Source organism: Nocardia salmonicida NBRC 13393 (genome assembly GCF_001613085.1).
Lineage (GTDB): Bacteria > Actinomycetota > Actinomycetes > Mycobacteriales > Mycobacteriaceae > Nocardia > Nocardia salmonicida.
Genome location: NZ_BDBR01000029.1, coordinates 1 through 55,922 on the forward strand (window position 1 = coordinate 1; position 55,922 = coordinate 55,922).

General features: G+C 66.7%; 56 protein-coding genes, 2 tRNA genes and 1 pseudogene (1 of these 59 running past the window's edge). 29 read left to right on the forward strand and 30 right to left on the reverse strand.

All coding sequences use genetic code 11. The features are described from left to right. Window positions 1-128: 128 nt before the first annotated feature. Entirely contained in the window at window positions 129-1,880 is a 1,752-nt protein-coding gene (locus NS1_RS24485) for a TerD family protein (protein ID WP_062988116.1), read from the forward strand. Here NS1_RS24485 and NS1_RS24490 read toward each other — a convergent pair. Then, window positions 1,877-2,167 carry a hypothetical protein gene (locus tag NS1_RS24490; RefSeq protein ID WP_062988118.1) on the reverse strand — a complete coding sequence of 97 codons (291 nt, stop codon included), beginning with the start codon at window positions 2,165-2,167 and terminating at the stop codon, window positions 1,877-1,879. The two genes, NS1_RS24485 and NS1_RS24490, sit on opposite strands and share 4 nt — an antisense overlap. 205 nt (window positions 2,168-2,372) lie before the next feature. Between NS1_RS24490 and NS1_RS24495 the strand changes: the two genes are divergently transcribed. After that, window positions 2,373-2,645: a hypothetical protein gene (locus NS1_RS24495; RefSeq protein WP_062988119.1), complete on the forward strand. Its 273-nt coding sequence runs from the start codon at window positions 2,373-2,375 to the stop codon at window positions 2,643-2,645. 166 nt (window positions 2,646-2,811) lie between these two features. On the opposite strand, the gene NS1_RS24500 is transcribed toward NS1_RS24495, so the two are convergent. The 6 genes from NS1_RS24500 to NS1_RS24525 all read right to left on the reverse strand — a co-directional run bounded on the left by NS1_RS24500 (window position 2,812) and on the right by NS1_RS24525 (window position 8,191). Next, a complete protein-coding gene (locus NS1_RS24500) occupies window positions 2,812-3,300 on the reverse strand; it encodes an FBP domain-containing protein (protein WP_056821232.1) in 489 nt (162 codons plus the stop codon). Window positions 3,301-3,406: 106 nt separating this feature from the next. Next, on the reverse strand, window positions 3,407-4,636 hold the full coding sequence (locus tag NS1_RS24505) for a vWA domain-containing protein (RefSeq protein ID WP_062988121.1): 1,230 nt from the start codon (window positions 4,634-4,636) through the stop codon (window positions 3,407-3,409). Window positions 4,637-4,696: 60 nt separating this feature from the next. Further along, entirely contained in the window at window positions 4,697-5,317 is a 621-nt protein-coding gene (locus NS1_RS24510; protein ID WP_082844040.1) for a response regulator transcription factor, read from the reverse strand. After that, a complete protein-coding gene (locus tag NS1_RS24515; RefSeq protein ID WP_062988123.1) occupies window positions 5,314-6,456 on the reverse strand; it encodes a sensor histidine kinase in 1,143 nt (380 codons plus the stop codon). Before NS1_RS24515 ends, NS1_RS24510 begins: the two co-directional genes overlap by 4 nt. Beyond that, window positions 6,456-7,268, reverse strand: coding sequence for an ABC transporter permease (locus tag NS1_RS24520; protein WP_062988125.1), 813 nt, complete (start codon window positions 7,266-7,268; stop codon window positions 6,456-6,458). Before NS1_RS24520 ends, NS1_RS24515 begins: the two co-directional genes overlap by 1 nt. Further along, the gene (locus NS1_RS24525; protein ID WP_062988127.1) at window positions 7,265-8,191 is read right to left on the reverse strand and encodes an ABC transporter ATP-binding protein; all 927 of its coding nucleotides are present in this window, start codon (window positions 8,189-8,191) and stop codon (window positions 7,265-7,267) included. Before NS1_RS24525 ends, NS1_RS24520 begins: the two co-directional genes overlap by 4 nt. A gap of 209 nt (window positions 8,192-8,400) precedes the next feature. On the opposite strand from NS1_RS24525, the gene NS1_RS24530 reads away from it, so the two are divergent. Beyond that, the gene (locus NS1_RS24530; RefSeq protein ID WP_084503968.1) at window positions 8,401-8,928 is read left to right on the forward strand and encodes a nitroreductase family deazaflavin-dependent oxidoreductase; all 528 of its coding nucleotides are present in this window, start codon (window positions 8,401-8,403) and stop codon (window positions 8,926-8,928) included. A gap of 32 nt (window positions 8,929-8,960) precedes the next feature. Here NS1_RS24530 and NS1_RS24535 read toward each other — a convergent pair whose 3' ends face one another. Beyond that, a complete protein-coding gene (locus NS1_RS24535; RefSeq protein ID WP_062988129.1) occupies window positions 8,961-9,980 on the reverse strand; it encodes an aldo/keto reductase in 1,020 nt (339 codons plus the stop codon). Between the two features lie 126 nt (window positions 9,981-10,106). Between NS1_RS24535 and NS1_RS24540 the strand changes: the two genes are divergently transcribed. From NS1_RS24540 to NS1_RS24550, 3 genes are all read left to right on the forward strand, one after another. Next, window positions 10,107-10,679 (forward strand): TetR/AcrR family transcriptional regulator, encoded by a 573-nt coding sequence (locus tag NS1_RS24540; protein WP_062988131.1) that lies wholly within the window; start codon window positions 10,107-10,109, stop codon window positions 10,677-10,679. Window positions 10,680-10,794: 115 nt separating this feature from the next. Further along, complete coding sequence (locus NS1_RS24545) at window positions 10,795-11,271, forward strand: hypothetical protein (RefSeq protein WP_062988133.1); 477 nt, start codon at window positions 10,795-10,797, stop codon at window positions 11,269-11,271. 50 nt (window positions 11,272-11,321) lie between these two features. Then, window positions 11,322-12,029 (forward strand): cysteine hydrolase family protein, encoded by a 708-nt coding sequence (locus tag NS1_RS24550; protein ID WP_062988135.1) that lies wholly within the window; start codon window positions 11,322-11,324, stop codon window positions 12,027-12,029. A gap of 57 nt (window positions 12,030-12,086) precedes the next feature. Here the strand turns inward: NS1_RS24550 and NS1_RS24555 are convergent. Next, window positions 12,087-12,160: transfer RNA gene (locus NS1_RS24555), tRNA-Ile, on the reverse strand. 360 nt (window positions 12,161-12,520) lie between these two features. Continuing rightward, window positions 12,521-13,525, reverse strand: coding sequence for a zinc-binding dehydrogenase (locus NS1_RS24560; RefSeq protein ID WP_062988137.1), 1,005 nt, complete (start codon window positions 13,523-13,525; stop codon window positions 12,521-12,523). A 544-nt stretch (window positions 13,526-14,069) separates the two neighbouring features. On the opposite strand from NS1_RS24560, the gene NS1_RS24565 reads away from it, so the two are divergent. Then, complete coding sequence (locus tag NS1_RS24565; protein ID WP_062988139.1) at window positions 14,070-14,573, forward strand: UCP032817 domain-containing protein; 504 nt, start codon at window positions 14,070-14,072, stop codon at window positions 14,571-14,573. A gap of 5 nt (window positions 14,574-14,578) precedes the next feature. Here the strand turns inward: NS1_RS24565 and NS1_RS24570 are convergent, their stop codons facing one another. The 5 genes from NS1_RS24570 to NS1_RS24590 all read right to left on the reverse strand — a co-directional run bounded on the left by NS1_RS24570 (window position 14,579) and on the right by NS1_RS24590 (window position 20,266). Beyond that, window positions 14,579-16,351 carry an SDR family oxidoreductase gene (locus tag NS1_RS24570; protein WP_062988140.1) on the reverse strand — a complete coding sequence of 591 codons (1,773 nt, stop codon included), beginning with the start codon at window positions 16,349-16,351 and terminating at the stop codon, window positions 14,579-14,581. A 43-nt stretch (window positions 16,352-16,394) separates the two neighbouring features. Beyond that, entirely contained in the window at window positions 16,395-17,489 is a 1,095-nt protein-coding gene (locus tag NS1_RS24575) for a PDR/VanB family oxidoreductase (RefSeq protein ID WP_062988142.1), read from the reverse strand. Beyond that, window positions 17,486-18,385, reverse strand: coding sequence for a metal-dependent hydrolase (locus NS1_RS24580; RefSeq protein WP_062988144.1), 900 nt, complete (start codon window positions 18,383-18,385; stop codon window positions 17,486-17,488). Before NS1_RS24580 ends, NS1_RS24575 begins: the two co-directional genes overlap by 4 nt. Window positions 18,386-18,500: 115 nt before the next feature. Beyond that, window positions 18,501-19,499: a YdcF family protein gene (locus tag NS1_RS24585; RefSeq protein ID WP_062988146.1), complete on the reverse strand. Its 999-nt coding sequence runs from the start codon at window positions 19,497-19,499 to the stop codon at window positions 18,501-18,503. A gap of 101 nt (window positions 19,500-19,600) precedes the next feature. Next, window positions 19,601-20,266 (reverse strand): rhomboid-like protein, encoded by a 666-nt coding sequence (locus NS1_RS24590; protein ID WP_307619685.1) that lies wholly within the window; start codon window positions 20,264-20,266, stop codon window positions 19,601-19,603. A 117-nt stretch (window positions 20,267-20,383) separates the two neighbouring features. Between NS1_RS24590 and NS1_RS24595 the strand changes: the two genes are divergently transcribed. The 3 genes from NS1_RS24595 to NS1_RS24605 are packed head-to-tail and all read left to right on the forward strand — an operon-like array spanning window position 20,384 to window position 22,451. Beyond that, the gene (locus NS1_RS24595) at window positions 20,384-20,668 is read left to right on the forward strand and encodes a plasmid stabilization protein (protein ID WP_062988148.1); all 285 of its coding nucleotides are present in this window, start codon (window positions 20,384-20,386) and stop codon (window positions 20,666-20,668) included. Window positions 20,669-20,689: 21 nt separating this feature from the next. Continuing rightward, on the forward strand, window positions 20,690-21,649 hold the full coding sequence (locus NS1_RS24600; RefSeq protein WP_062988150.1) for a TIGR03557 family F420-dependent LLM class oxidoreductase: 960 nt from the start codon (window positions 20,690-20,692) through the stop codon (window positions 21,647-21,649). A gap of 28 nt (window positions 21,650-21,677) precedes the next feature. After that, window positions 21,678-22,451 (forward strand): DUF72 domain-containing protein, encoded by a 774-nt coding sequence (locus tag NS1_RS24605; RefSeq protein WP_062988152.1) that lies wholly within the window; start codon window positions 21,678-21,680, stop codon window positions 22,449-22,451. A gap of 71 nt (window positions 22,452-22,522) precedes the next feature. On the opposite strand, the gene NS1_RS24610 is transcribed toward NS1_RS24605, so the two are convergent. Beyond that, window positions 22,523-24,565 carry a CocE/NonD family hydrolase gene (locus tag NS1_RS24610; protein WP_062988154.1) on the reverse strand — a complete coding sequence of 681 codons (2,043 nt, stop codon included), beginning with the start codon at window positions 24,563-24,565 and terminating at the stop codon, window positions 22,523-22,525. 156 nt (window positions 24,566-24,721) lie between these two features. Between NS1_RS24610 and NS1_RS24615 the strand changes: the two genes are divergently transcribed. After that, the gene (locus NS1_RS24615; protein WP_062988301.1) at window positions 24,722-25,402 is read left to right on the forward strand and encodes a TetR/AcrR family transcriptional regulator; all 681 of its coding nucleotides are present in this window, start codon (window positions 24,722-24,724) and stop codon (window positions 25,400-25,402) included. A gap of 3 nt (window positions 25,403-25,405) precedes the next feature. On the opposite strand, the gene NS1_RS24620 is transcribed toward NS1_RS24615, so the two are convergent. After that, window positions 25,406-26,323, reverse strand: a complete 918-nt coding sequence (locus NS1_RS24620) for an alpha/beta fold hydrolase (protein ID WP_062988156.1) — start codon at window positions 26,321-26,323, stop codon at window positions 25,406-25,408. 119 nt (window positions 26,324-26,442) lie between these two features. Between NS1_RS24620 and NS1_RS24625 the strand changes: the two genes are divergently transcribed. The 3 genes from NS1_RS24625 to NS1_RS24635 are packed head-to-tail and all read left to right on the forward strand — an operon-like array spanning window position 26,443 to window position 28,424. Then, entirely contained in the window at window positions 26,443-26,661 is a 219-nt protein-coding gene (locus NS1_RS24625; RefSeq protein WP_056821259.1) for a three-helix bundle dimerization domain-containing protein, read from the forward strand. A 57-nt stretch (window positions 26,662-26,718) separates the two neighbouring features. After that, window positions 26,719-27,804 carry an S-(hydroxymethyl)mycothiol dehydrogenase gene (locus tag NS1_RS24630; RefSeq protein ID WP_062988158.1) on the forward strand — a complete coding sequence of 362 codons (1,086 nt, stop codon included), beginning with the start codon at window positions 26,719-26,721 and terminating at the stop codon, window positions 27,802-27,804. Then, window positions 27,798-28,424, forward strand: a complete 627-nt coding sequence (locus NS1_RS24635) for an MBL fold metallo-hydrolase (RefSeq protein WP_062988160.1) — start codon at window positions 27,798-27,800, stop codon at window positions 28,422-28,424. The genes NS1_RS24630 and NS1_RS24635 overlap by 7 nt, the downstream gene beginning before the upstream one ends. Window positions 28,425-28,439: 15 nt before the next feature. Here NS1_RS24635 and NS1_RS24640 read toward each other — a convergent pair whose 3' ends face one another. Next, window positions 28,440-28,763, reverse strand: a complete 324-nt coding sequence (locus NS1_RS24640) for a DUF6223 family protein (RefSeq protein ID WP_062988303.1) — start codon at window positions 28,761-28,763, stop codon at window positions 28,440-28,442. 245 nt (window positions 28,764-29,008) lie between these two features. On the opposite strand from NS1_RS24640, the gene NS1_RS24645 reads away from it, so the two are divergent. Beyond that, complete coding sequence (locus NS1_RS24645) at window positions 29,009-30,106, forward strand: sensor histidine kinase (protein ID WP_062988162.1); 1,098 nt, start codon at window positions 29,009-29,011, stop codon at window positions 30,104-30,106. Then, window positions 30,103-30,765 (forward strand): response regulator, encoded by a 663-nt coding sequence (locus NS1_RS24650; protein WP_062988164.1) that lies wholly within the window; start codon window positions 30,103-30,105, stop codon window positions 30,763-30,765. The genes NS1_RS24645 and NS1_RS24650 overlap by 4 nt, the downstream gene beginning before the upstream one ends. Window positions 30,766-30,768: 3 nt before the next feature. On the opposite strand, the gene NS1_RS24655 is transcribed toward NS1_RS24650, so the two are convergent. Then, entirely contained in the window at window positions 30,769-31,212 is a 444-nt protein-coding gene (locus NS1_RS24655) for a MarR family winged helix-turn-helix transcriptional regulator (protein WP_062988166.1), read from the reverse strand. Between the two features lie 167 nt (window positions 31,213-31,379). On the opposite strand from NS1_RS24655, the gene NS1_RS24660 reads away from it, so the two are divergent. The 3 genes and pseudogenes from NS1_RS24660 (at window position 31,380) to NS1_RS24670 (ending at window position 34,879) form a co-directional block, all read left to right on the forward strand. Beyond that, window positions 31,380-32,654, forward strand: a complete 1,275-nt coding sequence (locus NS1_RS24660) for an acyl-CoA dehydrogenase family protein (RefSeq protein ID WP_084503976.1) — start codon at window positions 31,380-31,382, stop codon at window positions 32,652-32,654. 153 nt (window positions 32,655-32,807) lie between these two features. After that, window positions 32,808-33,335: pseudogene (locus NS1_RS24665) on the forward strand (5,10-methylene tetrahydromethanopterin reductase); the annotation flags it as partial. Between the two features lie 161 nt (window positions 33,336-33,496). Next, window positions 33,497-34,879 (forward strand): styrene monooxygenase/indole monooxygenase family protein, encoded by a 1,383-nt coding sequence (locus tag NS1_RS24670; protein ID WP_062988168.1) that lies wholly within the window; start codon window positions 33,497-33,499, stop codon window positions 34,877-34,879. A 73-nt stretch (window positions 34,880-34,952) separates the two neighbouring features. Here the strand turns inward: NS1_RS24670 and NS1_RS24675 are convergent, their stop codons facing one another. Then, complete coding sequence (locus NS1_RS24675; RefSeq protein WP_062988170.1) at window positions 34,953-35,540, reverse strand: TetR/AcrR family transcriptional regulator; 588 nt, start codon at window positions 35,538-35,540, stop codon at window positions 34,953-34,955. A gap of 86 nt (window positions 35,541-35,626) precedes the next feature. Here NS1_RS24675 and NS1_RS24680 point away from each other — a divergent pair, with 86 nt between their 5' ends. From NS1_RS24680 to NS1_RS24695, 4 genes are all read left to right on the forward strand, one after another. Then, on the forward strand, window positions 35,627-36,520 hold the full coding sequence (locus tag NS1_RS24680; RefSeq protein WP_062988172.1) for an NADP-dependent oxidoreductase: 894 nt from the start codon (window positions 35,627-35,629) through the stop codon (window positions 36,518-36,520). 149 nt (window positions 36,521-36,669) lie between these two features. Further along, a complete protein-coding gene (locus NS1_RS24685; RefSeq protein ID WP_062988175.1) occupies window positions 36,670-38,334 on the forward strand; it encodes a fatty acyl-AMP ligase in 1,665 nt (554 codons plus the stop codon). 11 nt (window positions 38,335-38,345) lie between these two features. Then, complete coding sequence (locus NS1_RS24690; protein ID WP_062988177.1) at window positions 38,346-38,612, forward strand: acyl carrier protein; 267 nt, start codon at window positions 38,346-38,348, stop codon at window positions 38,610-38,612. Beyond that, window positions 38,609-42,931, forward strand: coding sequence for a type I polyketide synthase (locus NS1_RS24695; protein ID WP_062988179.1), 4,323 nt, complete (start codon window positions 38,609-38,611; stop codon window positions 42,929-42,931). The genes NS1_RS24690 and NS1_RS24695 overlap by 4 nt, the downstream gene beginning before the upstream one ends. 92 nt (window positions 42,932-43,023) lie before the next feature. Here the strand turns inward: NS1_RS24695 and NS1_RS42280 are convergent, their stop codons facing one another. Further along, window positions 43,024-43,449 (reverse strand): hypothetical protein, encoded by a 426-nt coding sequence (locus NS1_RS42280; protein ID WP_157125371.1) that lies wholly within the window; start codon window positions 43,447-43,449, stop codon window positions 43,024-43,026. A 288-nt stretch (window positions 43,450-43,737) separates the two neighbouring features. Between NS1_RS42280 and NS1_RS24705 the strand changes: the two genes are divergently transcribed. After that, window positions 43,738-44,892, forward strand: a complete 1,155-nt coding sequence (locus tag NS1_RS24705) for a DUF2254 family protein (protein ID WP_062988183.1) — start codon at window positions 43,738-43,740, stop codon at window positions 44,890-44,892. Here the strand turns inward: NS1_RS24705 and NS1_RS24710 are convergent. The 5 genes from NS1_RS24710 to NS1_RS24725 all read right to left on the reverse strand — a co-directional run bounded on the left by NS1_RS24710 (window position 44,887) and on the right by NS1_RS24725 (window position 49,680). Continuing rightward, window positions 44,887-46,206 carry a diacylglycerol/lipid kinase family protein gene (locus tag NS1_RS24710; RefSeq protein ID WP_062988185.1) on the reverse strand — a complete coding sequence of 440 codons (1,320 nt, stop codon included), beginning with the start codon at window positions 46,204-46,206 and terminating at the stop codon, window positions 44,887-44,889. The genes NS1_RS24705 and NS1_RS24710 overlap by 6 nt on opposite strands. 9 nt (window positions 46,207-46,215) lie before the next feature. After that, on the reverse strand, window positions 46,216-46,581 hold the full coding sequence (locus NS1_RS24715; protein WP_062988187.1) for an amphi-Trp domain-containing protein: 366 nt from the start codon (window positions 46,579-46,581) through the stop codon (window positions 46,216-46,218). 104 nt (window positions 46,582-46,685) lie between these two features. Then, the gene (locus NS1_RS24720; protein ID WP_084503971.1) at window positions 46,686-48,320 is read right to left on the reverse strand and encodes a serine/threonine-protein kinase; all 1,635 of its coding nucleotides are present in this window, start codon (window positions 48,318-48,320) and stop codon (window positions 46,686-46,688) included. 477 nt (window positions 48,321-48,797) lie between these two features. Further along, on the reverse strand, window positions 48,798-48,953 hold the full coding sequence (locus NS1_RS40230; RefSeq protein ID WP_157125372.1) for a hypothetical protein: 156 nt from the start codon (window positions 48,951-48,953) through the stop codon (window positions 48,798-48,800). Between the two features lie 481 nt (window positions 48,954-49,434). Then, entirely contained in the window at window positions 49,435-49,680 is a 246-nt protein-coding gene (locus tag NS1_RS24725; protein WP_056821808.1) for a hypothetical protein, read from the reverse strand. Window positions 49,681-49,890: 210 nt separating this feature from the next. Between NS1_RS24725 and NS1_RS24730 the strand changes: the two genes are divergently transcribed. The 3 genes from NS1_RS24730 to NS1_RS24735 all read left to right on the forward strand — a co-directional run bounded on the left by NS1_RS24730 (window position 49,891) and on the right by NS1_RS24735 (window position 52,039). Beyond that, a tRNA-Asn gene (locus tag NS1_RS24730) sits at window positions 49,891-49,963 on the forward strand. Window positions 49,964-50,408: 445 nt separating this feature from the next. Beyond that, the gene (locus tag NS1_RS42485; protein WP_373864362.1) at window positions 50,409-50,582 is read left to right on the forward strand and encodes a DUF4177 domain-containing protein; all 174 of its coding nucleotides are present in this window, start codon (window positions 50,409-50,411) and stop codon (window positions 50,580-50,582) included. A gap of 215 nt (window positions 50,583-50,797) precedes the next feature. Continuing rightward, window positions 50,798-52,039, forward strand: a complete 1,242-nt coding sequence (locus NS1_RS24735; RefSeq protein ID WP_169812828.1) for a glycosyltransferase family 87 protein — start codon at window positions 50,798-50,800, stop codon at window positions 52,037-52,039. A gap of 188 nt (window positions 52,040-52,227) precedes the next feature. Here the strand turns inward: NS1_RS24735 and NS1_RS24740 are convergent, their stop codons facing one another. The 4 genes from NS1_RS24740 to NS1_RS24755 are packed head-to-tail and all read right to left on the reverse strand — an operon-like array spanning window position 52,228 to window position 54,559. Continuing rightward, the gene (locus NS1_RS24740; protein ID WP_062988193.1) at window positions 52,228-52,596 is read right to left on the reverse strand and encodes a hypothetical protein; all 369 of its coding nucleotides are present in this window, start codon (window positions 52,594-52,596) and stop codon (window positions 52,228-52,230) included. A 26-nt stretch (window positions 52,597-52,622) separates the two neighbouring features. Continuing rightward, a complete protein-coding gene (locus NS1_RS24745; RefSeq protein ID WP_062988195.1) occupies window positions 52,623-53,903 on the reverse strand; it encodes a hypothetical protein in 1,281 nt (426 codons plus the stop codon). 6 nt (window positions 53,904-53,909) lie between these two features. Then, a complete protein-coding gene (locus tag NS1_RS24750) occupies window positions 53,910-54,188 on the reverse strand; it encodes a WXG100 family type VII secretion target (protein ID WP_162256235.1) in 279 nt (92 codons plus the stop codon). A 26-nt stretch (window positions 54,189-54,214) separates the two neighbouring features. Next, window positions 54,215-54,559 (reverse strand): WXG100 family type VII secretion target, encoded by a 345-nt coding sequence (locus tag NS1_RS24755; RefSeq protein ID WP_169812829.1) that lies wholly within the window; start codon window positions 54,557-54,559, stop codon window positions 54,215-54,217. Window positions 54,560-54,825: 266 nt separating this feature from the next. Between NS1_RS24755 and NS1_RS24760 the strand changes: the two genes are divergently transcribed. After that, complete coding sequence (locus tag NS1_RS24760; protein WP_255284676.1) at window positions 54,826-55,179, forward strand: DUF4870 domain-containing protein; 354 nt, start codon at window positions 54,826-54,828, stop codon at window positions 55,177-55,179. 168 nt (window positions 55,180-55,347) lie between these two features. Beyond that, on the forward strand, window positions 55,348-55,922 hold the 5' portion of the coding sequence (locus NS1_RS24765) for a class I SAM-dependent methyltransferase (RefSeq protein WP_062988201.1). The gene runs 181 nt beyond the window's last position; the window shows 575 of its 756 coding nt (coding positions 1-575); its start codon is at window positions 55,348-55,350; its stop codon lies beyond the right edge, outside the window.

A 55,922-nucleotide genomic window follows, 5' to 3' on the forward strand; every position in this document is an offset into this window, starting at 1 on the left:
GCCGCCGTTGCGTAGGCGACGAAGGAGCAAGCAACGGTGGCTAACCGGCGGCCCCTCAGGGCCGCGAACACGCGCGCGCCAGCGCGCCAATAAACTCTGTCGGACCCTCATGACATCATGCGAGCACCATGGAACTACGCAAGGGTGCGCACGCGCCGGTCCCGACATCGCTTCTCGCCGTGGTCGTTTCATGGCGGTCGGCACATGCCGTAGACGCGCACGCCCTGCTGGTCACCGAATCGGGCCTGGTCCGCGGTGACCGGGATTTCGTCTTCTTCAACGCCCCCCGCCATGCCTCCCAGGCAGTCACCCTCGACCAGGAGCCCGCCCCCGGTACCGCGCGACTGAGCATTTCGCTGCCCCGCACCGAATCCGATGTGGCACGCATCGTCATCAGCGCGTCCCTCGACGACGCCACCTTCGACCAACTCCTCGACCTCACCTTGACCGTGCACGCCGCCGACGGCCCGATCGCCCAGTTCACCATCGACGGCATCGAGGACGTCCAGGCGATGATGTTCGGCGAGTTCTACCGCCGCGACGGCCAATGGCGCTTCCGCGCGATCGGCCAGGGTTGGGCGGGCGGATTGGCCGGGTTGGCCACCGAATTCGGGGTAACGGTGGACGAACCCACCGCCGGAAGTGCCGCCACCGGCTCGAGTACCCCCGCGCGAGCGATGGGCCAGTTCGAGGGCTCGCCCGACCAACGGCACCGAGCTGTCACGCCCGCTGCCGCCTATCCACTCGACGAAGTCCCGCCGACTCACGCTCCCGCACTCACCCGCCGCGTCATCGACGTCCCCCCACCACCACCGCCGGACCCCGAGCTCGCCGACTGGCACCCCGATCCGGAAACCCCCGATCAACTCCGCTGGTGGGACGGCGACGAGTGGACCTCCAGCGTCCACCCGCACATCCACGATCACCGCACCCGTTGTACCCGCTGCGGCAATCCCCTGCGTCGCAAGCTGTTCGGCGGTCACGGACCGTGCAAGAACTGTGCCGAGGAGATCGAGGAATTCCTCACCCACTGGCGCAACCGGGCCAGGCGCGTGCTCGCGGGCCCCGGCACGATGTCGCAGGAATGGACCGAGGTGTGGGCCGCCCTGCGCTTCCAGCGCATCGACGAGGAGCGCGGCCGAACACTCCTGCGCGACGCGGGCCTGACCCAGGTCGAGCGCATGGTCGCCTTCGCCTTCGCCGACGGTGAGGTATTCGCCGACGAACTGGATGCCTTCGAACACGTCGTCAGCGAGCTGGCGCTGTCGGGCGCCGTGGTCGACGATCTGCGCCGCCGAATGCATCGCGGCCGCACTCTCTCCCGCTTGCGCGCCGGCGAACTGCCCACCATCAACACCCCCGGCCTGCACCTCGACCCCGACGAGCGCGTTCACCTCGACCTGCCCGCCGTCCACATCCGCATGCTCGCCCGCGGTCCACGTAACACCGAGGGCCGACTCATCGGCAGCTCCAAGAAACTGCGCTTCGTCGGCGACGGCACGGGCATCGAATTGCCGTGGAACCGGGTGGTTTCAGTGCATCCCGAGCACGGCACCGTCGTGCTCGCGGCGACGTCCGCGCGGGGCGGCGCGACTTTCGGCGTCACCGATCCCGACTATGTGGCGGCAGCACTGGAGGGTGCGTTGCGCGTGTCGAAACGCCTGGTCCTGACGCCGGGACAGCTCGACAGCCGCAGTATTCCCCAGGATGTGAAAGCCCAGGTGTGGCAGCGCGACGGCGGCGCGTGCGTCGAGTGCGGCGACGGCCACTACCTGGAGTTCGACCACATCATCCCGCTCAGTCGCGGTGGTGCGACGAGCGCGACGAATCTGCAGATCCTGTGCCGGGCCTGCAATCGCGCCAAGGGCGCGCGGATCTAGCTGAGGATCGCGTTCATGATGGTGCCGCCGCTGGTGGCGATCACACCGCCGATCATGGCGCCCGCGATCATCTTCGGCGACTCCATCGCGCTACCGTTCCACTTCTCCCAGGCGAACTTTCCACCGGCGACGGTGATGGCGAGCACGCCCGACAGGATCATGAACCAAGTCAGGTACTGGACCATTTTCATGATCTTGTCCGACAGCGGAGGCGCTTCCGGCGTCGGGTTGCCGATCTGCGCGTACGTGGTGATGGTGTCGGCCATCGACGTCAGAATGATGCTCATAGCCTGCTCCCCTATCGCGTGACGCGAACTGCGTTCCAGCCCTGCCGTATTCGAACGTGGTCCAGGATACGGGCGCGAACCCGCTGCACACCAACAAAACCGATCGGTTCGGTCAGATGGGCGCCGACACGGTGGCACACGACCGGATACCATCAGTGCAGAGTTCATCGTCGTCCCGTTCCTCCGAGATACCGAGTGAGACCCCATGCTCCTGGCCGCCGTCACCGATACCTTGGCGCAGATCGGCAATCCGACCCCCGAAGCGCCGCCACTGGCGGACAAGATCATGCAGCTGGTCAGGTACCTGACCTGGTTCATCTTGTTGTCCGGCATCATCGCCATCACTGTCGCGGGCGGAAAGTTCGCCTGGGAGAAGTGGACCGGCAGCTCCATGGAGTCGCCGAAGATGGTCGCGGGCGCCATGATCGGCGGCGTCGTCGCCACCAGCGCGGGCACCATCATGCAAGCGTTGCTCTAGAGGTTCCCGCTCCGCTCGGGTCGGTCCGGGATCAACCCGGCCCGACTCGACCGGCCAGGAACACATCGACCCGAGTTCTGTTCGGATTCAACAGAACTCGGGTCAGCTGGTTTGTCGAGTGTCGGCGCACAGCATCTACCTCCTGTCATCCGGTGGTTCGGGTCGGCTAGGTGTAGAGCCGGTCCACGAAGGCGTTCAGGTTTTCCACCACGCGCTGGGCCTTCTCCTCCGGCGTCAGATCCTCGCGATAGCGGCTGCCCATCGACGGCCGCTTCTTGTTGCGCGCATACAGCGAGCAGGCCAGATCGGTGCACATGTAGCTGCCGACCGTGTTCCCCTTGCGCCCCGACTCGCCCGTCTTGCTCGCGGTCATCAGCGAAACGCCGCCACCCGAGTGCGTGGTGAGGCAGATCGTGCACATCTGCGTCTTGCCCGATCCACCGGTCTCGTGCCGCAGCGCGACACTGACCAGCCCGTCCGCCCTCGGCACCGAGATATAACAGCGCCCCGCGTACGACGGGTCGGTCCAGCCGAGGAAGTCGAGGTCGTCCCAGGGCCGTTCACCCAGGTCACGCGGCACATTCAACCGCTTCGCGTCACCCTTCGAACAGTTGACGAACGACGACCTGATGTCGCGTTCGGTAATGGGTTCCATGCGTTGATCCTTTCAGTCTGCGAACAGCAGACGATAGACACGCTAACGATCCCTACCTGCGGAGACAACCGGATTTCCGACCGCCCAGCCGACGCTGGGCGACCCGTCAGCCGACGATCCCCGCAGTACGGGCGGCGCGCAGCCAGTCCGGGAATTCGCCGAGAAGGCGCCGGTAGAGCTCGGCGTCGTCGACCTGGTCGATATCGTCGAGGGCGAAGAAGCCCGCGTTGTCGACGATGCGGCCGTCGAGTTCGTCGAGGGTGCGCAGAACGCCGAAGTTGGCTTTGCCGAGGCCGATGAACTGCCAGAAGGCGGGCAGGTGGGCGGCCTCGCGCATCAGTGCGGCGATCTCGCGTTTCTTCGCGAAGCCGCCGTCGGTGAAGAACAGCACCAGGGTGGGCTCGGTCAGGGTTTCGATGATCGCGCGCATGATCGGCAGTTCGTCGTTGCGACCGCCCATGGCGTCGTAGTCGATGCCCTCGTGGGTGCCGGTGAGATGGAGGTAGGTCTGTGCCCACTGCTCCCCGTCCGCGACGGTGATATCGGGCAGCTTCGCGTAGGTCAGTGCGTAGAGGTAGGCCTCGAGCGTGCCGTCGTCATCGAGTTGGGTGGCAACCGGAATCATCCGTTCGACGACCCGGTGCACGGTGCCGCCGCGATACATCTTCTGCATGCTGCCGGTCTTGTCGATCACCAGCACCACCCGCGCTCTGGCGCCGAAAGCGCTCTTGTCGATCAGCACCTTCGCGACTTCACGCTTGCGCATGTCCAGCGTCTGCCGTTTGTCGAACGACAGCGCCGCCTCGCCGGGCACGGTCCGGACCTCGGGCGCCGCGCCAACTTCCGGCTCGTCGTCGACGCTCACCCCGTGATCGGTGACCAGGTCGGCGAACCCGCCCGCATAGCCCTGCCCGACAGCGCGGACCTTCCATTGTTCGCCCCGGCGATACAGCTCGAGCGCGATCACCACCGACTCGCGATCGAGTCCGTCGATCACATACTCGTGCAATACATTCCCCGCACGATCAGCGACCGATGCCACCGGTGCCGCGGCCGTTCCGAACGTATCGCCCTGCGCCGCGACAGTGATCACCGCGCGAATCTGCGCGATCTCGCCCGGCACCGCACCGAGTGAGATCTCGAGCCCCGCACCGTTGAGCCGAACACCGGGCGCCTGTGGCTGATTGAAGAAGACGAAGTCGGCATCCGAGCGCACTTTCCCCGCTTCGGTCACCAACAGCGCGGAGAGATCGGCCGCGACCCCGCCCCGCACCGACAGCACCACCTCGCCCGGATCCAGTCCAGCGTTCTGCCCCTTCACCAGCGCAGCAGCCACTGTCGCTCCTCATCTCACACCGTGCTCGGCCGTAATGCCCCACACCCTAGCGAAAACGCGCTAGATCCAACCCTTCTCACGAGCTTTGAGTGCGGCTTCGTAGCGATTGGACACGCCGAGCTTGGTCATCGCCGAGGACAGGTAGTTGCGGGTGGTGCCCGGGGAGAGGTGCGCGCGTTTGGCGATGTCCTCCACCGACGCGCCGTCGGCGGCGAATTCGAGGACGTCGGCCTCACGGGCGGTGAGGACGGTGTCCCCCGCGCTGATGGCTTCGGCCGCGAGTTCGGGATCGACGTATCGGCCCCCGTTGTGCACCGACCGGATCACCTCGGCCAGCGTCGCCGCCGAGGTCGTCTTGGGCAGGAACCCGCGCACACCCGCGGAAAGCGCGCGCTTGAGATAGCCGGGCCTGCCGTGACTGGTGACGATCAAAGTGCCTGCGCCAGGGGTGATCCGCAGCAATTCGACGGCGGTGTCGATGCCATCGATCCCCGGCATCTGGAGATCGATGACGGCGACCGCGGCGGGCTCACCTTCCTCGGCCCTGCGACGCCAGGCCGCGACGAGTTCCGCACCGGAACCGACGTGGGCGACAACCTCGAGATCGGGCTCCAGGCCGAGCATCGTCGCCATAGCGGCGCGGATGAGGGTTTCGTCGTCGGCCAGGAATACGGGAATCACTGATTCTCCCAATGGATTTCGAGGGTGAACTCGTCGCTGGATGTGGCGATGTCGAGGGTCGCGCCGACGGCGGCGAGTCGTTCGCCGAGGCCGCGCAGCCCGGATCGTTCACCGATCGCGCCCTGCGGGCGATCGTTGCGCAGCGACATGCCCGACCCGCCGAGGGTGAGCGTCGCGGTCGTCGCCGCCGAGTGTTCGACGATATTGGTCGTGCCTTCCCGCACCACCCAGGCCGCGACTTCGTGGAATGCCGCGGGCACCTTGGCCGCATCGCCCTCGACGACGAGTTCGCATCCCGCCGCCGACAGCAGTGACCGCGCCCCGGCCACCTCGCCACGCAGGTCGATATTGCGGTAGCCGCGCACCAGGGTGCGCATCTGTCCCATCGACTCGACCGCCAACGTTCTGACCTCTTCCATCTCCGCAGTCGCCCGATCGCTGTCGCCCGCTCGCGACAGTGCCACCGCCAATTCGCTTTTCACCGCGATGGCCGAGAACCCGCGGCCGACGACATCGTGCAGGTCCCGAGAGAAACGCAGCCGTTCCTCGGCGACCTGGAGTTGGGCCTCGACGCCTTTGGTTCGCTCCAACTCGTCGATGATTCCCAGCCCCCACACCGTGAGCCGGGTCAACACGATCGCGCAGATCCCGGTGATCACCAGCGCCGCCGCCCCCTGAAGGCCTTCGCGCAGCGGCGTTCCGAAGACCAGCAGCGGAGTGGCCAGGCTGAGCCCGATCAGAATCCACCACTTGTGGCGAGTGAACGGGATGACGGAGAAGATCGCCAGGACCACCGCGGACACGCCCACCGTGCGCGCGCTGTGGACTGTCGCCTCGTCGTTCGCCGAGCGGGCGACTATCCCACTGATCACCCACAGCGCAACCAACACCGCGATGGCCGCCAGCAACATCCGTGGCCGCGTCACCACGCCGGGGAAGGTGGCGAAATCGGGTTGCGCCTCCAGTGCGACAGCGGCCGCGATGCCACCGACGACGATCCCGAGCACCGACGGCACCGACTCGGCCTTGATCGCCAGCACCACGACCAGCACGGCGATCACCGCCTGGAACGAGCCCCGGCTGTAGAGCCGGAACTTGGCCGCCCCCGACAACTCGTGCCACCAGGCGGTCGCGCGCATCACCCGCGATCGTCCCAGCGGAAGCTCTTGCGGGTCAGCGCGAGCGCCAGCACGGTCCATAGCGCCAGTGTCGCAAACGGTCGGCCGGATTCGGTGACGGTGTCCACGAAGCTCAGCGCGGCGTCGGATTCGGCGACCGCCGACAGCTTGCCCGCCGCGCCGAGGGAGATGAGGTCGGAGACGGCGGCGAACGGGGTCCATTCGGCCAGCTGTGCCAGCCGGTCGGGCAGCACACCACGGATGGAGGACATGCCGAGCATCGCGATGATCATCACCGGCAGCGAGGTGATCTGCGCCGCCTCCGCGTTCTTGGTGTACGCGCTGGTCGCCAGGGCGAGTAGCGAGAACAGCACCGTTCCGCCGGCGAGAGCGACCACGATCGCCAGGGGGTTGACCGGCGCGGGTGTGCCGGTTCCGTAGACCACCGCGGTGACAACAGCCGTGCACGCGACCGTCATGATCGCACCGGGTATGGCCGGAGCGAGCTGGATCTGCCAGTCGGTGGCCTCACCGGTGCGCAACCGTTTCAGCACCCCTTCGCTGCGGCGGGTGGTCACCATCGACAGCACCGAGTAGTACTGCACGAACAGCAAGGCGAGCAGCGCGAGCAATTCGAAAGTCACTGCCGCCATCGCCGCTGTCGGCTCGGCATCTTTGCGGGCGATGAAGAAGGTGATCACCGGAATACCAATCGGGAACACCGTCGCCATGTAGACGAGAGTTTTGTTGCGGCGGAACTGCAGCCACTCGGCTTTGGCCAGAGCGGTGAGCGGTCGACGGCGGAATCCATTGGCGGGCAAGGTGGTAGTCATCGTGCTCCGATCAAGGTGGGAGTGGTGGCCTCGGCGATATCGAGGAAGACCGATTCCAGCGACGCGGCGCGCGCTTCGAGTCCGGTCAACCGCACGCCCGCTTCGCGTGCCCAGCCGAGCAGCTCGAACAGGTGGCCCTGTAAATCGTTGGTGCCGATCGTGACTCGCGCGCCGGCATCGACGCGGGCGCCACGGAACTGCGGCACGGGCAGTCCCGGGTGGTCGAACGCGATCCGCGCCGGATGGTCGTCGACGATGTCGCGCAGCGTGCCCCTGCGGGCGATCGCGCCCTTGTGCATGATCGCGATCTGATCGGCCAGTGCTTCGGCCTCGTCCAGATAGTGCGTGGTGAGCACCATCGTCACCCCCGACGCTTTGAGATCGGCGAGCAATTGCCATGTCCCACGCCGACTTTCCGGATCGAGGCCGGTGGTCGGCTCGTCCAGGAACAGCAAGCGCGGCTGCCCGAGCAGGGCACACGCCAGATCGACGCGGCGTTGTTCGCCACCCGACAGCGAACCGACCCGCACGCCCGCCCGATCGGTCAGGCCGACCTGCGCCAGCACGGCCTCGGCGGTGGTCGGATCGGTGCACGTCCCCCGCCACATCTCCAGCGTCTCGGCGACGGTCAGCTCGGCGGGCAGCCCACCGGACTGCAACATGATGCCGACTCTCGCGCGGACCTGGGCGCGGTGCCGGAGGGGGTCGAGGCCGAAGACTTCGACCTCGCCCGCCGAGGGGGCGACGAGCCCTTCCAGCATGTCCAGCGTCGAGGTCTTGCCCGCGCCGTTCGTCCCGAGCAGCGCGAACACCTCCCCCTCGTGCACCTCGAGGTCGACACCCTTGACGGCTTCGAATGCGTCGTCGCCGCGACCGTACGTTCGGCGCAGCCCGCGTGCGGTGATGACGTCTGTGTTTCCCATGCCTTCTACGGTGGTCGACGCGGGGTGTCACCAGTAGTAAGCGCAGTCACCGATGCGCGAGGGGATTCGCATGGGTCGGTCATGACATAAGTCATCGGTCCCACCAGCGACCACCCCGTGCCCTCCGCCTGGTCGCTTGACGATTCACCATCCGCTGGCCCGCCGCAGGTCTACTATTGAACGTAGTAGAGCGAACATCGGAGGAGCCCATGAGCGATCCGAACAATGCCCATCCCCGGCGTGAACCCAAGAGGTCACCGCTGGCACGACTGGTGGAATCGAGTTCTCAGTTCCTGAACAAGCGCGGGATCTTCCTCGGCCGCCGATCGACGAAACTCCATGTGGCCCTGTACCGCCGGACCAACGGCCGAGTGGGTGGCCACCTGCCCGCCTGGCCCGATGCCCGAATCCTGCTCCTCGACCACGTCGGCGCCAAGTCCGGCACCCACCGAACATCACCCTTGATGTACCACGCCGACGGCGACCTCATCGCCATAGCCGCCTCCAAAGCCGGCCAACCAACCCATCCGGCCTGGTTTCACAACCTGAAAGCCAACCCGGACACCACCATCCGAATCGGCGCCCGATCCCACCCCGTCCGAGCCCGCGTGGCAACCGAGGCGGAACGAAACCTACTGTGGCCGAGGTTCATCGAGTTCTTCCCGAGCTACGACTTCTACCAACGCCACGCAGGCAACCGCACGATCCCGATCGTGATCCTCACCCCGCGCGGGTGAACTCGATCGCCCGTTGAGCCTCTCGCCTCAACTCAGCGACGACGTTGGGATGAGTTGAGCAGAGAGGGTGGGGTGTCGCGCTTTTCGTGGGGGGCGAGGTCGGTACCGGGGGCGACGATCGCATCGATGGCGTCGAGGACGTCGGGGGGCAATACGGTGTCGGCGGCGGCCAGTTGGGAGTGCAAGTGGTCGATGGTGCGTGGGCCGATGATGGCGCTGGTGACGGCTGGGTGGGCGGTGACGAAACCCAGGGCGAGTTGGATCAGGGTCAGGCCGGCCTGGTCGGCCACCGTGGCTAGTTGTTCGACGGCGGTCATCTTGGCGTGGTTGGTCGGGATGGTGGTGTCGTAGCGGTCGGGCATGAATGTCGAACGGCTGGTGGTTATTTCGCGGTCGGCGCGGATCGCGCCCGAGAGCCAACCCGAGGCCAGCGGGCTCCAGGCGAGCACGCCGAGGCCGTATTCCTCGGTGACCGGCAGGACGTGAGTTTCGATGCCGCGCTGGAGGATCGAGTAGCTGGGCTGTTCGGTGACGTATCGGCTCAGGTCATGCTCCCTGGCGGCCCACTGCGCCTGCACGATGCGGTAGGCGGGAAACGTCGAGGATCCGAAGTAGCGGATCTTGCCTGCGCGCTGTAGGTCGGTCAGTGCCGCGAGAGTTTCCTCGTCGCTGGTTTCGGGGTCCCAGCGGTGGATTTGATAGAGGTCGACATGGTCGACATCGAGTCGGCGCAGGCTGTTGTCGAGCGCGGTGGTCAACCAGCGGCGCGAGCCGCCGCGATGGTTGCGCTCCTCACCCATCGGCATGCTCGCCTTCGTGGCCAGCACGATGTCATCCCGACGGCCCGCGATGGCCTTGCCGACCAGTTGCTCCGATTCGCCTTGGCCGTACATATCGGCGGTATCGATGAGATTGATGCCGCCATCGATGGCGACATCGATCATGGCGGTGACCTCGTCCTGTGTGGACTTTCCCAGCTTGCCGAAGTTCATCGCGCCGAGCACCAGCGTGCTGACCTGAACGCCCGTACGGCCCAGAGTGCGGTAGTGCATGGTGGTTCCTCCCAGATGAGCTTGGTTCGGTTCGCCGGATCTGGCATCCTCGACCAAGCGGAACGATGTTCCGCTAATCAACATACGGAACGCTGTTCCGTTTGCCAAGAGGGAGGCTTCGCGACCGTGGTCGACAACCCGACCGAGGCGCCGCGCAAACGCGCGGACGCCCGGCGCAACCAGCAAGCGCTACTCGACGCCGCCGCGGCCGCTTTCGTCGCCTCGGGCGTAGACGTCCCTGTCCGCGAGATCGCCACCCGAGCCGGCGTCGGCGTCGGCACCATCTACCGCCACTTCCCCACCCGCGCCGACCTCATCGTCGCCGTCTACCGCCACCAGGTCGAAGCGTGCGCCGAAGCCGGCCCCGCCCTCCTTGCCGCCCACGGCTCCCCCCACGCCGCACTCGGCGAATGGATAACCCTCTTCGCCGACTTCCTCACCACCAAACACGGCCTGGCAGAAGCACTGCAATCCGACGCGGCCACCTTCGAAACCCTCCACACCTACTTCCTCGACCGCCTGGTCCCCACCTGCGCCGCCCTGCTCACCGCCGCCACCACCGCAGGTGAAATCCACCCCGACATCGACCCCTACGAACTGCTCCGCGCGGTCGGCAATCTCTGCATCGGCGGCGACACTCCCCGCTACAACCCGCGCCGAATGGTCGCCCTCCTCATCGCGGGACTGAGCGCGAAGTAGACCTGAGACGCGAAGCCTGCATTGTCCGAGATCTAGCAACGCTAGACAGCCTAGCGAGCGAATGTTACCGTTGCTCTAGCTTCTAGCGTTGCTAGATTTTGGAAGGGAACTCGAAATGCTCACTGTCACCGGCCAGATCATCGCCGTCGTCGCCGTTCTCGCGAATGCCGTTGTCTACGGCACCGATGTCTGTGGGGCCGTCATCATGCGGTCTGTGTACCGCAAGCTCGACGATGCGACCGTGACCGTCAGTGCGGGATGGGGTCACTACTACGGCGACAAGCGGATGCCGATCGTCGGGGCGGGCGGCGTGGTCGCCGCGGTGCTCACCCTGCTGATCGCACTGTTGGCCGGCCAGATCCGCGCCGCTGTCGCGGCGGGCATCACGGTGGCAGCACTGCTCACCTGGCTCGCCTTCTACGTCCGAATCGCCAAGCCGATCAATACCCAGCAGACCGCCGCCGCCCTGAGCGGCATCATTCCGGCCGATGCCCGCGCGCTGCAGGACAGGTGGGACAGCATTCTGAAGTACCGGGTCGCCCTGCAGTTCATCGCCCTTGCCGGACTGTGTGCCGCGCTGATCCTGTTCTGATCCCAGAAGTCGCAGCGCCGACTGGACCATGTCTACGGCACGATGGGGTTATGGGTGAGAACTCGGTCGCGCTGCATGATTGGAAGATCGGTGTCGGCGAGTACGCCCGTCATGAGGCCCGGCGCGGACGCAGGCACGCCTACCCGGTCCTCACTGCGGTGCGTACCGCTCTGGTGGTGATCGATATGGTGCCGTTTCATGTCGGAGCCAACCCCTATTGCCGTGGGATCGTGCCTAACATCAACCGGATTGCCGTTGCCCTGCGAGCGGTCAGCGGGACGGTTGCCTGGGTTCTGCCCAGCGCCGGGGAACCCACCGACGCCGCGATCGAGTTCTTCGGCCCACAGGTCGCCGAAAGCTATAGCAGCACAGGAGGTTCCGGCCCGATGCCCGACCGCCTCTGGCCTGGTCTGACCGTCGGCGCGGGTGACCTGTTCGTCGAGAAATCCGCCTTCAGCGCGTTCTTCCCCGGCCGGTGTTCGTTGCCGGGACTGCTCGAACAACGCGCGATCGACACGGTCTTGATCGCGGGCACCGTCACCAATGTGTGCAGCGAGTCCTCCGCCCGCGATGCCTCGACCCTCGGCTTCCGAACGATCATGGTCGCCGACGCCAATGCCGCACGGAACGACCACGAACACAACGCGACACTCCACACGATCTACCGCTCGTACGGTGACGTACGCCCGACATCCGACGTACTCGAGATGCTCAATGCCTCTTCCCCGGTTACGAAATCTCGCACGACCTCCACATAGCTGCCGAAAGCGGCTCGGGGCGACAGACAGTGATAAACAGCAGTTCAGGAGGGGAAGTGGGGCGGGTGGGGCTCGAACCCACGACCAGCGGATTATGAGTCCGCGGCTCTAACCGACTGAGCTACCGCCCCTCGCCGCGGGGGTCTCCGCGGGCGAGTCGCATGGTACCCGGCGGAGTGCGGGGTTGACCACTTGGCGCGGTGGTCGTGTCGGGCCGGTACAGGAACGGCGATCGGGACGCGGCTTCCGAGAAAGGCGCGGCGACCGATCGCCGTTGTGTGCTACACCCGAGGGTAAGGGTTACGAGCGCTCGGCTCGCTGGCCTCCCCGCACTCGAACTTCGCGTTCGCGACGCTCGATGTTGCCCCCTGGGTTGCTGGCCACCTTGATGACTCCTATTACCAACAACAGAACCGCAGCTATCACTGCGACGATAATCAGTCCCTGCACGAACATAACTTAACGTGTATTCCGTTGCGGCGCACAATAAGTTACAATGACGCGCCGATCGTCAACAAGGTACGGCCAAGGGCGGAGCGGTCTTCGATCGCCGCATGAGCCTGCCGCACCTCGTCGATCGGGAAAGTCTGCCCGATAACGACTTCGAGCGAGCCTGTAGCTACCGCTTCCTGAGCGCGGGCAGTGATGCCGACCCAATCGACGTCGCCGCCGACGATATCGAACAGGCCGAGTACCGCGACGTCACGCGCGACCGCCGCATCGGTGTCGCCCAGCGCGAAATCCCCTGCGGCGGAACCATATCCGAGGAAGAGACCTTTGTCGGATGCGGCGATCAACGCAGCGCCGCCGATGGCGCCACCCGCGCCGTCGAACACGACCGACGCTCCCCCGCCGGTGATCTCGCGGACTTGCTGCTCCCAGCCCTCGGCGGAGTAGTCGACTACCGCTGCAGCACCCAATCGTGTTGCCAGCGCCAGCTTTTCCGGACCGCGGGCCGCGGCCACAACCTGCGCGCCCGCCGCGACGGACAGTTGAATGAGCAGGGTGCCGAGTCCACCCGCGGCGGCGGTGATCAATACCCACGAATTCGGTTGCACCGCAGCCCTGTCGAAGACAGCAAGAGCGGTGCGGCCGTCATGGGCGAGGCCGACAGCCTGCTCGGTGGTGAGCCCGTCGGGGATCTCGGTCAGAGTGGCGGCCTTGGCCAGGGATTTCTCGGCGTAGCCGCCGATGGGCAAACCCCCGCCGATGCCGCTCGCCGCGGTCTGGGTGACGACGCGCTTGCCGAGCCAGCCGGGGTCCACCTCGGCGCCGACCGCGCTCACCACGCCACCGATCGCACCACCGGGGACGTAGGGCAGGCTCAACGGGAAGAAGTCCTGACCCCATCCGCTGCGCAGCCGGGTGTCGAGGAACATCACGTCGGCGACCTCGACGTCGACGACCACTTCGGCCGAATCCGGTTGTGGTGTCGGGAATTCCAATACTTCCAGGACCTCTGGCCCACCGAATTCCTTGACCTGCACTGCACGCATGGCGACTCCTTCGTGACGTTGTCCGAACGAGTCAAGGATGAAACCTCGAGCCGAGTTCAGGTCAAGGACACTAGGACGTACGTCACACGACTAGGAACCGCCACCGCAGCTGCTACTGCTCCCACCCCCGCAGCTGCTGCTACTCCCGCCGGAACAGCTGCTGCTACTCCCGCCGGAACAGCTGCTGCTACTTCCGCCGCCGCAGCTACTGCTGCTCCCACCACCGCAGCCATTGTTCGATCCGCCGCCGCAGCCACTGTTCGAACCCCCACCGCAGCCACTGGACGGACTGCCCGGATCCCATGGCTGACCCGAGGTCCCGTCGACGTATCCGGTCACCCCGGCCGACCCGGCCACCCATCGCCGATCCAGCGGGGGCGCACCCTGCGACTGAATCGACCGCTGAATCAGCCACACGATGGTCGTCACCACCGCGCCGATACACACCACTATGAACCCGAGCAGGAGCATTATCACCATGCCCGCAGGCTAATCCCCGGACCCGCCCGCGGCACCCCCACCTCCAGTGGCCTTACAGTGAATTGTGGCGTTCTCTTTCCTCCGGCCCGGCACACGGCAAGTCGACCTACCCACCGTCGACCGCACCGTCGCCGCCCTGCGTCTGCCCGAAGCGATCTTCAAGACCTCGCCCTGGCAACCTCGTGAACTCGTGGAAACCGGTCTGCGCCAATGGTTACGGTGCTGCGGCGCCGCCATTCGCGACGACCAGGTGATCGGCATGCCCTCGCACGCGGTCGACGAGGCGTGGCACGGCTTCATTCTCTGCACCCAGCTCTACGCGAACTTCTGCGAGCAGGCTTACGGACGTTTCCTGCACCATTTCCCAGAGGGCGTCGGGGAGAGCACGCAGAATCACGGCACCATGGTCGAACAACTGGGCCGCACCGTGGTCGCCTGGTCGCTGGTGGCGCGACCGGACGAAGAGTGCGTGCTGTGGGACCTGGACCGCAAGGTCGGCGTCGAGGACCCGTGGGGCGTGGACGCCCGGCACGTTGCCGCCGTGCAGGAGCAACTGCGCCGGGCGTAGCCGATTCAGACCAGCTTCATCCGGCGGGCGGCGAACCGCACCGCGCCGGGTGCGATCCGGTTGATCCGATACTGCACCCACGATTCCGGCGTCACCGGCACGATGTCGCGCCCGGTCCGCACCGCCTTCACGATCTGCGCCGCCACCCGGTCGGGGGTGTAGCCGCGCCGCTCGTAGAGCTTGTCGAACTTCTGCTGCGCGGCCGCCTCCTCCTGGGCGGAGACACCCGAGATGCGGGTGGTGGCGACGATATTCGTATGCACGATGCCCGGGCACACGGTCGACACCGAGATGCCGCGGTCGGCGAGTTCGGCACGCAGGCAGTCGGAGAACATGAACACCGCCGACTTACTGGTGGCATAGGCCGCCATGTCACGCTGTGGGCTGTAGGCGGCCATGCTGGACAGGTTCACGATGTGCCCGCCGAGCCCACGATCGGCCATCGCCGCGCCGAAAGCCCGGCAGCCGTTGACGACACCGCCGAGGTTGATCCGCAGCACGCGATCGAACTCCTCCGACGGAGTGTCGAGGAACCCGCCGGCCTGACCGACACCGGCATTGTTGACCAGCACATCGGGCACGCCGTGCGCGGCGATCACCATGTCGGCATGCGCGCGCACCGCGTCCTCGTTCGACACATCGAGCGGGTAGGAGTGCGCCACACCACCTTCCGATGCGACGAGCTCGGCGGTGGCCTTGGCGGCGAGCTCGTTGACATCGGAGACCACCACTTCGGCACCGAGCCGCGCGAAGGCCAGTGCGGTCTCCCGGCCGATGCCGCTACCCGCACCGGTGACGACAACCAGCTTGTGCTCGAATTCCCTGCGCGCAGTGCCCACTTCGGCCCTGGCCAGGCCCCGTGAGACTCCCGCACCGTCGAGCGCGTCGATCAGCTCGGTGGTCGCGGTCGCGAGGTGCTCCGGATGCGAGAACGGCATCCAGTGCCCGGCGGGAACATCACGACGCCACAGCCGGTCGGTCCATTTGCTCGAATCATCGTAGCCCGCGGGCCGCACGGCGACATCGCGTCCTGCCACGATCAACTGCACCGGCACCTCGGTGTGGCGCTCGCGCGGGGACAGCATCCTGGCCACGATGTTGGCGCGATAGATGAGCAGCCCGTCGACCATGTCGCGGCGGAAGGTCGGGCCGAGCTTCACAGTGGCGGCGGGGGTGTCGTTCATGAGGGAAACCGCGCGCTGCCACACCTTTTCGGTGCCGATGGCGTTGAACGTGGCGCGCGGCAGCCCGGGAGTCATGAAGAAGAAGGTGTAGGCCGAGGAGGCGAGCTGGGTCATCGGCTGCCACACATTGCGCAGGGTGGGGCGGGAGAGCCGGTCACGTGCCCAGCTGGACAGGTGGTCGAGGTTGGGGCCGGAGACCGAGGTGAACGAGGCGACGCGCGCGGTGGCCTGCGGCTCGCACACCGCTTCCCACACCTGCACCGAACCCCAGTCGTGGGCGAGTACGTGCACGGGACGGTCGGGGCTCACCACGTCGAGCACGGCGTAGAAGTCGCGCGCGAGTTCGTCGAGACGGAAGTCGTCGGTGCGCTGGGTGCGGGTGGATTCACCGTGGCCACGGGTGTCGTAGGCGACCACATGGAAGCGCTCGGTGAGCAGCGGAATCACCCTGTCCCACAGGTGATGGGTGTCGGGCCAGCCGTGCACGAGCACGATGGTGTCGGCGGTCGGGTCGCCGTATTCGAACACGGCGATGTCGAAATCACCACTGCGGACGGTGCGCTGGTTCGCAGGCTGTGGGCTGTCGTTCGTCATGATCTGTCGGACTCCCTGTCCACTGATTTGTCCCCGAAAAGGTTCACAGGTCGAGCACCAATCGCTCACCGCGGGAACGGGATACACACGCGAGCATGGCGCCCTCGGCACGATCGGCAGCGGAGAGCACGGTCTCGCGGTGATCCGGCTCGCCGGAGCGGACCCGCACCACGCAGGTGCCGCAGAAACCCTGTCTGCACGAATAGGGCTGGTCGGGGCGCGTATCGAGAATGGTGTCGAGCACGGTACGGTCGGCATCGACGGTGACCACCTCGCCGCTGGAGGCGAATTCGATCTCGAACGGCGTGCCGTCGACAACCGGCGGCGGCGAGAACCGCTCGAAATGCAGCTCCACTTCGGGCATCTCGCGCACCGCGGTGACGATCGCCGAGGTCATCGGGGTCGGGCCGCACGCGTAGACGGCGGTGCCGGGACCGACGCCGGTCAGCAGATCCGCCGCGACGGGCAGACCGTGTTCGTCATCGGTGCGCACGACCACATTCGCGCCGATACTCTCGATCTCGGCCAGGAACGGAATGGTGTCGCGGCTGCGTCCGCTGTAGACCAGCGTCCACGGCACACCCAACCGGTGCGCGAGCCGGGCCATCGGCAGAATCGGCGTGATGCCGATGCCACCGGCGATCAAATGCAGTCGCCGCGAGGGCGATCCGTGCCCCGGGACCGCGAACGGGAAGGCATTGCGTGGCCCGCGTACCACCAATCGACTGCCGACCGGCAGTGCGTCGTGCACCTCGATCGAGCCGCCGCCGCCACCGGGAATCCGGCGCACCGCGACCCGGTAGGCGCGTTGGTCCGCGGGGTCGCCGCACAGCGAGTACTGCCGCAGCCGGCCCGACGGCAATTCGAGGTCGAGGTGCGCGCCGGGCCGCCAGCGGGGCAGGACCCGGCCGTCGGGTGCCTCGAGGCGCAGGCTCACCACGTCCTGGTCGTGCGCTTCGATCCGGCGTTCGGTCACCACCACGAGCAGGCGGCGGTCGTCGACGCGCGGTCGCAGATCATTGCGGTTGACCAGCGCGGTCCAGCGCAGCCGAGCGGTCGCGACGGCATCGATGATCCTGATCGCCGGGTCGTGACGACGCTTGCCGTAGAGGTCGGCCGGGATGTCGCGAGTGGTCACGACGCGGCCGCGCGAGCACCCGGCGAAGCGGCCAGGTAGGCGATGGCCTGCGCCGTGGAGCCGACCGATTGCGGGTTGTACCCGGGCTGGAAGGTCGACAGCGCACTCACCAGCAACGACGGAACGCCGGGCAGCGCACCACGCCACATCGCCGCGAACACTCCGCCGAGCAGCCGCGTGTAGCCCCGATCGGACAGCTGCGGATCCTGCTGCACGAGAAAGCGTGCCCCACGCACCAACACCACGAGGAAGATCGGGAAAACCAGCGTCATCGCCGCGCACCGGCGCACGTACCCGACCCCGAAGTACTCCGCGACATCGTGGGCGACATTGCGATGCTCGACCTCTTCGGCACCGTGCCAGCGGAACAGGTCGACCATTCGCGGGTCGGCGCCGAACTTCTCCAGGTCGGCGTTGAGAATCCAGTCGCCGAGCCAGGCGAAGAAATGCTCGAGGCAGGCGATGAAGGCGAGCCGTTCCACCAGCATCTGGCGGCCGACGCGATCGTCGCCGCGGGCTCCGAGCGAGATGCGGAACAGGTATTCCATCTGCCGCAGGTAGGGGTCCGCGTCGACGCCGTGCGCGGTGAAGACGTCCTCGAGCACCTTGCCGTGGGTCTGCGCGTGCATGGACTCCTGGCCGATGAAACCGAGCATGTCCTCGCGCAGCTTCTCGTCCTTGACGTAGGGCAACGCCTCGCGATAGGTCTCGATGAACATGCGCTCACCCTCGGGCAGCAGCATGTTCAGCGCGCTGATCAGGTGACTGGCGATGGGTTCGGCCGACATCCACTGCAGGTCGACGCCGGACCAGTCGAAGCTGACATTGCGCGCGTGCAACGCCACCACGCCCGGATCGATCTCCGGATTTTCTCTTCCCCAAGGAAATAACTTCATCGGTACTCCTCGATCAACCGCGCACGGTTACCCGCACACCAGGTCGCGACGTTGCGTCCTACTCGGTAGCTCCGATGATACAACTATCCATAACTTTACGTAACACCTAAATTCGTCAAGCGGCTTCACCGAAGATCGCCAGCGCGACCGGCGCCGCCACCAGCAGCGCGCATATCACGGCATTGAGGACCTTGTACTCGACCAGAATCCCGACGTATTCGCGCAGGACAGCGCTGGGGAGGTAGTAGCGTGCCGTCGGGGCGCCGACGGCCTGGGCGTCGAGCCCGACCTGACGGGCGAGCACAGCGGTCCGCAGGACATGGAAATTGCTGGTGACCAGCAGGATGCGCCTGTCGATCCCGCGCCGGGCGAGCAGTTCCCGGCTGAACAGGAGGTTCTCGCGGGTGGTCGTCGAGCGGTCCTCGCGCAGGATCTCGTCGTCGCGCACACCGTGCTCGACCAGGTAGTCGGCCATCGCGGTACTTTCGGCGACCCTCTCGTCGGAACCCTTGCCGCCACTGGTGACCAGCAGCGGCGACGGGCCGTGCGCGGCGCGCCAGATGCCAAGCGCGCGGTCGAGCCTGCTCGCCAGCAGCGGCGGGACCCGGTCACCGAGCAGGCCGGAGCCGTGCACGACGATCGCGACGGCGTCGTCGGTACGGGTCACCCCGCCGTAGACGACCGAGTACAACAGGAACGCGACCAGTACGAAGCCGAGATAGGCGGCGACGAGCACGACCGCCAGCAGCAACACACCGAACACTGTCCCCTCGGCGATCACCGCCATCAGCAACAACACATACGGAACCAGCAGCGCGAAGCCGAGACCGAGGGACAGCAGATTCGCCAGGCGTACGCCCTCGCGGCGCAACATCACCATGCCGTTGAGCATCAACAGCCCGGCCAGGGCAAACACCAGCAGCGGCGACAGCGCGAGCGCGAAGAAGACCAGAGTTCCCAGGGCAGCTCCTTCGACGCCCGAACCGATCAGTGCGGCGCCGACACACAGAATTCCGAGTAGCAGCAACACTCCATTGCTGAATCGGCGCCGCTCCTGACGGAAACACAGCGCGAACACACCGAGCAGAACCACACCTATCGCCAGCAAGATCACCAGCCCACCCTAGTGAGCACGGGGCTCGCAGCGATCGCCAGTCCTCGACGGGTGGCCTGAGCAAATACGAAAATGGATTTGACCAGCTACTAACAAGCAAATCATCGCTCGGCGGCGAACCGCCGTTTCAGCAGTACGCCTGGATTCCACCGGCGTCCGCGACCTCGCGTCAGCGGGTAGCAGGCGAACCCGATGGCGGCCGCGCTCGCGTGCCCGATATCGGTGAACGTGCGGTTGAGGAAGATCGGCGGAACCACCACCGCGAGCACCCCGAGCATGTACACCCAGCGCCACGGCGTCACGAACCGGTAGGCGAGCACCGCGGCGACACCGGCCAACGCGTAGCTGACGCCCACATCGAGGATGTACATCGCCCGTTCGGGCGCGTCCTCGCTACGGATCGCCCACAGCACCACGCCCTGGCTGAGATAGGTGGCGCCCACGTGCGCGAGCACCACGACCACGAGCCAGCGCAGGGTGCCGAGCCAGCGTTCGGCATTGGCGTGAAAGATCGTGAACAGCACCGCGTAGGCGAGCCATCCGCTGCCGTCGGTCCAGAACGCGCTGGTGATCAGCACACGCACGGGATCTTGGCCGAGGTGGTGCAGGTTCGTCGACCGGTGATCGAGCCATTGCCTGGCTTCCTCCGGCGGGAGCAGATCGATGATCACCGTGGTCACGGCGAGAGCGGCCAGCCACAGGTAGGTACCGGGCGCGCTGCGGATCCACCGCCACCCGCGGTTCGCCATCCTGCTCGGTGCGCCCACCAGAACAGTGTGCCAGGCGCGGATTGCCACAGCATTGCTGTGGACTCCTGTTTCCTCGGCGAATCTGCGGGTAGGCGGCCATCAGAGTCGACATCCCGATCGGAGGAGGAGCAGGTCATGCCCCAGCAAGCGTGGAGCGACAAGCGCGAACGGCAGTACAAGGACATCAAGAAATCGGAACGCGAGCGTGGCCGCGGCGAGAAACGCGCCGAGGAGATCGCCGCGCGGACGGTGAACAAGACTCGCGCCCAGCACGGCGAGACGAAGGGTTCGGGCGGCCAACGGCCCCAGGGCAGCGGCAAGACCCGCGATCAGCTCTACGAGGAAGCCCGCCGCCGCAATATCGATGGCCGCTCCAAGATGAACAAGCAGGAATTGGCCAACGCTCTCGGCCGCAGCTGACCCCACTGCGAAAGGTGCGCCATGCAGCTCGGATTCAAGTTGGCGGCCGAGGCTTTCGGCCCGAAAGAGCTTGTTCGACAGACAGTTCGGGCCGAATCGGCCGGTTTCGACTTCGTCGAGATGAGCGACCACTTCCACCCGTGGCTCGATAATCAAGGCCACTCACCGTTCGCGTGGACCGTCCTGGGAACGATCGCGGCCCGCACCGAGCAGATCGGGCTGGCTACCGGCGTGACCTGCCCGATCATCCGCTATCACCCGGCGATCATCGCTCAGGCCGCCGCCACCACGGCGCTGCTGTCCGACGGGCGGTTCACCCTGGGCATCGGTTCGGGCGAGCGGCTCAACGAACACATTGTGGGCCATGAGTTTCCGCCGGTGGCGATCCGGCAGCGGATGTTGCGCGAGGCGCTCGAGATCATCCGATTGCTGTGGCGCGGCGGTTACCGCAGCTACTACGGCGAGTTCCTGGAGCTGTCGGACGCGCGGGTATTCGATCTGCCGGAGAGCCTGCCGGTTATCGCGGTGGCCGCGGGTGGGCCCAGCGCGGCGAAGATCGCCGCTGAACTCGGCGACGGTCTGTTCGCCACCGAGCCGGATCCCGAACTCGTGCGGACCTTTCAGCAGGAGGGTGGCTCGGGCCCACGCTATGTCGAAGTGGGTGTCGCCTTCGCCGAGACCGATCGCGAGGGCGCCGAAGCCGCGCTGTCGACGAACCGGTGGTCGACCGGGGGTTGGAAGGTGATGAGCGAGCTGCCCAATCCCGCGAACTTCGCCGCTGCCTCTACCACCGTGCGAGTCGACGACATGCTCGAATCCTTTGTCTGCGGCAATGATCCGAAACGCTACGTCGAGGCGGTACGCAAGGCCACCGACGCGGGCTTCGATCATGTGGTGCTGATGAACGCGGGACCCGACATGGACGCGTTCCTCGACTTCTACAGCAGCGAACTCGCGCCCCTGTTGCGTTCGGAGATCTGACCCGCGCTCCGGAGGGAGGCAGGCCCGAATGACCATGCACGTCGGCACGTCCGGCTGGCAGTACCGCGACTGGCGCGGCGTGCTGTACCCGCAGGGCCTGCCCGTGCGGCAGTGGCTCGAGCACTATGCGCAGGAGTTCGCGACGGTGGAGTCGAACAGCGCGTTCTATCGGTTGCCGAGCCGGGAGAACTTCGCCGCATGGCGGGAGCGCACGCCCGCGGGCTTCGTGATGGCGGTGAAGGCGAGCCGCTACCTGACCCACATCAAGCGATTGCGGGATCCGGCCGAACCGGTGCGGCGCCTGCTCGACAGGACCGAGGGGCTGGGCGAGCGTCTCGGTCCGATCCTGCTCCAGCTGCCACCGACCCTGCGCGCGGACCCCGATCTGCTCGACAACTGTCTGCGCTGCTTCCCCGACTCGGTGCGAGTGGCGGTGGAACCGCGCCACGAATCGTGGTGGACGGACGAGACCCGCGCCGTCCTACGATCCCATCACGCCGCGCTGACCTGGGCGGACCGCGATTCCCGGCCGATCACACCGCTGTGGCGGACCACCGACTGGGCCTATCTACGTCTGCACGCAGGCCGCGCTACTCCCCTACCGTCCTACGGCAAGCAGGCGTTGAGCGGCTGGGCACATCGGCTGCTCGACACCTGGTCACCCGACGCCGACAGCTACGTCTATTTCAACAACGATCACGGCGGCGCGGCGGTGCGTGACGCCGTGACCTTCGCCCACCTGGCCGCGGCCGCGGGCGCGGATGCGACTCGAGTACCCGATGTACACGCGAGCGCAGGATAAACGGCGAACCCCGCCTCGAGGCCGCGTGATCGAGGATCCGTCGCGCGGTCGGAGGCGGGGTCGACCGGATGTCACCAGCCGGGATCGGTGTCCAGGGGGACGTTGATCCAGCTCGGGCGGGACGGGTCCAGCTCGAGGTGCTGGGTGCGGAGGCCGCTTTCGTTCAGCAACGGGCGCAGCGGGATTCCGCTGGGGAAGTTGCTCGCGAAGACGTCGACGCGCAGGCGGTGGCCGGGCAGCAGGACACCGTCGGTGGCGCGGACGCCGATGTCGATCGTCGTCGGCTCGCCGGGCACGATCGGCTGACGAGTGTCCAGGGTGAGGTACGGATACGGGTCGGTGTAGTCGCCGTTCGATGAGCGAGTCGCCTTGGGCTCGTCGATCGTGCGCAACGATGCCGTCAGCTGACCCTGTGACCAGACTGTCGAAGTACCGTCGGGCGCTACATCGTTCACCGTCACCGTCCAGTAGCCGTCGGTGGCGTCGAGCACGGTGTTCAGGTGTGCGGCGATCGGCCCGGAGATCCTCGTCGGCTGCGAGACCGGCGCCGTGGTGAAGGTGAGCGCGGCCCCCTCACTGATCCGGGCGTCCTTCGAACAGACGTCGGGGAGCGGAAGAATCCCGGCCGTGCCCTGTGCGGCGTCACGCGCGCAGATGGTGGTCAGGCTCGGGTCCACCGAGAGCCGCTGTGCGGCACCGGGAGCGGTGCGCAGGCTGCCGTCGTGGCGAGCGCCCGGCGCGGTGCCGGAGGAGGCCGCGTCGAGGTACATCCGCCGGTGCTGCATGCCGGGCCGGGGGAAGGCGACGTCGGTGGTCCACTGCTTACTTCCCTGCTGCCACAACGTGACCGGGTCGTAGCGATCGATGCCGTTGTCGATTCCCTTGAGCCACTTGTCGAACCAGGCGCGCTGCAACGATTCCAGCGGGGCGGGCGCGCCCGGCTGACCGAGGCCCGAGCTCACCGTCACGTGGTAGACGTCGTCCATGATGAGCTTCTTCTGCTCGGCGGGCACGTTCACCGCGTTGTAGATGCGCGGGGTGGAGTAGGTGAAGATGTCGTGCCAGCCGCCGTAGAGGAAGGTCGGCACCTGCACCTGTTCGGGCGCGCCGACCCAGGCGGTCCGCAGCGGGCTCTCGTCGTCGAGGATCGAGGCCATCTCCGGCGGGATCTGCTCGATGTTCGGGGTGGTCAGTGCGGCGATGAGCACGTTGAAGAAGGTGAACGGATCAGTCACCCGGTCGCGCAGCCAGACCCAGTCGAATTTCCCGTTCAGCATCGACATCAGGTCGGGCAACAGCTTCGCGCCGTCGACGGCGAGCAGCCAGGCCGGGATGAACCCGATCCCGAGCGCACCACCGGGGGCCGCGACATCGCGGATCAGATCGCTACCCGGCACGACCGGGAAGATCGCCTTGAGCGCCTCGGGATGACGCTGCGCGGTTTGCAGCTGGTTGATCCCCGAATAGGAGATGCCGCTCATCCCGATCTTGCCGTCGGACCAGCCCTGCTTCGCCGCCCAGTCGACGACTTCCACGCCGTCGATCTGCTCGCGTTCACCGAACACCTGCCAGGTACCCTGCGAGAAACCGGTGCCGCGCACGTCGACGACCACCTGGGTGTAACCGCCGCGGATCAGGTTCCGGTCGACGCCGAAGGTGCGCGCCGCGCCGCCGGGCAGCGCGTGCATGATGTCGCTGAGGCTGCTGAAACCGAACGGCGTGAAGTCCAGGTTCTGCAGCACCGGCATCAGCACGTCCGACAAGCCGGGCACCGCGAGCGCCGAGTCGGCGAGGTTGGAGACCAGCTTGGTGTAGGGCGTCATGTTGACGATGGTGGGCGTCGGCTCCGCGACGGGCTGACCGTCCGCACCGGCCGGGTGATAGACGTTGGCTTTCAATACGGTGCCGTCACTCATCGTGATCGGCACGTCCCACTCGATGAAGACGTTGGGGTACTGCTGCGGCCCGTTGTGAGTGGCGACGAACTGCGCGTCGAGCCCCTCGGCGTTCGGCGACGCCTGCCCGAGCGGCGCGGATGCGACGGCGCCCGCCAAGACGACTACGGACGCGGCCAGCGCGGCCAGCGCGGCCAGTCGCCCACGATGTTTGATCATGCTTCGGTTCAGCCCTCCACCATCGGGAACCACAACGTTCCCGTACCGGGAAGTAACGTAGCGTGGGTCACGTTCGATCGCAAGAACATGTTCTGGGCGATCCACGATCAAGCGCCCGCGCGCACCCTGCCGCGGCCGCCTGAAACAATGGACACTGTGACAGCGTCCGAACTCGACGACGGTCGCCGCTACCGCGGCGCCGCACCGGGGCAACGTCAACGGGAACGCCGCGCTCGGCTGATCGAAGCGGCTACCGAGGCCTTCGGCGTCGACGGCTACCGCAACACCACGGTCACCACGATCTGCGCGGCGGCCGGCGTCGGCAAACGCTACTTCTACGAATCTTTCACCGATAGTGAAGATCTGCTGCTCGAGGTGTATCGCGAGACGGCCGCCAGGATGATCGAGGCGATCCATACCGGGCTCGGTGATCCCGACGCCGACGTCGATACCCAGGTGCGCGTCGGCCTGACCGCGTACTTCCAGCTCATCCGCGACGACCCACGGGTTCCCCGGATCGCGTTCTTCGAGATCCTCGGCGTGAGCCCCGCGGTCGACCGGGCCTACTACGGCGTTCTCGACGCCTTGGTCGACATCTGCATGGCCCTGGTCACCCCGCACGTCGACCTGGAAACCCATCCCGCAGTCAGTGTGCGGACGGTGCTGTTCGGACTGGTCGGCGCCATCGTGATCATCGCCCAGAAGTGGGTGCTCGACGAATACCGCCAACCGCTGACCGATGTCGTGGAAAGCGGGTGTCTGGTGATCAGCGCGGTACTGACGCGAATCGGACCGGACGGCAAGGCGACCCGCTCTGTCGAGCGCGGCGCGAACTGACCGTCAGAGTCCCGAGGTGAATTCGGCGAATCGCCGGGCGATCCGCTCGGGGTATTCACCGTTGATCGCGTGCGACGCGTCCGGCCAGACCTCCACCTGCGCGCCGGGGATCAGGCGTGCCGTAGCGGCGGCCTTCGCCGAGTCGTGGACGATGCTGCGGCCCGCGAACAGGGCGAGAGTCGGCACCGTGAGTCCCCGCAACTGGTCCTCGGTGGGGCGCGCCAGCAACGGCTGCGCGCCCCGGTAGTCCTTCATTCCGGAGGCGATCAGCCGACCTTCCGGCACCGACTCGTCGACCGGGACGCCACCGGAGATCCAGCTCAGCAGCTTGTTGCGCAGACTCGCGGGCATCATCGGGATCGCGCTGCCGAGCGAGACGACGATCATCTTCCAGCTCAACGACGCGAAGGTATTGGCCGGATCGAGCAGGGTGATCGAGGCCGTGCACTCGGGCCGGTGCAGCGCGGTCTGCACAGCGAGATTCGCGCCGATGCTCACGCCGAGCAGATGGGCACGCGAAACACCCAGTCCCGCGATCGTTTCCGCGACCCAGGCCGCCTGGTCGGCCCCGTCGGTCAGCTCACGCCGCTGGGTACTCGCGCCCGGCTCGCCGATGCTGTCGACCGACCACACCGTGCGCCGCTCCGCCAGACTCGCCAGGTTCGACCGCCACATCGGCGTCGAGGCCTGGCGTCCGGACAGGAGCACGACGGGAACGTCACCGCCGGGTCCGAATCGATACGCGCGGACCGGTCCGAAGGAGGTCGAGATCGCGGCCATCGCATCGGGTTTCGGCAGCAGCGCCATGCCGTCCACGTAGGCGGCGGCGAATCGGTCGAAGCCCCGCTGATCGGCGAAGTATCCGACCTTGCCCGTGGGTCGACCGATCGAGGGATCCAGGAAAAACGAGTCCTCGGCCATGGGGCGAGGATAGCTGTCGGAGGTCCACGTCGAAGGCGGCCACCGTCGCCGAACCCTCCGACGCGACGAAAGTAGGCAACGACCCGTTGATCGACGTCGTCTCCGGGTAACCCCGGAATATGACTACTCACGAGAACCGCCAACTCGACGAGGTCATCGAGCGGTTGATCATTCGGTACCCGACCATCGCGCCCGCCGAACTCGAAGACATCGTGCACCACGTGTACGACGCGTTCGGCAAGGTACACATCCGCGATTATGTTCCGTTGCTCGTCGAGCACCACGTCAAGGAAGAACTCGGCCCGCCGACGGGCGAGATCCCACCCATCCCGGACTGATCGGGCGCACGGCACCGCTAGCGTTGGCGTCGATACGTCAACCAAGAGGAGGTCCGCATGCCAGACACCGTCCGCGCGGTCATAGCCCGCGCGAAGGATGCGCCCGTCGAAACCGTCGACATCGTGATTCCCGATCCGGGACCCCATGATGTGGTCGTCCGCGTCCAGGCCTGCGGTGTGTGCCACACCGACCTGCACTATCGCGACGGCGGGATCAACGACGAGTTCCCGTTCCTGCTGGGTCACGAGGCTGCCGGCGTGGTCGAGACCGTGGGCGCCGCCGTGACCCACGTGGCCGAGGGTGACTTCGTCGTCCTCAACTGGCGCGCGGTCTGCGGTGAATGCCGAGCGTGTCGGCGCGGACGCCCCTGGTACTGCTTCGACACCCACAACGCCAGCGTCCCGATGACGCTCACCGACGGCACCCCGCTCACCCCCGCCCTCGGGGTGGGTGCCTTCGCCGACAAGACCCTCGTGCACGAAAAGCAGTGCACCAAGGTCGATTCCGAGACAGATCCGGCCGTTGCGGGTCTGCTCGGCTGTGGCGTGATGGCCGGGATCGGCGCCGCCATGAATACCGGCAATGTCTCGCGCGGCGACAGCGTCGCGGTGATCGGCTGTGGCGGCGTGGGTGACGCGGCCATCGCCGGTGCGCGCCTCGCCGGTGCGGGCACGATCATCGCGATCGACCGTGATCAGCGAAAGCTGGACTGGGCCAGGGATTTCGGCGCCACGCAGACCATCGACGCGACCAGCGAGGACGTGGTCGAGCGGATCAAGGAACTCACCGGCGATTTCGGCGCCGATGTGGTGATCGACGCGGTCGGCCGACCGGAAACCTGGCAGCAGGCGTTCTACGGGCGCGACCTGGCGGGCACGGTCGTGCTCGTCGGTGTGCCGACTCCCGACATGAAGCTGGAGATGCCGCTCATCGACTTGTTCTCGCACGGCGGCGCGCTGAAATCCTCCTGGTACGGCGACTGCCTGCCCGAGCGCGACTTCCCGATGCTCATCGACCTCTACCGCCGGGGCCGACTGCCGCTGGACCGGTTCGTCACCGAACGGATCGACATCGACGGAGTCGAGCGGGCATTCGCCGCGATGGCTCAGGGCCAGGTGCTGCGTTCGGTGGTGGTCTGGTGACTCGCATCGAAAGAGTCGTCACCTCGGGCACTTTCGCGCTCGACGGCGGTACCTGGGACGTCGACAACAATGTGTGGCTCATCGGTGACGACAACGAGGTGCTCGTCGTCGACGCCGCCCACGACGCCGACGCCATCGCCGCCGCGGTCGGCAACCGTCAGGTCACCGCCATCCTGTGCACGCATGGCCACAACGACCATGTGACCGTCGCCCCGGAACTGGCCGAACGCCTCGACGCGCCCGTCCTCCTCCACCCCGGCGACGAGCCCCTCTGGCGCATGACCCACCCGAACGCCGACTACCGATCCTTGGCGGACACTGCGCGAATCACGGTGGCGGGCATCGATATCGACATCCTGCACACCCCCGGCCACTCCCCCGGCTCGGTCTCCCTGCACCTCCCCGATCTCGCTGCCCTGTTCACCGGCGACACCCTCTTCGCGGGCGGCCCCGGCGCCACCGGCCGCTCGTTCTCCGACTTCGACACGATCATCGATTCGATCCGTGACCGGTTGCTCACGCTCCCGGAGGAGACGACGGTCCACACCGGCCACGGCGACACCACCACCATCGGCACGGAGCGGCCCTCGCTCGCGGAGTGGATCGCCCGCGGACACTGACCTGACGTCGGCCGATCAGCGGTGGGTGCGGGCCCGGGTACCGAGTGCGATGGCGGACAGACCGAGCACGATCGCGATCGCCGCGCCGACGATGCCGTTTCCGGTGCCCGGACCGCCGTCCGCGGTCGCGAAGCCGATCGCCCCGACGACGGTCGCGACCGCGCCCGCACCGATCGCGATGGACGATCGGGCGGGATTCCCGGTGCGCGTCAATGCCCAACCACCCACGATCACGGCGGCCAGGCCGAGGAACGCGGCCGAAGTCGCGATGAGGCGGTCGGTGGTCATGCCGTGAGAGTCGGCGAGCGTGGTCGCCGCGGTGAGCGGGCGGACGGACATGGGGTGCTCCTCGTCGTGCGTAGCCGGTCGCTCGATGATGGCGCCGGTTCTGATCGGGACGGGTTCCATCGTCGGCGTCGGACGGGGTTCGGTCGTCGTGCGGCGGTGGACAATTCGAGGTGGCGCGGGTGCGGTACGGACTACCGCCGATGCGGCAGGAGCTGCGCGGATACCGCGTCCGTGGTAGTCGGTGGATCATCCGGGCGCGGGATTCGCCACGTCCGCGAGCGGGCTAGGGTTTGCGCATGGGCCGAACCGTCGACTGGGTGATCGCCGTCGGCGTGGCCGCGGTGCTTCTGGTCACCGGGCTCAGCCGCCAGCACTCCCCTGCCGATCTCGACTGGCTCGGCTACGCGTTGCTGGTCGCGGGCGGGCTGGCACTTGTCGCGCAACGCCGGGCGCCGGTGGCGGTGCTGGTCGTGACCGGATTGTGTGCACTGGGCTACCAGGCACTCGGCGTCGACGTGCCCGCCGTCGCCTTCCTGTTCGCGGTATATTTCGCGGTCCGCGCGGGCCATCGGACGGTCACCGTGCTGGTCTCGGTGGCAGTGCTCGCAGCCCTTCCGCTCGCGGCGCTGGCCGCCCTGCACGACACCACCCAGGCGCTCGCCCGCGCTCGCGACGCACTCGAGATCGCGTGGCTCATCGCGGCGGGCGCCGCCGGTGAAGCGCTGCGCCAAGCCGAGCGGCGAGCCGACGAGGCCGAACGCACCAGAGAGGAGACCGCGCGACGGCGGGCCGACGAGGAGCGCCTGCACATCGCGCGCGAGCTGCACGATTCACTCACCCACCAGATCTCGGTGATCAAGGTGCAATCCGAAGCCGCGGTCCACGTGGCGCGCAAGCGGGGCGAAGAGGTCCCGGAGGCACTGCTGGCCATCCGCGAAGCCGGTCGCGAGGCCGCCCGCGAGCTGCGCGTGACCTTGGAAGCGCTGCGCGACGACGACACCTCGCCGCGCCCCGGCCTCGCCCACGTCCCCGAGCTGGTGGAGCGCGTCCGCATCGCGGGCTTGGACGCGACGCTCACGGTCGAGGGTGCGCGGCAGAACGTGCCCGTCGCGGTCGACCGGACCGTCTATCGGATCGTGCAGGAGTCGCTCACCAACGTCACCCGCCACGCTGCCGCCACGAGCGCCACCGTCCGCATCGATTACCGCCCGGACAGTCTCGTCGTCGATATCGAAGACGACGGCAGCGCGCAACCCACATCGGATTCGGTTCCCGGCGTCGGACTGCTCGGTATGCGCGAACGTGTCACCGCGCTCGGCGGCCACCTCCACGCCGCGCCGCGAACCCGCGGCGGCTTCGCCGTACATGCCGAATTGCCGGTGGACAGGACATGATTCGCGTTCTGCTGGTCGACGACCAACCCCTCATTCGCAGTGGCTTCCGCGCACTCCTCGACATCGAGGACGACATCGAGGTGGTCGCCGAAGCCGCCGACGGCCGCGAAGGTGTCGAGCTGGCCCGCACGCATCTGCCCGACATCGCGCTCATCGACATCCAGATGCCGGTGGTGAACGGCATCGAGGCCACCCGCCACATCGCCGCCGATCCGGCACTGTCCGGCGTGCACGTCGTCATCCTGACCAATTACGGGCTCGACGAATACGTCTTCGACGCGCTGCGAGCCGGCGCCGCGGGCTTTCTCGTCAAGGACATCGAACCGGAGGACTTCCTCCACGCCATCCGCGTAGCCGCCCGTGGCGACGCACTGCTCGCGCCCTCGATCACTCGCCGACTGATCCACCGCTACGTCACCCAGCCCCGCACACCGAGCCCCGGCGCCGCCCTGGACGAACTGACCACCCGCGAACGCGAGGCGGTCGTTCTCGTCGCGCAGGGCATGTCCAACGACGAGATCGCCCTGCACATGGTGATCAGTCCGCACACCGCGAAAACCCACATCAACCGAGCGATGACCAAGCTCCACGCTCGCGACCGAGCCCAATTGGTCGTTCTCGCTTACGAATCCGGTCTGGTCGTCCCGGGAACCCCATGAAGCTCAGCCGCGCAGGTCGGTCACGGACTCCTGGTAGGCCACGGCCGCGCGCTCGAAATAGTCGAAGAGCACTTCGCGCTGCTGTGGGGTGTAGCTCGCGATGATCTCGCCGATCCGACGCCGAGCGGGGGCCAGCACCTTGTCGAGCTCGGCGGGCTGATCGATCGGTTCGACGATGACCTTGCGCCGGTCGCCCGGGTCGGCGGCGCGGCGTACGTACCCGGCCTGCTCGAGACGGTCGACGAGACGGGTGGTCGGGCCGGTGGTGAGTCCGGTGCGGGTGCCGAGCTCACCCGGTGTCATCGCGCCGGCGAGTGCGAGGATATTCAGCGCGTACAGGTCTGTCGCGTGCAGATCGACCGCCTTCGCGCCCGCCTGAGCATGCAGCACAACCGAACTCAGGTACCGGCGAAAGATCGCGCTCAGGTCGTCGTCGGGTGTCGACATGTTGCCTCTCCCTTCGTCCACGCAGACACTTCGTCGTCAATGATAGATCTTGTCCGCAGTGACCGGGGCACGTCAACGCTCTCACCGGTGCCCGCCTGCGCGCGTCCGTTGTGATCGCGCTGCGCGCAACCCGTGAATCCGGCACCCCCCTGCGCGATCGTGGGTGGATGACTTCCACCGCCGCGCCATCGACCACCGATTCCGAGCTGGACGCCATCTTCACCCCGATCTTCGACCGGATCGCCACGGGCGCGGTCGAGCGGGAGGTCGACAGGCGGCTGCCGTTCGACGAGGTGGGCTGGCTGAAGGAGGCCAGATTCGGGGCGTTGCGGGTGCCGGTCGAATTCGGCGGGTACGGCGTGAGCGTGCGGCAGCTGTTCCGGCTGCTCATCGACCTGGCCGCGGCCGAGTCGAATCTGCCGCAGGCACTGCGGGTGCACTGGTCGTTCGTCGAGGATCAGATCCTGGCGGAGGCCGGGCCGGAGCGGGAGCGGTGGTTGCGGGCGCTCGCGGCGGGCACTCTCGTCGGCAACGCGATCACCGAGCCGGGGGTCGGCGCGGTCGACCGGTATCGCACCCGGCTGACCCGCGACGGTGACCGGCTGCTGCTCAACGGTGTGAAGTACTACAGCACCGGATCGCTGTTCGCCGATCACATCCTCGTCGCGGCCGACAGCGACGGTGAGCGGCTCGGCGTGCTGGTCGACGCGAATGCCGAGGGGGTTGTGCAACACGATGACTGGGACGGTTTCGGGCAGCGGCTCACCGCGAGCGGCACCACCGAGTTCACCGATGTCGTCGTTGCCGAAGACCGTGTCCTCGGCCCCGGTTACGGTGTCGCGGGCCCCACCTACGGCACCGCCTACCTGCAACTGGTGCAGCTCGCGGTGCTCGCGGGGATCGCCGCGCGCGCCGAACGCGATGCCAGGGAATGGGTGAGCGCGCGCACCCGCACCTACACCCATGGCGCCGCCGATCTGCCGCGCGAAGACCCGCTCGTCCAGCAGGTGATCGGCAAGCTGTCGGCCGCGGCGTTCACTACGCGCGCGGCGGTGCTCGCCGTGGCGGATGTGCTCGACCGGGTACTCGACGCCGGAGCGAAGGACGAGCAGGATCTCGTGGCCGCCGAATTGGCCGCCGCGCAGGCACAACTCGGCGTGATCGACATCGTGCTCGCCGCCACCACCCAGTTGTTCGAACTCGGTGGGGCCTCGATCGTGTCCGAACAGCTGCGCCTGGATCGGCATTGGCGCAACGCCCGCACCATCTCGGTGCACAATCCCGCCATCTTCAAAGCCCGTGCGGTCGGCGACTACCTGCTCAACGGCACCGAGCTGCCGTTCGGCTGGAGCGCGGGCGAGCGGAACACCGGCACACCGGCTTCCGCGAATCCGGAGCCGGAGGATTCGAGCGCGGTGCGTCCCGAGGCGGCATCGCGATGAGCAGGCCGATCCGGTTCAACGCCTTCGACATGAACTGCGTCGCCCACCAGTCGCCGGCGCTGTGGCGGCACCCCGAGGACCAGTCGCACCGCTACACCGACATCGGCTACTGGACCGAGCCGGCGAAACTCCTCGAGCTTGGGCGCTTCGACCGCGAGCGTCGAAGGCGGGCTGGTGTTCATGTCCGGCTGGATGGGAATCGACCTGTCGCGGTACGACCTCGACGACCCGATCGGCGACGTGCGGAGCACCGCCATCCAGTCGGCGGTCACGACCTTCCAGGAATTCGATGACGACGGCCGCGAGTGGACGGTGCGCGATATCGGGCGCTGGGCGGGCATCGGCGGGATGGGCCCGGTGTTCACCGGATCCGGCGAAACGGTCGCCGACCTGCTGCAGGAGTGGGCCGCCGACACCGACACCGACGGGTTCAACCTCGCCTACGCGATCACGCCGGGAACATTCGAAGACATTGTGCGCCATGTTGTTCCGGTGCTGACCGAACGTGGCGTCTACCGCACCGACTACGAGCCGGGTACCTTGCGCAACGCCCTGTTCGGGGCCGGTGATCGGCTCCCGCCCGAACATCGCGGCGCCGAATACCGTCTGGGCGGGCCTCGTTCGACCGTGCTGCCGCACTCGGAGTCGCGACCCGAATCCGTGGAGGCACCCGCCGGCTAGCCTGCCGTCTCCGCCGATGATCAGCGCCGGGACCGACCGTCCCGGCGCGATCCTCGCGTTGCCGGTCAATTGTCCAAATGCATTGCGGCACCCAGTATTCGGATCGATTCCCGCTGATTGCAACACTCATCATCGAGCGAAGGTAAGCGCACCATTCCGGTATGACATCGCAGACTCCCGTTTCCCGCTCCATTCGTTCGGCCGCGGTAATCGGCGCCGGCCAAGCCGGCGTCACTGCGGCGCTAGGACTTCTCGACGCCGGTTTCACCGTCACCCTCTACAGCGACCGAGATCAACGCTCCCTCCGTAACGACGTACCCGCCACCGGCACCGCCCTGGAATTCGGCGAGACCCAGCAGGCCGAGGCCGCGCTCGGACTCGACAGTTACACCGGCCGCGCACCCCGCCACACCGGGCTCAGCGTGCGCATCGCCGGACCGGAGAACGCCGAACTGATCGCCTTCGACGGCACCTTCGACGGCTACGTCGGCGTCGCCGTCGACACCCGTCTCAAGGCCGACGAACGGCTCACCGCGTTCATCGAACGTGGCGGCAACTTCGTCGTCGAACCGGTCACTGTCGAATCCCTCGACGCGATCGCCGCCGCCAACGAGCTCACCCTCGTCGCCACCGGCCGCGGCGGACTGGCCGACCTGTTCCAGATCGACGAAGAGCGCACGGTCTACGACAAGCCGCAGCGCTCGCTGCTCACGGTCACCGTGACCGGCCTCGGCTTCGACTCCGGGGTGTTCGCGCACCGCAGCCCGGCGGGCGGCGCGCACAGCCTGTTCTCCATTCTCGCCGAACAGGGCGAGGCGTGGTGGGGGCCGTACCTGCACAAGGACGCGGGCCCGAGCTGGGCGTTCCTGGGCTGGGCCCGACCCGGCAGCGATTGGGAAACCCGTTTCGCCGCCGCCGATTCCGCCGAGTCGGCACTGCGGATCGTGAAGGATCTCTACCGCGACTACATCGACTGGGACCTGCCGGAAGTGCAGGCCACCCAGGTGATCCCCGAAGACCCGCACTCCTGGCTCAAGGGTGCGGTCCGACCGGTCGTGCGGGCCGGGGTGGGACGCACGGCGGGCGGCCATCTGGTCGCCGCCCTCGGCGACACCGCGGTCGCCTACGACCCGGTCGCGGGCCAGGGCGCGCAGAGCGGGCTGATCCAAGCCCAGCGCCTGGTCGCGGCCGCCGCCGTGCACGACGGACCGTTCGACGAGCAATGGATCACCGACCAGTACGCCGCATTCCTCGCCGCCCGCAGCGACGCCGCCGCCAAGGTGACCCGGCTGTTCCTCAGCGACCCCGAATTCGGCGACATCGGCGGCCAGTTCTTCGCCACCGCCGCCGTCGACCCGAAGTTCGCCTCCGCCCTGGTCGGCATGCTTCACCGTCCACAGCCGTTCCTGCCCATCGACTCCCCCGCCGACGCCGCCGCCTACATCACCGAGGTGACCGGGGCGGACGCGGGCGAGCTGCTGGCGAAGTTCGCGCCGGCCGGCCGCTTCGAACGCTCGACGTTCGCCCCGGCCGCCGTCGGGTAACAGCCACGATCCGGTCGACCGTGGGCATGCACGCCCACGGTCGGCTTGTTCCACAGAGGCTGAGCCCCGGGAACTACGAGGAAACTCCGGCGCGGGTGACTTCCCAGGCCGCCTCGATCATCCGGAAGATCTCGTCCACCGCGGCTTCCGGATCGGTGGCCTCCCTGGCCACCGAATAAGCGTCGATCACGAATCTCGCGATCGACGCGCTCGCCGTGGCGGTCTGCGCCAGTTCGGGATCGGCGGCGATGGCCGCTGCCAGGGCTCGCGCATGACGTAGCCGCATCGACTCCTCGTACCTGCGCAGCGCGGACGATTCGTCGATCATGTGCCAGATCGGGGCGGCGCTGTCCGCCGTGCAATGTCGCACCATGGAATGGATTTCGCGACGCAACGCGGGGATGAGCGGTTCGCCGGCCGTCCGGTCGGTGACCGCCTGCACGAGCCCTTGCTCGAAGTCTTCATCCCGCTCGAATACCAGCGCCTCCTTGGAGGCGAAGTGGGCGAACAGTGTCGTGACAGCCACATCGGCTTCAGTCGCCACTTCGCGGATGCCCACGTCGTCGTATCCACGTTCCAGGAAGAGCCGCAGGGCGGTATCGGCGATCTTCTGGCGGGTCGCGGCCTTTTTGCGTTCACGACGTCCGGTCGGCACGGTCATGTCAGGAGGCTACCAGCTACGAAACTGCATCAGTTATGAAGTCATACCAGTTTTAAAACACTAACCGTTAGTGTTATGTTCGCGGCATGAAGAAGGTGAGCTTCGCCGAGTTCGGCGGTCCGGACGTCCTACAACTCATAGATGCCGAGGAGCCGCACGCCGGCCCCGGCCAGGTACGCATCGCAGTGCGCGCGGCGGGCGTCAACCCGGTCGACTGGAGGCTTCGCGAAGGCCAGATTCTCGGGGCTCATCCGATCGAATTGCCCGCCGGTGTCGGGCTGGATGCGGCCGGGGTGGTGGACGAGGTCGGCGATGGCGTCGACGGAGTCGCGATCGGCGACCAGGTGTTCGGCGAAGGCACGAGCACCTACGCGGAGTTCGCCGTGCTGTCGGCCTGGTCGCGCATGCCCGAGGGCCTGACCTTCGAAGAAGCCGCCGGATACCCCTCCGTGGTGGAGACCGCACTGCGCGTCATCGGTGAGGTCGGGGTGCGGGGCGGTCAGACGCTGCTGGTCAGCGGCGCGTCCGGGGGCGTCGGATCGGCGGTACTGCAGATCGCGCGCGAACGCGGCATCGCGGTGATCGGCATCGCCGGGGCAGCGAACCAGGACTATCTGCGGAGCCTCGGTGCCCGCACCACGACATACAGCCAGGGCTGGGTCGAGCGGGTGCGGCAGCTCGGCTCTGTCGACGCGGCCCTCGATCTGGCGGGCTCGGGGGTGATCCGTGAGCTGGTCGAGCTGACCGGGGACCCACAGACGGTTGTCACCATCGCCGATCTCGATGCGCCGAAGCTCGGGGTCAGATTCTCCGGGGTCGCCGGGAGTGTGCCGGACGCACTTGTCGAGGCCGCCGCCCTCATCGCGCAGGGAAAGTTGCGCATCCCGGTCGAGAAGTCGTACCCCCTGTCCGAGGCCGCCGCGGCGCACATCGACAGCCAGGCCGGCCACTCCCGTGGACGGCGAGTCGTCGTGGTGTGAGGCGCCAGTTCGGCTGCAACACCCAGGGGTGGACAGCGGCCACCCCTGGGTTCGCTGGGTGATACCTGCGAGCACTATCCCCGTCGCCACAGAGAGCGGATAGTCATAGTCAACCCCTATGACTTTCTCCCCTGTGAAGGAATGGCGACATGCAGCCCAGTTACGTGCACCACGTCAGGCAGCAAGTTCTCGCCTACGGAGAGACCCGCTCCTACACCTACCTCCGTGAGGCGGGCCGCGAGCTCGTCGAGGAGACCGCCACCTTCCGCGACCTCGATCGCGACGCCAGGGCTGTGGCCGCGTGGTTGGCCGCCCGCCCGGAATCGTCGGAACCCGTCGTCCTGCTCTATCTCGACGGTATGGCCTTCCTGCGGGCCTTCCTCGGCTGCCTCTACGCGGGCGTCATCGCGGTGCCCGCACCCCTGCCTCACGACGAGCGCAGCACCCGACGCGTCGCGGGCATCATCGCCGACTCCGGTGCCCGAATGGTTCTCACCACCGCCAACTTCCAGCCGATGGTCGCGGCGGCGACGACCGCGGCCGTGGTGGCCACCGACGAACAGCTCGGTGATCCCGACGCGTGGCGCATGCCCGCCATCGACGCGGGGACCATCGCGTTCCTGCAGTACACCTCGGGCTCGACCGGCACTCCCAAGGGCGTGGTCGTCACCCACGGCAACCTCCTACACAACGAGGCCGCGATCACCGCGATCGGCTTCAACGACACCGCGACCGGCGTCAGCTGGATCCCGCAATTTCATGACATGGGCTTGATCGGCTCGCTGCTCGGTTCGATCTACGCCGGCGCGAACCTGGTGTTCATGTCGCCGACGACGTTTCTCAAACGCCCGGTGCGGTGGCTACAGACCATCGACAAGTACCGCGCGACCTTCACCGCCGCCCCGAACTTCGCCTACGAGTTGATCGCGAAGCGCGTGACCCACGAGCAACTGGCCGACCTGGACCTGTCGACCCTCGAGGTGGCGCTGTGCGGCGCCGAACCGGTCCGCGAACGAACTATCGCGGCCGTGCGCGAGCGATTCGCCCCCGCCGGGTGGCGCCCGACCGCACTGCTACCCGCCTACGGTCTGGCCGAGGCGACGCTGCTCGCCACCGCGGGCCCGATCGACGCGCAGCCTGTCGTCACCGACGGGCCCGACAGCAGGCTGGTCGGTTGCGGACAACCGGCGCGCGGTCTCACCGTCCGCGTCGTCGACCCGCACACCGGGCAGCAGGCCGTCGACGACACCGTCGGCGAGATCTGGATTCAAGGCGACAGCGTCGCCGCCGGCTACTGGAACCGGCCCGAGGAGACCCGGCACACCTTCGACGTATATCTCGGCGACGAAGGGCCTTTCCTGCGCACCGGCGATCTCGGAATGCTGCGCGACGGTGAACTGTTCGTCACCGGACGGCTCAAGGACCTGCTGATCATCAACGGCCGAAACCTCTACCCGCAGGATGTCGAGGAACTGGTGGAGCAGCTGCACCCCGCGCTGACCACCGGCGTCGCCGTCTCCGTCGAGGCCGGTGGCCGGGAACGACTCGTCGTCGTGCAGGGCATCAAGACAGCGCTGCTGCGCGGTACCACTCTCGCCGAGCTGACCTCGTCGATCAAGATCGCGGTCGCCCGCGGTTTCGACGTCCCCGCGCCGAGCGTCGTCCTCGTCGAGAGCCGCTCCGTGCACCGCACCACCAGCGGCAAGGTCCAACGGGCCTCGATGCGCGAGGCCTTCCTCGACGACAGCATCTCGACCGTCCTGCACGAAGATCTCGAACCGGCCCTGAGCCGATCATCGACCGCAACCCGCTGAGGAGCCGAAACATGTTCAGCACCATCGACACCCACTCCATGACCGTCCAGGACTGGCTCGTCGACCGCGTCGCCGACTACACCGAACGCGCACCGCACCAGGTGGACCCCACGATCCCGCTCGCCGAACTCGGCATGGATTCGGTGTCGGCGGTGTCCCTGTGCGGTGAGATCGAGGACCGCTGGATGCTCGACATCGACCCGACCCTGGTCTTCGAATACCCCACCATCGCGGCCATCGCCACCTACCTCACCGCCGAAATCGCCGTCGCGGCATGACCGACATCGCTGTCGTCGGCCTCGACTGCCGCTTCCCCCACGCCGCCGACCCGGCGCAGTTGTGGCAGCTGCTGATCGAGGGCCGCGACGCGATCTCCGAAGTCCCCTCGAGCCGCTGGAATGCCGACGACTTCCACGACCCGGCGGGCGCACCCGGCACCATCAACACCCGCAGCGGCGGATTCATCGACGACGCCGACGCGTTCGACGCGGAATTCTTCGGCATCACCTCCCACGAAGCCGAGTCGATGGACCCGCAGCAACGCCTGCTCCTGCAGGCCACCTGGCGAGCCTTCGAGGACGCCACGCTCGATCCCCGCGCGCAAGCCGGCTCGCGGACCGGGGTCTACGTCGGGGTGATGGCCAACGAATGGGCCAACCTGCAGATGAGCGACTACGCCGCGATCACGCCGCAGCACGGATCCGGCAACGGCTATTTCATGACCGCGAACCGGCTGTCCTATCAGTTCGACCTCGCGGGGCCGAGTATCGCCGTCGACACGGCATGCTCCTCCTCGCTGGTCGCGGTCCATCTCGCGTGCAATGCCCTGGCGGCGGGCGATTGCGACCAGGCCGTCGCCGGTGGCGTCAATCTCGTGCTGACCCCGGCGGTCGGCGTGTTCTATACCCAGGCAGGTCTTTCGGCCCCGGACGCGCGGTGCAAACCGTTCAGCGGCAACGCCGACGGGATCGTGCGCGGGGAAGGCGTGGCGGTACTCGTGCTGCGCCGCCTGGCCGATGCCGAGGCCGAGGGGCTGCCGATCTACGCGGTGATCAAAGGCAGCGCGGTCAATTCCGACGGGCGCAGCAACGGCATCACCGCGCCGAACCGGTGGGCCCAGCAGAAGGTGATCGGCGAGGCGTATCAGCGGGCCGGCGTCCAGCCCGATGACATCGACTTCATCGAGGCGCACGGCACCGGAACAGTTCTCGGCGACATGATCGAGGTCAAGGCACTCGGCAAGCTGCACGCGAGCAACCGGGCACGGCCCTGCGGAATCGGATCCATCAAGGGCAACCTCGGCCACACCGAGGGGGCCGCCGGTGTCGCCGGACTCATCAAAGCTGTCCTCAGCCTGCATCACGGCGTGGTCCCGCCGTCGAGATTCGCCGACCAGGAGAATCCGCGGCTACAGATGACACAGCAGGGCCTGCGTCTGCTCGCCGACCCGATGCCTCTCGACGGACCCGCGCACTGCGGTGTGAGCAGCTTCGGCCTCGGCGGCACGAACGTGCACATGGTGCTGGCGAGTGCCCGCACCACCGAGACACCCGCGACATCCGGCGCGGGAGTGCTCACACTCTCGTCGGACAGCGAAGAGGGATTGCGGCGCAATGTGATTCGGATGTCTGAAGAGTTGAAGTCACTGCGGCACAACCACTTCGACCAGCTCTGCTGGACGAGCAATCAGGTGAAGTCGTCGGGCCGCCACCGGCTCGCCGTCGTCGCCCACGATCGCGACGAGGCGATCGCACAGCTGAGCGCCGGTCCGCTATCCGGTGTCACGCGGCCGGCCCGCATCGGCTGGATGTTCACCGGCCAGGGATCCCAATTCCCCGGCATGGGACGCACGCTGCACGAGGCGAACTGCGGGTTCCGACAGGCGCTCGACCTGGTCGATGCCGCTATGGCCCCCTATCTCGGCCGCTCGATCCGGGAGCTGCTGCTCGACGAGCACGCCGACACCGACCCCACCGCACTCGCCCAACCGGCGATCTTCGCCATGGAATACGCCATCGCCAAGACACTCGCCGACCTCGGTATCCGGCCCGCCTGGCTGATCGGGCACAGCATCGGCGAATTCGCGGCCGCCGCCGTGGCGGGCGTGTTCGATCTCGACGACGCCTGCAAACTGGTCACCGCGCGCGGTCGGCTGATGCAACGCCTGTCGGCGGGTGGCGCGATGCTGGCCGTCCGCTCCACCCCCGAGCGGATCGCCGATCTGCTCGCCGCCGAATCCGCTGTGGTGCTCGCCGCCGTCAACGGCCCGGAGGATCTCGTCCTTTCCGGCGAGGCCGAGGCGCTGTCCCGCATCAGCTCGGCACTGCGCGCGCGTGCGGTGATCGCGAAGCCGCTCACCGTGTCGCACGCGTTCCACAGTCCGCTGATGGCGCCGATGCTGGCCGAATTCGAAGCCGTCGCCAGTACCTGCGCCTACCGCGTCGCCGCCCTGCCGATCTACTCGACCGTGCACGGCCGAGCACTCGGCCCCGACGAGGTGATGGATGCCGAGTACTGGACCGAACACGTCGGCGCCACAGTCCGTTTCGGCGATGCCGTGCACGCCGCGCTCGGCACGGACCCGACCCATCTCGTCGAGATCGGACCGCGCCGGGTACTCGCCGCGTCGGTGCGCAGGATCGATCCCGAGCTCGGCGCGCGCTACCTGTCTCCGAGTCCCGGCCCGCGCGCGACCGGCGACGAACTCGCCGCCACCGTGGCCGCGCTCTACTGCGACGGTCTCGACCCCGAATGGAACGAACTCTACGAACCCGGGCAGCGTGTCCGTCGGCGCCTGCCGGTGTACGAGTTCTCTGTCGCGCACCGATTCTGGGTGGAACCACCCGCTGCCAGCGAGGTCGGCGCTTCGGCATTCGATCCGAAATCCCTACCGGCGCAAACACAGACCGAGGCAACCATGATCGATCCACTGATCGCGCTCTTCCGTGAACAGAACGCCGTGCTGGCAAGTCTGCTGGCAGCTCCCGCCGAGGCACGTGGCCCGAATATCGACATCGGTACCGCGCGCGGTGCTCTCGCGCTGGACGCGGTCGCGGGGATCGTCCGCGCGGAACTGGCCAGGGTGAGCGGGTTTCCCGCCGACCGGCTGCACGACGCCCGAACACTCGGTGACGGACTGGGATTCGACTCGCTCATGCTCACCGACCTGTTCGCCGGTCTGGCCCGCAAACTCCCCGGCACGACCATCGACCCGACCCTGATCACCGGGGAAACGACGCTGGGCGACGTCATCGCCCACTTCACCGGTCAACTCACCGATTCGCCCGCCGAGCCGAACACGCCTGTCGCCCCGCTCACCCACCCGCCCGAAACCGTCTCCCCCGCAACCGAAGCCAGGCCGACCAGCGTCGAACCCGAATATCTGATATCCGACTTCGCCGAGGTGCGAGCCATCGCCGACCGGCTCGCGGGCGCCGAAGCGCTCGGCCTGTCGAACCCGTACTTCCTGATCAACGACGGTGTCACCAGGGACACCTCGTTCATCGACGGCACCCGGGTGGTCAACTTCGCCAGCTACAACTACCTGGGAATGTCGGGCCATCCCGCGGTCGTCGCCGCCGTCCAGGACGCCGTGGCTCGCTATGGCAGCTCGGTCTCGGCCAGCCGCCTGCTCTCCGGTGAGAAGCCGATCCATCGCGAACTCGAGGCCGAACTGGCCGCCCTGCTCGGCACCGAGGACGCGATCGCGCTGGTCGGCGGCCACTCGACGAACGTGACGATCATCGGCCATCTCGTCGGGCCTCGCGATCTGGTGATCCACGACAGCCTGGCCCACGACAGCATCTTGCAGGGCTGCCAACTGTCCGGCGCGACCCGCAGACCGTTCCCCCACAACGACCACGCCGCGCTCGACGCGTTGCTGACCGAAATCCGTCATCAGTACCGCCGGGTGCTGATCCTCATCGAAGGCGTCTACAGCCAGGACGGCGACATTCCCGATCTGCCCGCGATCATCGAGATCAAGAAGAAGCACCGCGCGCTGCTGATGATCGATGAGGCGCACAGCGTCGGGGTGCTCGGCGAGACCGGCGGTGGCATCGGCGAATACTTCGATGTCGACCGCCGCGACGTCGAACTGTGGTCCGGCACGATGTCGAAAGCGCTCGCGGGCTGCGGCGGCTATGTGGCGGGCAGCGCGGACCTGGTCCGGTTCCTGAAGTACACCACCCCCGGCTTCGTGTACAGCGTCGGAATGACCCCGATGAACGCCGCCGCCTCCCTGGCCGCGATGCGCCTGTTGCGTGCCGACCGCGAGCCACTCGACCGCCTGCGACGCAACTCCGAACTCTTTCTGCGCCTTGCCCGCGAGGCGGATATCGATACCGGCGACAGCCTCGATACCCCGATCATCCCGTGCATCGTCGGCGACTCGATGCGGACGCTGAAACTGTCCACGGCGTTGCTGCGCCGCGGGATCAACGTCAACCCGATCATCTATCCGGCCGTCCCGGAAGACCTGGCCCGACTCCGCTTCTTCGTCACGGCCTGCCACACCGAAGATCAGATCCGCGAAACCGTCACCGCCCTCGCCGAAGAACTCGCCCGGATTTCGGCGCCCGACCTCGTCGACCACTAGGTCTCGTGCCGCTCAGCCGGTCCAGTCGACTCGCTCGGCCATGGCGAGGAGTTTGTCGCGGCGGTGCGGGCTAGTCTCGCCGATCCAGGAGATCAACCCGTAGACGTGAGCGCGAAAGTCGTTGTGTTCGTCGCGGTTCTGTGCGGAAACGCCCGTGCGCAGGCAGTTGTGCAGCAGGGCGCGGACCGCGTCGTAGCGGTCGCGGGGTGCGACCGGACGGTCGTTGACGACCAGGGGTCGACTGGAATGCCCGCGAGAACCCGATGCAGGATCCGTCGCTGGATCTCGCGCAATCGCACCTTCGGCAGGTCGACCAGTACCCGGCGCAGCGTGTTCACCGGATCGACCGGCTCGATCGGGATGAGGTCGATCACTCGTCCCGCGATCTCCTGTGCCGAACCCGGCTCGATCACCTCGGCGAATGCCTCGGCCAGTGGCGACAGACCCCAGTCGTCGTCGAGCAGCTCGAACGAGCGCGCCAGCCGTACAGCCAGATCGAGCCCGATTGCCCGACTCATCGGCATGCGACGGTGGCGGGGCGACCAGAATCCTTCGTCCGCGGTGCTGCGAGGCACGCGAAGCGTGCGCCCTTGCTCCGGACGCTGAGCCCAACTGACAAGACGCTCCCAGGGGTTACCCCTGAGGTGGGTCGACCCGACCCGCTCTCGCCCCGCCACCGTCGCACCGGGCCACTGTAGCCACCACAGCGCGCAGGGAGTCATCCGTTTCGGGTGAGTCGATCCCGATGGTCGATGTGTGACCATCGCAGAGTCCGCATTGTCCTTTTATGCCGACAGGAGCTGAGAGTGCGCGCCAGGGTAGTCCGCACCCGCACCCGCCGCCGCCTGCGAGCCGGCCTGTCCCAGCTCGCCTTCATGCTCGTCGGGCTCGGGATGGGACTGGTCGTCCCGAGAATCGACTCGGGACCGCGCGCGCCGAGCACCCAGGTGGCGGGCGCGCTGCTCTCGATCGGGATCGGCCTACTCGGCGCGGTTGCCCTCATCTTCTCGATGCTTTTCCTGGTGGTGCAGTGGGTGGCCACCACTTTCACACCCCGGTTGATGATGTTCCGCGACGACCCGATCGTCTGGCGGACCTTCGGCTTCGCCCTCGGATTGGTCGCCTTCTGTGTGACCGCCGCCATCGCCATCGGCAGAAATCCCGAGGTATCGGTATTCGTACCGATCTCGGCGATGCTGCTGTTGCTCTTGCTGATCGAGCAGTTGCGGACCCTGCAGTTGAGAGCCTTCTCCGCTATTCAATTGGCGCCCGCGCTCGGCACGATCGGCGACCGCGGGCGCATCGTGCTCGACGCCGTGTACACCGGGCACGACCTCGAATCGCAGTCCCTGCCGCCGTCACCGACGACGATCGCCTGGCAGCGGCCCCCCGTGGTGCTGCAACGGGTCGACGTGACCCGGCTGATCGATGCCGCTACAGCCGCGAACGCGGTCATCGTCCTGCGTGCGACTCCCGGCGCCACACTGCATCACGGCAGTCCCGTGGCGGACGTGCACGGCGGCGAACTGTCCGCCGCGACGGTGCTTCGAAGGCTCGTCGTCGGCGACGAACGGATTTTCGACCAGGATCCACTCCTCGCGTTTCGACTGCTGTCCGATATCGCGCTCCGTGCTCTGTCCCCGGCGGTGAACGACCCGGCGACTGCTGTACAGGCCTTCGACGAATTGGAAGATCTGCTCGGCTGGGTGGCCGCGAGACGTCTGGAACCGACGCGCCACACCGACCACGACGGCGTCGAAAGACTCGTCGTTCATCGGCCCCGATGGGAGGAATTCCTGCGGACGAGCGTCGACGACATCGCGTTCGTCGTCAGCTCGCCGATGGTCGTCACAGGTCTGCGCGACGCGCTACGGCGAGTACGCGAGCGCGCCCTGCCCGAGCACACCGAACAGCTCGACAGGCGATTGGCTCTGCTCGACGACAAGGTGGCCGCGCTATGACCCGAAGCGAGCCGTTCGCCACAGCCGGGCCCAGTCGAAGGCCGCGGCGGCCGGACGCACTCCGGGTCGGTTCCTCGGTACTCGCACTCGCAATGCCGCCGGTCGGATGGTGCACCGCACCGGAGTGTCGAGGAGCAAGGATTCGCCGTCGACGCCTGCCGGAATCTCGGGGGCGTCCGCGTCGACGGTCAGCTCGATCGCCGTTGCCTGCGCCAGGCCACGAAGGCGGGTTCGGCGCAGCAGACCGACCGCGTCCCTGGTGCTGGTGACCGACAGCGTGACCGCGCCGAGCACACCGCGATCGAGACGGACACGACGGCTCAGTCCTGCCAGATCGTTGCTGCCGTACGGGTTGTTGCTCACCAGAATGGCCTGCGGTCCCTCCACCGTGATCTCACCGATCCGGGCGACCAGTCTCGGGCCGCTGTGCCCGTTGAGCAGATCGGGCAGCAGAGCCAGCACCGTCGCGGTCTTGTCATCTCGGTAAGCCGGACTGCGCACGATCTCCGCGTACACCCCGAACGAGGCGTTGTTGACGAAGGGACGCCCGTTGACGATGCCGAGGTCGACGCGCAACTCCACACCGTCGCGCAGCGCGTCGAGTGACCGGGTGGGATCGGCGCGATCGAGTCCGAGGTCCATGGCGAAGTGATTGCGGGTTCCGGCGCTGATCACCAGGAACGGCAGATCGTGTTCGACGGCCACCGCCGCGACCAGCGCCTGGGTCCCGTCGCCGCCCGCGACCCCGAGCAGATCGGCCCCCTCCGCCACCGCTCGTTGGGCCAATGCGGTGACATCGATTTCCTCCGGCCCTTCGAGGAGAACGACTCGGGCGCCCAACTCTTCGGCTTTGCGCACGAGGTCGAACTTCGACACTTTCCCGCCACCGGAGCGCGGATTCATGATCAGGAACGGACGCTGTGCCGGTGGAACGGAGTATTCGGGCATCGTCGTGTCCGCGCCGCTGCCGCGCAGGGCGATGCGAGCGGCGACGACGGTCAACAGCGCGAGCACGCCGCAGACCAGAACGACCCACAGCAGATTCGCCCGCACGAACGAGACCACGACGACGATCGGCGCGAGCAATGCGACGCCGAGAGCGATCCACCGCAGTATTCCGAACCGGGTGACAAACGAGTAGAGCGCCGCCACCGCGACCACGACGCCGCCGGTGCCGACGATGAGCAGCGCCATGGCGCCGAGGACGCCCGCGGCGAGCACGGGCACCACCGCCGCCGCGGCGGCGCAGACGAACGCCAGCCGCGCCCACCAGCGTCGGGCGTGGCTACTACCGGTGGCGTCGGTGTTGGTCATGGAGGCGGATCACTTGGCGGTCGTTTTGCGCGCCCTGGGGCGGCGCGCGGTCTTGGCCGGTGGCGACTTCGGTGCCGCCGACTTCGTTACCGACTTCGGTGCCGACTTCGGTGCCGACTTCGGTGCCGCGGCGGCCGATGCGGTGGCGGGATCGTCACGCCAGCTGATCTCGATTTCGATTTCGGTCTCGTCGCCGTCGACTTCGATCTCGAATTCCCATCGAACCCGGTCGGCGACAACGATCTCGATCGAGTCGCCACCGGTCTCGAATTCCACTTCGGAACCGTGGGCGATAGCTCGGCCGATCGTGATGAGCCGCTCGCCTACCTCTTTGCGGGAGAGCTCGGATTTCCTCTTGATCTCCAACTTCGGCACGGCAACTCCTGACTGGATTCAGCGTGGATGTCTACTCACGCTAGCCGCGTCGGCGAGTCGGACGGATCACCCTTTTCGGATGAGCTGCGCCTGCCACCGGACGCTCAACCTGCCCGGTCGATGCGGGACACGCAGAATCCGTCGGCGGCATGGTCGAGAGTGAGGTCGACCGCTGACGTCACACCGTCGGCGCTGGTCACCGGCGCACTGACGGTCACGACCGAGCCCGTGGAACCACGGATCGTGAGTACCTTGTCCTCGAAGCGCCGCACTCCGGACAGGGTGTCGCCCGGCTGCGCGCCGTCGCACAGCAGCGGGTAGTCCGGTTCTATGTCGGCCGGGTTCACGGGGTCACCGACGACCCGGCTCAGATAGCGCTCGGCGGTATAGCGCGCTTGCTCCTCGGTGAGCCGGGTCGCCGATCGGTCGCTGACGATCGGGCAGCCGTAGCCGGACCGCAACTCGCTGGGACGCAAGCTGACGTGAAGCGCGTCGTTCTCCCAATACGGTCCGAACTGGCCGAGGACGCCGGGCCGACGCACAGCATCAACGATCTGCTCGACGTCGCCGTACATCCCGGGAATCTCGGCGGGCGACTGGGTCCAGCACTTACGGATCAGCGCGCTCATATCCCCGGCGAGAACATCGTCGAGCCAGGGACGCAGAACCGTCGCCGCCTTCGGACTGCCCGGGACCGCACCGATCTGTGCGACCGGCGAGGTCATCGGCGCGTCCGATCCACCCCGATCCTCGGCGGTGAGCACAGCGAACGCGGTCACCCCGGCCACCACCACCGCGCCGCTCACTCCGAGCAGGACTTTCCTCGTCAGCGATGTGCCGGAAGCACGCGAGAGTCGCGTTTCTCGCTGCAGCACAGCGGTATCCCCCACCACCGGCCTGCTGGTGAGGGCTGCGATCGCCGCTGCGGCGAGCTCCCCGCAGCCGGCGTACCGGTCGTCCGGGTTCTTCGCCATCGCCCGCGCGATCACCGCGTCCATGGCCTGCGGCAGCGCCGGATTACCGGCCGACGGGCGCGGCGGCGGCTCGATCAGATGCGCGCTGATCAACGCGGCCGGACTCTCCCGCTGGAACGGAACGAAACCGGTGAGCAGCTCGTAGAGGGTGCCGCCGAGGGCGTACACATCGGTACGCACATCGAGCGGATGCCCCTCCAGCTGTTCGGGCGCGGCGTACGCGAGCGTGCCGAGCACCGATCCCGCGGAGGTGAGACTGGTCGTCTCCCCCATACTTCGAGCGATCCCGAAATCGGTGACCAGTACCTCGTCGGTACCGTCATCGGCGCGCGCGATCAGTAGGTTCGCCGGTTTGATGTCGCGATGCAGCAGTCCCTGCCGATGCGCGTAGTCCAGTCCCGCGGCCGCCTCGGCGACGATGCGAACCGCCCGTTCCGGCGTGAGCACCGACAACCCGTGCCGTAGCAGCTGCGCAGCGTCGAGCCCGTCCACGAACTGCATCGCGATCCACAACCGGTCACCATCGACCCCCCGATCGAAGATCTGCACAACATTCGGATGCCGCAGCCGCGCAGCCAGATCGGCCTCACGCTCGAACCGTGCCCGAAACGTCGGCTCCACCGCCAGCCGCGCGTCGAGCACCTTCAGCGCGTCCTTGCGCGGCAGCCGCGGATGCTGGGCCAGATACACCGCTCCCATCCCCCCACCGCCGACCCTGCGCTCGATGCGATACCCCGCGAGGATCGCCCCAGGCCCGAACTCCATCACCGCTCCTTCGCGTCACGACCACCCACGTGACTGCGATCAGGCTATCCGCCGAGGCCCACGACTGCCGGAAGTCGGATTCGCCTGCGCCGGTTCAGCGATGACGGCGTGGTACGTGAACTCACCTACTCGGGTGAAAGCATCAGATCTCGAAGGCGCGAGTCTTTTCTGCTGCGCGGGCTTCGAGCCGTCTGCTGTGTCCGCTGCGGCGAAGATCAAGCAGGGTCTGGCTCGAACACCATCCAGGCGGAGGTAACCGAAGGTCGCCGTATGCCTACCGCAGTGCGCTCCCTGCAGCCGAAGCTGGTAGGGCTGATCCCCACCGCGCTGTTCGGGTTTCCTTCGCACTTTTGCTTCTCGCGTAATCGCGCCGCAGCGTCTGGCACGCATCGCTCATTGGCTCAACAACCGATCCGGTAAACCGGGAGGATCACCTCCGGCTACGCGGTGAGGCCGAGAACGCGGCGTAGCGGCCGGTCAGGTGAGGTCTGGGTCTTCGACAGCCGCCAGGAAGGTCGGCAGGTGGTTGCCAGGGACCGTCTCGACGGGGTCCGTACTGACGTCGCTGTGATTCTGGGCGCTGAACAATGACACCGGTGCGGTGCCGACAACGTTCAGGTGCGGGTCGGTCATAGCTATTCCCCCGTGTATCGGTTTGTCTGAGCTGTAGTTTCGCCGAGCCTAGTGGAGGGACTCCCGCGCAGTTGACATCCACCGACCACGCAGCCGCAACTCGCCTACTCGCGGACTACCGCCGAGTGGCCGGATCACCGACACGATCGCCGAAATCGGCAACCGCCTGCAGAACTCCCCCGAGGCCATCACAGTGGCTCACCGAACTCGAAACCCGGTGACCAGGCCCCGAGACCCAAGGCCGGGAGCTCGCGCGACTCTGCCTGGTAAATGCACTGAACCGCAAGGAATCTCGCAAACCACTGCGATCCCGACACTGGTCAGCCAGTTCGGCCAGGAGGCGTGCGGAAACGGTTCGAGCCGTTCCTGATGTCGAAGTTCTCTTGACATCGGCGCAATGCGGAGAGGATCATCCGCTACGACAAAAGCTGGTCGCTTCGCGCTCGACCGGCTACCAGATCCGACATCTGCCCGAGTGAGCTCAGCGGCGCAGCTGGTTGTGCGGGATCAGCACCGTGGTGCGCTCGTCGATCGGCTCCATCGGCTCCAGCTTCGGCTGGGTGCTCAACTTGTCCGACAGCTTCTGCCGGCTCACCGATACCAGCTTCCTGGTCACCGGACTACCCGCGACCGCTCGCGAGGCCGCAGTGATCTGTTCGTAGCGCGCCCGACCGGCCTTCGTGCCAAGCACATAACCGGCCGCTACGCCGATGATCAACCGCAGCATCTCCTGGAGCTCCTCCCACGTCTGTGTGCGGGTCCATCCTGCCCCAGCCGCCCCACCCCTGTCGATCCGGCCACCGTTCGACAGCACATCGTTATACGCCGCATGTCCGCAGGTAGCGCCCCGATTTGGGTTCCCGCGACACGATGCGCTAAAGTTTCATCTCGGTCAGCCCGCCAAGGCAGACTGCCTGAGTCTAACCACCCAGGGCAATCCCCTATAGCTCAATTGGCAGAGCAGCCGACTGTTAATCGGCAGGTTTCTGGTTCGAGTCCAGATGGGGGAGCATAAAAAAGTCCTCTACCAGCGCAAGCAGGTGGAGGACTTTTCGGTTGCCTGGGGACAGCCGCCCATATCGACTACTTTCCGACTAAAACGCGGACTACTTTCCCCGCCACGAACTGGTCAAGAGCACCCGCGGCGGGCGCATAGCGCCCAAAGCAGGCAATCGGAACTCTGACCAGCTCACCACAGCATCGACCCCGAGCAGTGGACGAGGTGGACGAGCCGTGGGTTGCTGAACGAAATTCACCAGCTCGCCGACTCCGATATCGCACTGCCGAACGAGCTTCGCTCGATTGCCTCATAAGGCCCTGGCTACCCGAGTCGACGGTCACCAAGCCGTCACCAGTCCACCCGAACCCGAAGCTTGGGCCCCGATCACCAAGCCGCTCAACAGGTGCGACGAATTGCCGAACGGAATTCAGCGGTAGATCCATACGCTTGACCTCATGTACAAGGTGATTCGAGTCCGCGAAAACAGATCGTCGATGCCTGGCCCGGTAGAACTAGGCGCAGCCTCAGCGGTGATGAATGAGATGGCCTCGGCGGGGTGGAGCCTGCACTCGGTTGCCGTGCATGAGGAATCGAGGGTCACCGATCTCTACCTGACATTCGTGATGTGAGCGGTATCGCGGCCGGTGGATTGGGCCTCGAGGGTCCCGGTGGCCGATGCCTGCCCCAGCGCCGTATGCGGGCGGGCAGTGTTGCTCCAGGCGAAAGACCGACGAGCTCCAGCGCGGCACGGCGGCGCATTCGCACCACGGCGTCGTGCATCCGGACGCCGCAGTGGAAAGAGCGGTTCTACAAAACCGGACAGGTACAGATAGCGTCGGGAGCCGTGTCACCGGAAAATGTAGCGCGGTCCAGCCGTATCACCGCAGCCGTTCGGGTGGTGGCAGGTCTGCTCGTGCTCGCGTCGATCGTCGAGGTGATGCGGCGCGTATCGAACCCCTACCCTCTGGTGGCGCCGCTGTTGTCCAACGATGTCTACGAGGTACACGTCGACTTCGACACCTTCTGGAACTCAGCCGTGGCCCTCACCCACGGCACCGACATCTACGAGACCCCGGCGAAGCTGAGCAATCTCAACCCGCCGCTGGTTTCGATGCTGCTCACGCCCTTCGCCGCGCTGGATGTGGTCACGGCCTACCGCGTCTTCGCGGTGCTGACACTGCTCATGATGGTGGGCGCGGTGTTGGCGGTGTGCTGGGAACTGTGGCTGCGCCCGGCTGTCACTGCGCTGGCCACGCTGGCTGTGCTCGCGTCGTCGCCGCTGTACGGAACGCTGATGCTCGGCCAGATCTACCCGCTGCTGTTGGTCGGGCTCGTTGCCGGGTGGATCGCGCAGCGGCGGGGGCGGCCGGTGCTCGCGTCCGTCCTGTTCGGCATCGTGGTGGCGCTCAAACCGTCGCTGGCACCGATATTGCTGCTCGCGGCCGTGCAGCGGAAGTGGTTGCCGTTCAAGGCCGGAATCGTCGGCGCGGCTGTCGCCTCGCTGGTCGGGGTGCTCGTCGCCGGACCATCGAGCGCGGAGGGCTGGCTGCGCATCGCCTTCTCCGCGCCGGTGCCGGGCTGGGTGGACAACGCATCGCTGCCGGGGCTCGCGGTGCGCTTCGGACTGCCCTCCGAGATCGGGACGGCACTCGGGCTGGCGGTGCTGGCAGGCACGCTGTGGTGGTGTGGGCGTCACCGCGACCGCATCGACCCGGGCGGCACCGCTTTGTGGGCGGTACTCGCCGCAGCCCTGCTGTTCTCGCCCATCGCGTGGCACAACTACCTGATGCTGCTGTGGCCGGGCGTGCTCGTGCTGATCACGCTGGGCCGCGGCGAGATCACCGCCATGGCACTCGCGGTGCCGGTCTTCCCGGTGTCCTTCACCGTGGAATTGCCGCCCCACAGCAGCGTCACCGCCGCCGTGGCACGGTCGTTCTACTGCGCTGTCCTCGTGGGCTATTGGGTGTTTCTGGTGCGCGGAGCGACATTGTCCGCGCCGGGCTCCTCCGGGTCGTCCGGCACGGCCACGAGCAAGCCACCGGCGGCCGCGACGTGCCCCACGCACGTTGCCGCCTCCGAGCCCTGACCGTTCACGCCGCCGCCACTCGTCCGTTCGCCGCTCCAACCCAGAATAGGACCTTGTCCCCCGCTGCCCCGGAACACTGGACCGTCGAAATGTCCGCGACAGCGTTGCCGAAGGTCTTAGCGTGATCCACGCGAACTTCTCACCTCGAGCTTGCTGGGCCCACCCGACTGTGTCATCGCACAGCCGGGTCAGAGGACTTCGATCTGGGCCGACTCCGGCAGAGTGCGAGGTCGCTCGTCGGTGTACCAGGCGTACTCGATGCTGCTGAGCCACCCTTTCTCAACCCAGAGAATGATCTCGCCGACTGGTGACCCGTTGCGGTCGGTGACGGCGCCGTTGGCGAAGATCCCATCGGCGGAACCGGATCCTTGCACGGCCCCTGGCTGCACGACCAGATCGACGCTGGGTGACCCGGCGCCCCAAGTCGCGACGACCTGCGAATGCGGGATCTGGGCGCGGAGTTCGTCAGCGCCGGCACCGCCGCCAGACAGCATTTTGGTGACGACCTCGGATTCGAGGTCGGTCAGCGGTCGTGGCTGAATGGGTGTGTTGCTCATCGGTCTCCTCGGATCTTGCACTGTGGTCAGGGGATGTAGGCGGTACCGATTTTGAAGACACCGTTGATCATCGCGCCGCGGATATGAACGGTCTCACCATTGATGGTGCGCACCAGAGGATTCGAGGCATTATATACGCCATCGGGAACGCCCTGAACATTCTCGATGATCTTGGTCATCGTCGCCTCTTCGCCGCCCAGTGACTTCACGAGATTGTCCAGCTTATGCTTCGGCACGAAGACATGGCCCATCGCCTCCTTGTCGAGCGCGTAATCCAGGGATCCCTTGAGCTTGTCGCGTGCAGCCTTGGCGATATCGGCTGTTCGTTGGGCGAGCAGGTTGGCAATGCGCTGCATTTCGCTGCGTCTGGCGTCGAGATCATCGCCGGTCTGGACGACTTTCTCGACAAATTTGGCTGCGCGTTTGGCGGTGAGAACGCGGTCGACGTAAGCCTTCATTTTCAGCGCGAGCTTGCCTGCTTTGGCAGCAGCGATGGCGGCGGCGCCGAATCCGGCAGTCAAAGCACCCGCGATCACACTGAGGACGACGGTCTCGGCGATTTCCTGGGCGAGGTCCTTCGCTAGATCGACAAGCAACTGGCCGAGTTGTGTCCGGAACTCCAGGATCGCGGAGCGGTGCTCGCGGCAGGACTTGGCGAGATCCTTGTAAAGGGTAAGGACCCCTTCAGCAGACTTCTTCAGCTCGCGAATGTCGTCATCGACATGTGCTGCGTCGGGCGCGGTTTCGCGTTCGAAGGTCTTTGCCAGCTGGTCCAAAAGGGCGGGCAGGTTGCCCACACCCGTCTCACTGCCGAATTTGTCCCAGGTGTCGGCTGCGGTCAGGAGATCATGCGGTTCGCCGTCCGGCATCGAAACACCGAAGTTCTCTAGCGCCGACACCGCGAATCCGACGTCGTCGAACAGGCCACTGCCCGGACCACCTGCCGATGGCGGCGGCACAAGGCACGGAGCCCACACCGGCGCGAGCTGGGTCGGCTTTGTCGGTTCCGGTCGGCCGGTGCCGGCGACATAGTCAGCCAAGGCATGGTTATAGCCGAGCTCGAGCAGGATATTGGAGTAGTTACCCATTGCGGTGATGAGCAACTCGGTCATGCTCATCGCCGTCGTGACGGTCGAATCATAGGACGTTGCCCACGCTTTGGACTCGCCGACGTTGCCGCCCATATCTGCGGTATCGCTCAGGGCAGCGATCTGTGTGGAGTAGACCCGCTGATACTCGGTTGCGTAGGAATGCATCGAAGCCCCGGCCAGTGAATACACGGTGGGGTCGACAACCAGGGTCGACATTAGTTGTTACGCCCTGCCCAGCATCGAGAGATTCGCGGCTATAGCGGCGTTGTATCTACCGTGAGCGTCGAGGACTGCTTGCCGCATGATGGCAATACCGTCGGCGACATCGGTTGCACCGGTGTGCCATTCACGGAATGCCTCGGCCTGAGCATCGGCGGCAGCTCCGTTCCAGTTCTGCTGAACGGCGGAAACCCGCTGCTGCAAACCGTCGAGGCTGTCGTTGAGGAAGCCGACGAATCCGGATACACGGGCGACGATCTGCTCGAGTTCGTCGAGATCCACGCGGAAGGGTTGTGCGTTCTCGACCATCAGAGTTCCGGCAGATCAAGGGATCCGGAAAGCGAGGAGGTGGCTACCGCGCGTGCACTATCTAGGTCATCGAGTGTCTTGCTCGTGACACCGAGCAGTTCGGCCATGTCGGCCAGCGCTTCGAGGACGGTATCGGCGCCCTGCTTGGTTTCGGTCCAGCCTGCGCTGAACGAATCCGCGGACACACCACGCCAGTTGGCCAGCAGGGTCGTGACGTCGGTGTCGAGGGAGGTGAGTCCGTTGACGAGGGTCTCGGCGACCTGCTGAAGATAACGCCCGGCGTCGGTGACCTCGTCAGGGACCACGGCGAAGTCGGTGCTGGTAGAGCCAGGTTGGCTTGTCATAGACATTCCTCGAATATTTCGCAGATCACTATGAGTTAGACGGGAGCCGATGAGCTTCGGTTCCATCGGATATGCGAATGGTGTCGGCGCTCACATCTCGTTGCCCAGGTCTAGAGGACTCGCCACGTTGACGTCTGGCCGTGCTCGCACCTCAGCTGGCCCACAACCTGCGGTTTCGTGCTGAAAGTTGGGATCGGTAGGGGGCGAGTGCGGCATCTACTTACCCCATGACATCTTCTCCCTCGAACCACACACAGCCTTCTGGCTTGGACAAGAAGACCAGCGCGATCCTGTCGTACGCGCTGGGCTGGCTCACCGGAATCATCTTCCTCTTCGTGGGAAAGAATGATCCCGATGTGAAATTCCATGCCGCACAATCGATCATCTTCTTCGGGGCGGTCTCGGTGCTCAATATTGTTCTGAGCATCGTCGGCTCGCTACTCGGAGTACTGGGGATCATCTTCAGCCTCGCCGGACTCGTGCTCGCGGTCTTCGCGGTTGTCGTCTGGATCATGGCGATGGTCCGGGCAAACAACAGCGGCGGTGGCCGCGTGGAGCTTCCCATTGTCGGGAAATTCACTGCTCCATATGCCGATCAGTTGGCCGGTTCGGTCAACTAGCGCGTACTCGAAGTCCCGCACGGCGGCCGCACCCAACACTCCGAAGATCAATGGCCCGAGGCTATCTCGGGCCATTGACGTCTGCGCATCCACCAGGACAAACGTCATCTTTTGACCCCGGTTTAATGCATTCGTGGTCTGGGGCCGTCGCTGGCATAGTGATTCCACATGGGACGAACGTTCGAGGAACTGGTCGAAGAAGCAGCGTCGGCGCCGGTGGAAGGGTGGGACTTCTCCTGGCTCGATGGGCGGGCCAGCGAAGCGCGGCCTTCGTGGGGTTATCAGCGGCTGATGAGTAGTCGGCTGAAGACCGCCTCCGCTGCTCTGGACATTCAGACCGGTGGTGGTGAGGTTCTGGGTGAGGCGGAGTTGTTTCCGCGGACCATGGTTGCCACCGAGTCGTGGCCGCCGAATATCGCCAAGGCGACGGCGTTGCTGCACCCGCGCGGCGTGGTTGTCGTGGCTGCGACCGACGAGCCACCATTGCCGTTTGCTGATAGCGCGTTCGACCTCGTCACCAGTCGGCATCCGGCTACCGTCTGGTGGGATGAGATCGCCCGCGTACTGCAAACGGGCGGAACGTATTTCGCGCAGCACGTCGGGCCTGCCAGCGTGTTCGAACTGGTCGAGTATTTTCTCGGTCCGCAACCGGAAGCCCGGCGAGGCCGCCATCCCGACGACGAAGCCGTTGCCGCGCGCGCCGCCGGCCTGGAGATCATCAGCCAGCGGACCGAGCGCCTGCG

What these genes read in the sequence shown, in the direction of transcription:
- NS1_RS24520 (WP_062988125.1), bottom strand. Translation starts at nt 7,268, where the DNA reads ATGACTACCACCTTGCCCGCCAATGGATTCCGCCGTCGACCGCTCACC.
- NS1_RS24680 (WP_062988172.1), top strand. Translation starts at nt 35,627, where the DNA reads ATGAAGAAGGTGAGCTTCGCCGAGTTCGGCGGTCCGGACGTCCTACAA.
- NS1_RS24500 (WP_056821232.1), bottom strand. Translation starts at nt 3,300, where the DNA reads ATGGAACCCATTACCGAACGCGACATCAGGTCGTCGTTCGTCAACTGT.
- NS1_RS24595 (WP_062988148.1), top strand. Translation starts at nt 20,384, where the DNA reads ATGCCCCAGCAAGCGTGGAGCGACAAGCGCGAACGGCAGTACAAGGAC.
- NS1_RS24645 (WP_062988162.1), top strand. Translation starts at nt 29,009, where the DNA reads ATGGGCCGAACCGTCGACTGGGTGATCGCCGTCGGCGTGGCCGCGGTG.
- NS1_RS24720 (WP_084503971.1), bottom strand. Translation starts at nt 48,320, where the DNA reads ATGGAGTTCGGGCCTGGGGCGATCCTCGCGGGGTATCGCATCGAGCGC.
- NS1_RS24515 (WP_062988123.1), bottom strand. Translation starts at nt 6,456, where the DNA reads ATGCGCGCGACCGCCTGGTGGCACGAGTTGTCGGGGGCGGCCAAGTTC.
- NS1_RS24610 (WP_062988154.1), bottom strand. Translation starts at nt 24,565, where the DNA reads ATGATCAAACATCGTGGGCGACTGGCCGCGCTGGCCGCGCTGGCCGCG.
- NS1_RS24640 (WP_062988303.1), bottom strand. Translation starts at nt 28,763, where the DNA reads ATGTCCGTCCGCCCGCTCACCGCGGCGACCACGCTCGCCGACTCTCAC.
- NS1_RS24560 (WP_062988137.1), bottom strand. Translation starts at nt 13,525, where the DNA reads ATGCGTGCAGTGCAGGTCAAGGAATTCGGTGGGCCAGAGGTCCTGGAA.
- NS1_RS24485 (WP_062988116.1), top strand. Translation starts at nt 129, where the DNA reads ATGGAACTACGCAAGGGTGCGCACGCGCCGGTCCCGACATCGCTTCTC.
- NS1_RS24630 (WP_062988158.1), top strand. Translation starts at nt 26,719, where the DNA reads ATGCCAGACACCGTCCGCGCGGTCATAGCCCGCGCGAAGGATGCGCCC.
- NS1_RS24660 (WP_084503976.1), top strand. Translation starts at nt 31,380, where the DNA reads ATGACTTCCACCGCCGCGCCATCGACCACCGATTCCGAGCTGGACGCC.
- NS1_RS24545 (WP_062988133.1), top strand. Translation starts at nt 10,795, where the DNA reads ATGCTCACTGTCACCGGCCAGATCATCGCCGTCGTCGCCGTTCTCGCG.
- NS1_RS24600 (WP_062988150.1), top strand. Translation starts at nt 20,690, where the DNA reads ATGCAGCTCGGATTCAAGTTGGCGGCCGAGGCTTTCGGCCCGAAAGAG.
- NS1_RS24580 (WP_062988144.1), bottom strand. Translation starts at nt 18,385, where the DNA reads ATGAAGTTATTTCCTTGGGGAAGAGAAAATCCGGAGATCGATCCGGGC.
- NS1_RS24525 (WP_062988127.1), bottom strand. Translation starts at nt 8,191, where the DNA reads ATGGGAAACACAGACGTCATCACCGCACGCGGGCTGCGCCGAACGTAC.
- NS1_RS24655 (WP_062988166.1), bottom strand. Translation starts at nt 31,212, where the DNA reads ATGTCGACACCCGACGACGACCTGAGCGCGATCTTTCGCCGGTACCTG.
- NS1_RS24725 (WP_056821808.1), bottom strand. Translation starts at nt 49,680, where the DNA reads ATGCTGCGGTTGATCATCGGCGTAGCGGCCGGTTATGTGCTTGGCACG.
- NS1_RS24740 (WP_062988193.1), bottom strand. Translation starts at nt 52,596, where the DNA reads ATGAGCAACACACCCATTCAGCCACGACCGCTGACCGACCTCGAATCC.
- NS1_RS24710 (WP_062988185.1), bottom strand. Translation starts at nt 46,206, where the DNA reads ATGACCAACACCGACGCCACCGGTAGTAGCCACGCCCGACGCTGGTGG.
- NS1_RS24625 (WP_056821259.1), top strand. Translation starts at nt 26,443, where the DNA reads ATGACTACTCACGAGAACCGCCAACTCGACGAGGTCATCGAGCGGTTG.
- NS1_RS24690 (WP_062988177.1), top strand. Translation starts at nt 38,346, where the DNA reads ATGTTCAGCACCATCGACACCCACTCCATGACCGTCCAGGACTGGCTC.
- NS1_RS24570 (WP_062988140.1), bottom strand. Translation starts at nt 16,351, where the DNA reads ATGACGAACGACAGCCCACAGCCTGCGAACCAGCGCACCGTCCGCAGT.
- NS1_RS24620 (WP_062988156.1), bottom strand. Translation starts at nt 26,323, where the DNA reads ATGGCCGAGGACTCGTTTTTCCTGGATCCCTCGATCGGTCGACCCACG.
- NS1_RS42485 (WP_373864362.1), top strand. Translation starts at nt 50,409, where the DNA reads ATGTACAAGGTGATTCGAGTCCGCGAAAACAGATCGTCGATGCCTGGC.
- NS1_RS24745 (WP_062988195.1), bottom strand. Translation starts at nt 53,903, where the DNA reads ATGTCGACCCTGGTTGTCGACCCCACCGTGTATTCACTGGCCGGGGCT.
- NS1_RS24550 (WP_062988135.1), top strand. Translation starts at nt 11,322, where the DNA reads ATGGGTGAGAACTCGGTCGCGCTGCATGATTGGAAGATCGGTGTCGGC.
- NS1_RS24755 (WP_169812829.1), bottom strand. Translation starts at nt 54,559, where the DNA reads ATGACAAGCCAACCTGGCTCTACCAGCACCGACTTCGCCGTGGTCCCT.
- NS1_RS24605 (WP_062988152.1), top strand. Translation starts at nt 21,678, where the DNA reads ATGACCATGCACGTCGGCACGTCCGGCTGGCAGTACCGCGACTGGCGC.
- NS1_RS24670 (WP_062988168.1), top strand. Translation starts at nt 33,497, where the DNA reads ATGACATCGCAGACTCCCGTTTCCCGCTCCATTCGTTCGGCCGCGGTA.
- NS1_RS24695 (WP_062988179.1), top strand. Translation starts at nt 38,609, where the DNA reads ATGACCGACATCGCTGTCGTCGGCCTCGACTGCCGCTTCCCCCACGCC.
- NS1_RS24490 (WP_062988118.1), bottom strand. Translation starts at nt 2,167, where the DNA reads ATGAGCATCATTCTGACGTCGATGGCCGACACCATCACCACGTACGCG.
- NS1_RS24535 (WP_062988129.1), bottom strand. Translation starts at nt 9,980, where the DNA reads ATGCACTACCGCACTCTGGGCCGTACGGGCGTTCAGGTCAGCACGCTG.
- NS1_RS24685 (WP_062988175.1), top strand. Translation starts at nt 36,670, where the DNA reads ATGCAGCCCAGTTACGTGCACCACGTCAGGCAGCAAGTTCTCGCCTAC.
- NS1_RS24650 (WP_062988164.1), top strand. Translation starts at nt 30,103, where the DNA reads ATGATTCGCGTTCTGCTGGTCGACGACCAACCCCTCATTCGCAGTGGC.
- NS1_RS42280 (WP_157125371.1), bottom strand. Translation starts at nt 43,449, where the DNA reads ATGAGTCGGGCAATCGGGCTCGATCTGGCTGTACGGCTGGCGCGCTCG.
- NS1_RS40230 (WP_157125372.1), bottom strand. Translation starts at nt 48,953, where the DNA reads ATGACCGACCCGCACCTGAACGTTGTCGGCACCGCACCGGTGTCATTG.
- NS1_RS24495 (WP_062988119.1), top strand. Translation starts at nt 2,373, where the DNA reads ATGCTCCTGGCCGCCGTCACCGATACCTTGGCGCAGATCGGCAATCCG.
- NS1_RS24530 (WP_084503968.1), top strand. Translation starts at nt 8,401, where the DNA reads ATGAGCGATCCGAACAATGCCCATCCCCGGCGTGAACCCAAGAGGTCA.
- NS1_RS24675 (WP_062988170.1), bottom strand. Translation starts at nt 35,540, where the DNA reads ATGACCGTGCCGACCGGACGTCGTGAACGCAAAAAGGCCGCGACCCGC.